The sequence below is a fragment of the Bradyrhizobium sp. cf659 genome (assembly GCF_900113725.1).
In the GTDB taxonomy this organism is placed as follows: Bacteria; Pseudomonadota; Alphaproteobacteria; order Rhizobiales; family Xanthobacteraceae; genus Bradyrhizobium.
The window spans coordinates 1461698-1519368 of the sequence record NZ_FOQJ01000001.1 but is presented as its reverse complement, the minus strand read 5'-3'; the positions used below and the strand labels follow the sequence as shown (position 1 = coordinate 1519368).

Annotated in this window: 44 protein-coding genes and 4 pseudogenes (1 of these 48 cut by a window edge); 29 read left to right on the top strand and 19 right to left on the bottom strand. The window is 59.4% G+C overall.

Annotated elements, in window-relative coordinates; genetic code table 11:
- Together BM118_RS07425 and BM118_RS07420 are read left to right on the top strand one after the other, a co-directional pair.
- Window positions 1-458, top strand: the 3' portion of a protein-coding gene (locus BM118_RS07425) for a YeeE/YedE thiosulfate transporter family protein (protein ID WP_092183565.1). Its footprint begins 94 nt before the window's first position; 458 of the gene's 552 nt are visible here — the last part of the coding sequence; the start codon falls outside the window, past its left edge; it ends in the stop codon at window positions 456-458.
- An 11-nt stretch (window positions 459-469) separates the two neighbouring features.
- Entirely contained in the window at window positions 470-1021 is a 552-nt protein-coding gene (locus tag BM118_RS07420) for a YeeE/YedE thiosulfate transporter family protein (protein WP_092183562.1), read from the top strand.
- A gap of 11 nt (window positions 1022-1032) precedes the next feature.
- On the opposite strand, the gene BM118_RS07415 is transcribed toward BM118_RS07420, so the two are convergent.
- The gene (locus BM118_RS07415) at window positions 1033-1350 is read right to left on the bottom strand and encodes an ArsR/SmtB family transcription factor (protein ID WP_092183560.1); all 318 of its coding nucleotides are present in this window, start codon (window positions 1348-1350) and stop codon (window positions 1033-1035) included.
- Window positions 1351-2247: 897 nt separating this feature from the next.
- Entirely contained in the window at window positions 2248-3300 is a 1053-nt protein-coding gene (locus BM118_RS07410) for a LacI family DNA-binding transcriptional regulator (protein WP_177234076.1), read from the bottom strand.
- Between the two features lie 162 nt (window positions 3301-3462).
- Here BM118_RS07410 and BM118_RS07405 point away from each other — a divergent pair, with 162 nt between their 5' ends.
- The 8 genes from BM118_RS07405 (at window position 3463) to BM118_RS07370 (ending at window position 12003) form a co-directional block, all read left to right on the top strand.
- Complete coding sequence (locus BM118_RS07405; protein WP_209312048.1) at window positions 3463-4704, top strand: ABC transporter substrate-binding protein; 1242 nt, start codon at window positions 3463-3465, stop codon at window positions 4702-4704.
- A 75-nt stretch (window positions 4705-4779) separates the two neighbouring features.
- A complete protein-coding gene (locus BM118_RS07400; protein WP_092183556.1) occupies window positions 4780-5658 on the top strand; it encodes a carbohydrate ABC transporter permease in 879 nt (292 codons plus the stop codon).
- On the top strand, window positions 5655-6548 hold the full coding sequence (locus tag BM118_RS07395; protein WP_025575078.1) for a carbohydrate ABC transporter permease: 894 nt from the start codon (window positions 5655-5657) through the stop codon (window positions 6546-6548). Before BM118_RS07400 ends, BM118_RS07395 begins: the two co-directional genes overlap by 4 nt.
- A 6-nt stretch (window positions 6549-6554) precedes the next feature.
- Complete coding sequence (locus BM118_RS07390; RefSeq protein WP_092183554.1) at window positions 6555-7640, top strand: ABC transporter ATP-binding protein; 1086 nt, start codon at window positions 6555-6557, stop codon at window positions 7638-7640.
- Between the two features lie 25 nt (window positions 7641-7665).
- Entirely contained in the window at window positions 7666-8427 is a 762-nt protein-coding gene (locus BM118_RS07385; RefSeq protein WP_092183553.1) for a sugar phosphate isomerase/epimerase family protein, read from the top strand.
- A 13-nt stretch (window positions 8428-8440) separates the two neighbouring features.
- Complete coding sequence (locus tag BM118_RS07380; RefSeq protein WP_092183551.1) at window positions 8441-9601, top strand: Gfo/Idh/MocA family protein; 1161 nt, start codon at window positions 8441-8443, stop codon at window positions 9599-9601.
- Between the two features lie 157 nt (window positions 9602-9758).
- On the top strand, window positions 9759-10814 hold the full coding sequence (locus tag BM118_RS07375; protein ID WP_092183548.1) for a sugar phosphate isomerase/epimerase family protein: 1056 nt from the start codon (window positions 9759-9761) through the stop codon (window positions 10812-10814).
- A gap of 13 nt (window positions 10815-10827) precedes the next feature.
- Window positions 10828-12003 carry a Gfo/Idh/MocA family protein gene (locus BM118_RS07370; protein WP_092183546.1) on the top strand — a complete coding sequence of 392 codons (1176 nt, stop codon included), beginning with the start codon at window positions 10828-10830 and terminating at the stop codon, window positions 12001-12003.
- 276 nt (window positions 12004-12279) lie between these two features.
- Here BM118_RS07370 and rpiB read toward each other — a convergent pair whose 3' ends face one another.
- Window positions 12280-12726, bottom strand: a complete 447-nt coding sequence (gene rpiB, locus BM118_RS07365; RefSeq protein ID WP_092184343.1) for a ribose 5-phosphate isomerase B — start codon at window positions 12724-12726, stop codon at window positions 12280-12282.
- Between the two features lie 847 nt (window positions 12727-13573).
- On the opposite strand from rpiB, the gene BM118_RS07355 reads away from it, so the two are divergent.
- The gene (locus BM118_RS07355; RefSeq protein ID WP_244550078.1) at window positions 13574-13852 is read left to right on the top strand and encodes a hypothetical protein; all 279 of its coding nucleotides are present in this window, start codon (window positions 13574-13576) and stop codon (window positions 13850-13852) included.
- A gap of 213 nt (window positions 13853-14065) precedes the next feature.
- Window positions 14066-14851 carry a response regulator transcription factor gene (locus tag BM118_RS07350; protein WP_025575088.1) on the top strand — a complete coding sequence of 262 codons (786 nt, stop codon included), beginning with the start codon at window positions 14066-14068 and terminating at the stop codon, window positions 14849-14851.
- 145 nt (window positions 14852-14996) lie between these two features.
- Here the strand turns inward: BM118_RS07350 and BM118_RS07345 are convergent, their stop codons facing one another.
- The 9 genes from BM118_RS07345 to BM118_RS07305 form a co-directional block, all read right to left on the bottom strand.
- Complete coding sequence (locus BM118_RS07345) at window positions 14997-16469, bottom strand: HlyD family type I secretion periplasmic adaptor subunit (RefSeq protein WP_092183543.1); 1473 nt, start codon at window positions 16467-16469, stop codon at window positions 14997-14999.
- On the bottom strand, window positions 16466-18202 hold the full coding sequence (locus BM118_RS07340; RefSeq protein WP_092184340.1) for a type I secretion system permease/ATPase: 1737 nt from the start codon (window positions 18200-18202) through the stop codon (window positions 16466-16468). Before BM118_RS07340 ends, BM118_RS07345 begins: the two co-directional genes overlap by 4 nt.
- 141 nt (window positions 18203-18343) lie before the next feature.
- Window positions 18344-18802 (bottom strand): hypothetical protein, encoded by a 459-nt coding sequence (locus BM118_RS07335; protein WP_025575093.1) that lies wholly within the window; start codon window positions 18800-18802, stop codon window positions 18344-18346.
- 266 nt (window positions 18803-19068) lie between these two features.
- Complete coding sequence (locus BM118_RS07330; RefSeq protein ID WP_244550077.1) at window positions 19069-20496, bottom strand: hypothetical protein; 1428 nt, start codon at window positions 20494-20496, stop codon at window positions 19069-19071.
- Window positions 20497-22059: 1563 nt separating this feature from the next.
- Window positions 22060-23409, bottom strand: a complete 1350-nt coding sequence (locus tag BM118_RS07325) for an undecaprenyl-phosphate glucose phosphotransferase (RefSeq protein WP_244550076.1) — start codon at window positions 23407-23409, stop codon at window positions 22060-22062.
- 249 nt (window positions 23410-23658) lie between these two features.
- The gene (locus BM118_RS07320; RefSeq protein ID WP_143099441.1) at window positions 23659-24597 is read right to left on the bottom strand and encodes a hypothetical protein; all 939 of its coding nucleotides are present in this window, start codon (window positions 24595-24597) and stop codon (window positions 23659-23661) included.
- A gap of 120 nt (window positions 24598-24717) precedes the next feature.
- The gene (locus BM118_RS07315) at window positions 24718-25863 is read right to left on the bottom strand and encodes an acyltransferase family protein (RefSeq protein ID WP_092183535.1); all 1146 of its coding nucleotides are present in this window, start codon (window positions 25861-25863) and stop codon (window positions 24718-24720) included.
- A 4-nt stretch (window positions 25864-25867) separates the two neighbouring features.
- Window positions 25868-26872, bottom strand: a complete 1005-nt coding sequence (locus BM118_RS07310; protein ID WP_143099440.1) for a hypothetical protein — start codon at window positions 26870-26872, stop codon at window positions 25868-25870.
- Between the two features lie 11 nt (window positions 26873-26883).
- The gene (locus BM118_RS07305; RefSeq protein ID WP_143099439.1) at window positions 26884-28131 is read right to left on the bottom strand and encodes an O-antigen ligase family protein; all 1248 of its coding nucleotides are present in this window, start codon (window positions 28129-28131) and stop codon (window positions 26884-26886) included.
- A gap of 90 nt (window positions 28132-28221) precedes the next feature.
- Here BM118_RS07305 and BM118_RS07300 point away from each other — a divergent pair, with 90 nt between their 5' ends.
- From BM118_RS07300 to BM118_RS07290, 3 genes are all read left to right on the top strand, one after another.
- A complete protein-coding gene (locus tag BM118_RS07300) occupies window positions 28222-29889 on the top strand; it encodes a GumC domain-containing protein (RefSeq protein WP_092183529.1) in 1668 nt (555 codons plus the stop codon).
- 71 nt (window positions 29890-29960) lie between these two features.
- Window positions 29961-30884 (top strand): glycosyltransferase family 2 protein, encoded by a 924-nt coding sequence (locus BM118_RS07295; protein WP_092183527.1) that lies wholly within the window; start codon window positions 29961-29963, stop codon window positions 30882-30884.
- A gap of 73 nt (window positions 30885-30957) precedes the next feature.
- Window positions 30958-31683: an FkbM family methyltransferase gene (locus BM118_RS07290; protein WP_092183525.1), complete on the top strand. Its 726-nt coding sequence runs from the start codon at window positions 30958-30960 to the stop codon at window positions 31681-31683.
- Window positions 31684-31719: 36 nt separating this feature from the next.
- On the opposite strand, the gene BM118_RS07285 is transcribed toward BM118_RS07290, so the two are convergent.
- The 3 genes from BM118_RS07285 to BM118_RS07275 all read right to left on the bottom strand — a co-directional run bounded on the left by BM118_RS07285 (window position 31720) and on the right by BM118_RS07275 (window position 37146).
- Entirely contained in the window at window positions 31720-33006 is a 1287-nt protein-coding gene (locus tag BM118_RS07285) for a lipopolysaccharide biosynthesis protein (RefSeq protein ID WP_143099438.1), read from the bottom strand.
- Between the two features lie 221 nt (window positions 33007-33227).
- Window positions 33228-34238 (bottom strand): glycosyltransferase family 2 protein, encoded by a 1011-nt coding sequence (locus BM118_RS07280; protein ID WP_092183521.1) that lies wholly within the window; start codon window positions 34236-34238, stop codon window positions 33228-33230.
- Between the two features lie 415 nt (window positions 34239-34653).
- Window positions 34654-37146: an Ig-like domain-containing protein gene (locus BM118_RS07275; RefSeq protein WP_143099437.1), complete on the bottom strand. Its 2493-nt coding sequence runs from the start codon at window positions 37144-37146 to the stop codon at window positions 34654-34656.
- A gap of 803 nt (window positions 37147-37949) precedes the next feature.
- Here BM118_RS07275 and BM118_RS42210 point away from each other — a divergent pair.
- Window positions 37950-39017, top strand: a pseudogene (locus BM118_RS42210) (acyltransferase family protein); the annotation flags it as partial.
- Window positions 39018-39242: 225 nt separating this feature from the next.
- A complete protein-coding gene (locus tag BM118_RS42205; protein ID WP_441299750.1) occupies window positions 39243-40154 on the top strand; it encodes an aldo/keto reductase in 912 nt (303 codons plus the stop codon).
- Between the two features lie 49 nt (window positions 40155-40203).
- On the opposite strand, the gene BM118_RS07265 is transcribed toward BM118_RS42205, so the two are convergent.
- A complete protein-coding gene (locus BM118_RS07265) occupies window positions 40204-41463 on the bottom strand; it encodes an acyltransferase family protein (protein WP_244550075.1) in 1260 nt (419 codons plus the stop codon).
- A 162-nt stretch (window positions 41464-41625) separates the two neighbouring features.
- Between BM118_RS07265 and rfbF the strand changes: the two genes are divergently transcribed.
- The 7 genes and pseudogenes from rfbF (at window position 41626) to BM118_RS42200 (ending at window position 47348) form a co-directional block, all read left to right on the top strand.
- The gene (gene rfbF, locus BM118_RS07260) at window positions 41626-42468 is read left to right on the top strand and encodes a glucose-1-phosphate cytidylyltransferase (RefSeq protein ID WP_092183512.1); all 843 of its coding nucleotides are present in this window, start codon (window positions 41626-41628) and stop codon (window positions 42466-42468) included.
- Entirely contained in the window at window positions 42416-43540 is a 1125-nt protein-coding gene (locus BM118_RS07255; RefSeq protein WP_244550074.1) for an NAD-dependent epimerase/dehydratase family protein, read from the top strand. Before rfbF ends, BM118_RS07255 begins: the two co-directional genes overlap by 53 nt.
- Window positions 43541-43831: 291 nt before the next feature.
- Window positions 43832-44602, top strand: a complete 771-nt coding sequence (locus BM118_RS07250) for a LuxR C-terminal-related transcriptional regulator (RefSeq protein WP_092183510.1) — start codon at window positions 43832-43834, stop codon at window positions 44600-44602.
- Window positions 44603-44821: 219 nt separating this feature from the next.
- Window positions 44822-45905 (top strand): annotated as a pseudogene (locus tag BM118_RS07245) (IS630 family transposase).
- Between the two features lie 156 nt (window positions 45906-46061).
- A pseudogene (locus BM118_RS42740) lies at window positions 46062-46365 on the top strand (IS256 family transposase); the annotation flags it as partial.
- Between the two features lie 320 nt (window positions 46366-46685).
- Window positions 46686-46979 (top strand): annotated as a pseudogene (locus BM118_RS42650) (hypothetical protein); the annotation flags it as partial.
- 63 nt (window positions 46980-47042) lie between these two features.
- Window positions 47043-47348 carry a Crp/Fnr family transcriptional regulator gene (locus tag BM118_RS42200; RefSeq protein ID WP_244550073.1) on the top strand — a complete coding sequence of 102 codons (306 nt, stop codon included), beginning with the start codon at window positions 47043-47045 and terminating at the stop codon, window positions 47346-47348.
- Window positions 47349-47477: 129 nt separating this feature from the next.
- On the opposite strand, the gene BM118_RS07235 is transcribed toward BM118_RS42200, so the two are convergent.
- Window positions 47478-48887 (bottom strand): glutamate-1-semialdehyde 2,1-aminomutase, encoded by a 1410-nt coding sequence (locus tag BM118_RS07235; RefSeq protein WP_092183506.1) that lies wholly within the window; start codon window positions 48885-48887, stop codon window positions 47478-47480.
- A 364-nt stretch (window positions 48888-49251) separates the two neighbouring features.
- On the opposite strand from BM118_RS07235, the gene BM118_RS07230 reads away from it, so the two are divergent.
- The 5 genes from BM118_RS07230 (at window position 49252) to BM118_RS07210 (ending at window position 53350) form a co-directional block, all read left to right on the top strand.
- Complete coding sequence (locus tag BM118_RS07230; RefSeq protein ID WP_143099436.1) at window positions 49252-49434, top strand: hypothetical protein; 183 nt, start codon at window positions 49252-49254, stop codon at window positions 49432-49434.
- Between the two features lie 30 nt (window positions 49435-49464).
- Window positions 49465-50046, top strand: coding sequence for a dTDP-4-dehydrorhamnose 3,5-epimerase family protein (locus BM118_RS07225; protein ID WP_092183502.1), 582 nt, complete (start codon window positions 49465-49467; stop codon window positions 50044-50046).
- 233 nt (window positions 50047-50279) lie between these two features.
- A complete protein-coding gene (locus BM118_RS07220; protein WP_244550111.1) occupies window positions 50280-51452 on the top strand; it encodes a methyltransferase domain-containing protein in 1173 nt (390 codons plus the stop codon).
- Between the two features lie 29 nt (window positions 51453-51481).
- Window positions 51482-52843, top strand: coding sequence for a DUF4910 domain-containing protein (locus BM118_RS07215; RefSeq protein WP_092183500.1), 1362 nt, complete (start codon window positions 51482-51484; stop codon window positions 52841-52843).
- Window positions 52844-52987: 144 nt separating this feature from the next.
- Complete coding sequence (locus BM118_RS07210) at window positions 52988-53350, top strand: VanZ family protein (RefSeq protein ID WP_177234073.1); 363 nt, start codon at window positions 52988-52990, stop codon at window positions 53348-53350.
- A gap of 46 nt (window positions 53351-53396) precedes the next feature.
- Here BM118_RS07210 and BM118_RS07205 read toward each other — a convergent pair whose 3' ends face one another.
- A complete protein-coding gene (locus BM118_RS07205; RefSeq protein ID WP_143099434.1) occupies window positions 53397-55430 on the bottom strand; it encodes an HlyD family type I secretion periplasmic adaptor subunit in 2034 nt (677 codons plus the stop codon).
- A gap of 69 nt (window positions 55431-55499) precedes the next feature.
- Window positions 55500-57641, bottom strand: a complete 2142-nt coding sequence (locus BM118_RS07200) for a type I secretion system permease/ATPase (protein WP_092184332.1) — start codon at window positions 57639-57641, stop codon at window positions 55500-55502.
- Window positions 57642-57671 lie beyond the last annotated feature (30 nt).

Below are 57671 nucleotides of genomic sequence, written 5' to 3'. Positions count from 1 at the left end.
TGAGCTGGATCGCCTTTGCAGTGTTCGGCGATCCGCTCGGCGTCACCACCGCCTATTCGCGCGTCGCCTCGCTGTTCGCCGTCCCGGTGATCGGGCCGGAGGCTGTGGCGCAGAATTCCTACTGGAAGAGCATGCCGCTGAAGTGGGACTACGGCGTCTGGTTCCTCGTCGGCATCCCGTTCGGCGCGTTCCTCTCCGCGGTGATGTCGGGCACGTGGCGGCTCGAGCTCGTGCCGGAAGTCTGGAAGGAGCGGTTCGGACCATCGATCGCCAAGCGCTTTGTCGGCGCGTTCCTCGGCGGCGTCGTGATCATGTACGGCGCACGGCTTGCCGGCGGCTGTACCAGCGGACACGGCATTTCCGGCGGTTTGCAGCTCGCGGTGTCGAGCTGGCTGTTCTTGGCGGTGATGTTCGCCACAGGACTCGGTATCTCCGCGCTCATGTTCCGCAAACGGTGAAGGGAATCGAGATGACCGCGATGATGACAATCCTTGGCCCCGTGCTAATGGGCGCTGCCTTCGGCTTCCTGCTGCAGCGTGGCAAGGTGACGAACTGTAATGTGATCGAGAACCAGTTTCGACTGCGCGATTTTACTGTGCTGAAGGTGATGGGCACGGCGATCGTCGTCGGCGGCATCGGCGTGCTGCTGCTCGTCGATACCGGCAACACGAAGTACTACGTGAAGGATGCCAACATGCTGGCGATCGCGCTCGGCGCCGCTTTGTTCGGTATCGGCATGGCGGTCTATGGCTATTGCCCGGGAACGGCGCTCGGCGCCATCGCCACCGGCAGCATCCATGCCTTGGTCGGCGCGCTCGGCATGGTTGCCGGTGCTATCCTTTACGCGCTGAGTTTCGATTGGCTGAAAGCGCACGTGCTCAACGTCTGGGCGCTCGGCAAAGTCCGCCTTCCGGACCTGACGAACGTCCCGGACATCATTTGGTTTGCCGCTCTTGCAGTCGGTGCCGGACTCTTCTTCTGGTGGATCGAATCTGTGGAAGCCGGGCAGAAGCGGATGTAGCAAATCACAGGTCACCGTTTTGGTGTCTTGCAGAAGAGCCTGTGCAGCGTTGAAAACAGCTCTTCGATCCGCCGGTCTGCGACACGGTACCACATCGTCTGACCATCGCGCCGACAGGCGACGATGCGCTCTGTCTTCAGCTTTGCAAGGTGCTGCGATAGGGCCGAAGCGGAAAGGCCGACATCCTCGGCAAGCGCGCTCGCGTTGATTTCGCCATATTCGACGAGCTTGCAGACGATGAGCAGACGATGCTCATTGGCAAGCATGCGCATCAGGGCGGCCACCCCCTTTGCCTGCCTTTCGAGTTCGTTCGTATTCATTCGGCGCATGACGGTGTTTCATTAGCATTCGCGTGCCAGCCGTCAAATAGGGGGCGGAAATCCGGGTTTGGCCGGTTAATGAATGGCCCGCGATTGAATGGGCGCAGCATAAGGATGCGAATTATACTCCCATAGCTGCATGAGTATAACGAAGCCCATCGCTCTCAAGGATCTCTGACATACGCCATACGAGTGACGTGTGCACTCCCGCTCCCACGCACGCGACGTGTGCGCTGATAATCCGAAGAAGCGATTTCCGCTTCCAATTCATGCAAATATCGTCCTAGAAGAGCCAATCTACGGAAGCCTCGTCAAACGAGAATTCTCAGTCGGTCCAATCACATAAAGGGCCGATCGGAGTTAAAATACATCAATAAGATGAATAGCTTAGACCGCAAATTTGCCACGGCACCCATGATGGATTGGAGCGAGAGTTCAAGTTTTTCAATTGGTTAGACGCCGGCGTGTGCACCGGGAGATCTAGAAGAATCTATTGTGGGCAAGTGTGAAGCCGGTCGTTTTGGACTGATCTGACACGTCCGCAGAAGCCTGATGGTCTAAAGAGTGGCGCCGCAAGGGTAGGGCATTCGCGTAAGGCTTGGAGTTGATAGCGCCCCTCAGGCGCAGAACTTCGTGTTCGGCCGATCGCGAAGAGCAATGTGAACTGCAGTGAGGACAAAAATTGAGGTCGGGGGTTCGAGTCCCTCTCCCGCTATCAATAATTGCCTGCCAAAGATCGGAGCCGTCGATTTTTGAGCCAACCCTTGCGGGCCGTCGACGCCGTCTGAGGTCGCCGCCGGAAATGATAACGAAGCACATGCCCACCGAGATGATGCCGATGAAGGCTGTGCTGGTCGGCAGTGATTTGCCGCGGCTTTTGGCTGGGTCCAGAAGAATGTAGCCGTCCTAGCCGGACCTCCGCGGCGGGCGCGTGCTGTCGCGCAGCATCAGCATGGCGGGAAGCTTAATGTCCTTCTGCGGCTCCGTCCTGCCGTTCGTCATTAGCGCGATCAGTTCTGCTGCAGCGGTGGCCCCGAGATCGCGACGGGGCTGGACGATGGTCGTCAGGGTCGGCTCGCAATAGTCGGCATAGGCGATGCCGTCGAAGCCAACGACGGAGAGATCGTCCGGGATCTGGAGGCCGGCGGCGCGCGCGGTCTTGATCAGGCCGATTGCCATTTCGTCGTTGGCCGCAAACAGCGCTGTCGGGCGCGACGCGGGCTTGAGCGCCAGAAGTGTCCGGCCGGCCTCGACACCGGTGCGGAAAGTGAAATCGCCGGGCAGGATCAAGCTCGCATCGGTCGCAATTCCTGCGTCGTGCAAGGCCTGTCGATAGCCTTCGAGACGCTGCTGCTCGAGGATGTTGAAGTTCGGCCCCGACAAATAGGCGATGCTTGTGTGGCCGAGCTCAACCAAGTGTCGCACCGCTTCGCGCGCGGTGTCGACATTATTGATCGTGACCTGCGGGAAGCTTTCTCGCGGGATGTACTCGCAGGCGGCAACCAACGGCACGCCCGCGTCGCGCAAGTCGCGGTCGGGGCTGCGCATCACGTGGCCACACAAGAGCAGCACGCCGTCGGCCTGGCCGGCGCAGACCAAGTCGACGTAGCGCGCCTCCTTCTCCGGCGAGCCGGCGAGATTGGCAATAATAAGCCCGTAGCCGGCGGCCGACAGCGTATCGTCGATGCCCTGGAGAACCTCAGCGAAGAACGGGTTGGCGATGTCCGGCACTGCCACCAGCACGACCATGGTCTTCCGGACGCGCAGGTTCCTTGCGGAAATGTTCGGCGTGTAGCCGGTGTCGCGCACGGCCGCGAGTACGCGTGTGCGGGTCTCTTCAATCACGACCTCGGGGCGCGCCAGCGTCCGGCTGACGGTCGCAACCGAGACTCCTGCCAGTCGCGCGACATCGGCGATTTTGGCCGTCTTCTGACGTATCACTCTGGTTCGCTTGGACATATTGAGGCTCGCCATCTCGGCGTCGTACCGGGACTTGCAAAATCAAAAAGTTCTGCTAGAGTTAGCATGTAATCGATTACATTTGATGTGTAAAGCCACAACGAGCCCATAAGGGCCGCACGCTGAATACACACGCCTGCAAAGGCATATCGGGAGGGAATGATGAAGCGCACACTGTTCGCATCGGTGGCGATTGTCGCCGCGGCCTGCGTCTCGGTACCGGTCTCCGCAGAAGAGATGAAGGCCGAAGTCATCCACTGGTGGACCTCCGGCGGCGAGGCGGCCGCCGTTAGGGTGTTTGCCGACCAGTTCACCAAGGCCGGCGGCACCTGGATCGACAGCGCGGTCGCCGGCGCTGCGAATGCGCGAAACGCCGCGATCAGCCGCACCGTCGCCGGCAATCCGCCGACCGCCATGCAGCTCAACACCGGCAAGCAGTTCGACGAGTTGGTGGAAGGCGGCCTGCTCGCCGATGTCGATGCGGTCGCAACCGAAGGCAACTGGAAAGGCGTGATGCCTGCCGCGATCACTGCCGCCGCGACCCGCAACGGCAAGATGTATGCGGTGCCGATCAACATCCACGGTCAGAATTGGCTCTGGTACAACAAGGCTGTGCTTGCCTCCGTCGGCGCCGATGAGCCGAAGACCTGGAATGACGCGATTACTATTCTCGACAAGCTCAAGGCCGAGGGCAAGGTGATCCCGCTGGCCTTCTCGGGCCAGAAGAACTGGGAGCAAAACCTGTTCAATTCGGTCCTGATCGGCGTCGGCGGCGCACAGATGTGGACCGGCATCCTCGGCAAGCGCGACGCGTCGCTGGCCCGGAGCGCCGAGTTCAAGGCGGTCGCCGTCACTTATAAGAAGCTCAAGGACTATGTCGATGCCGGCGCGCCCGGCCGCAACTGGAATGACGCGACCAATCTCGTCATCCAGGGCAAGGCCGGAATGCAGATCATGGGCGACTGGGCCAAGGGCGAATTCATCGCGGCGGGCAAAATCGCCGACAAGGACTATGGCTGCACGGTGCTGTCTAACGGCAGCGGCGGTTATGTGATGGGCGGCGATGTGTTCGTATTCCCGAAGGCGAAGGACCCATCCGTCACCAAGGCGCAGATGACGTTGGCGAGACTGATGCTGACGCCCGAGACCCAGATCCAGTTCGCGCTGAAGAAGGGCTCGATCCCGGTGCGTAGCGATGTCGATACGTCCGCACTCGACGCATGTGCCCAGAAGGGCATGCGCTATGTCGCAGACAAGGCCCAGCAAATGCCGTCCGGCGACATGCTGGCGCCGCCGGCGATGATCGGCGCGCTGCAGGATGCCATCTCGCAATATTGGAACACCAATATGAGCGCCGATGAATTCTCCGCCAAGGTCGCGGCTGTGCTGAAGTCCCAGGAGTGATGCATCACAAAAGGCGGCTGACGAGCTGTTGGCCGCCTTTCCCACCCGTCGAGCTCTCTTCAATCCGGCGATGCGATGCGTCTTTCGCTGAACTCCCGAATTTCCGCGATCACCGCGCTCTTGCCGGCGCTGCTGGTGATGCTCGTCGTCTATATCGGTGCCACCGGCTGGACCGTCTGGATGTCGCTGACCAACTCGCGCATGCTGCCGAACAACAATTTCGTCGGGCTTCGGCAATATGAGATGTTGTTCGGCAACGACCGCTGGATCACCTCGGTCCACAACATCGTTATCTACGGTGTGCTGTTCGTGTCGCTCGCTCTCTCCATCGGCTTCCTGCTGGCGGTTGCGATCGATCAGCGGGTGCGTGCCGAGGACACGATCCGCTCGATCTATCTCTATCCCTATTCGATGTCCTTCGTCGTCACGGGCCTGGTCTGGCAATGGCTGCTCAACCCGACGCTCGGCATCCAGCATGTGCTGCGCAGCTGGGGCTTCGAAGGCGCGACGTTCGACTGGATTGTACGGCCGGAGACCGCAATCTATTGCCTGGTCATCGCGGGTGTCTGGCAGGCTTCAGGGCTGGTGATGGCCATCATGCTCGCCGGCCTTCGCGGCGTCGACGAGGAGATCTGGAAGGCGACGCGAGTCGACGGCCTGCCGAAATGGCGGGTCTATGTCTCGATCATCATTCCGATGATGGGTGCAAGCTTTGCGACCGCCGCGGTGCTGCTCTCGACCGGCGTGGTGCGCCTCTACGACCTCTCGGTCGCGATGACCAACGGCGGGCCCGGCATCGCCTCGGAGGTACCCGCCAAATTCGTCATGGATCATTTGTTCGAACGCGCCAATATCGGGCTTGCGACGGCGGCGGCCACCACCATGCTGATCACGGTGATCGCGGTGGTCGCGCCCTATTTCTACTGGCGCACGCGCAAGGGAGAAATGCGATGACAGCGGCGGCTCAGCCCTTGCCCGCCGCTCGCCGGTCGAAGCGCATGACCCCGGCGCGCTGGGGCCTCTATGCCTTCATCTTCATTACCGCGCTCTATTTCCTGCTGCCGCTCTATGTGATGGTCGTCACCTCGCTGAAGCCGATGGCAGAGATACGGCAGGGCAATCTGCTGGCCTTGCCCGTAGCTCCCAGCATCGACGCGTGGGTCAAGGCCTGGACGTCGGCCTGTACCGGTCTGACCTGCCAGGGCATCAAGATCGGCTTTCTCAACTCGCTGCGCATCCTGGTGCCGTCGGTGGTCATCTCCATCCTGGTCGGCTCGCTCACCGGCTATGCGCTGTCGCTGTGGCGTGTGCGCGGCGGCAACATCCTGTTCGGCACGATGATGGTGGTCGCCTTCATCCCCTATCAGGTGTTCATCTATCCCTTGGTGCGCGTGTTCTCCTTCACCGGGCTCGGGCAGTCGCTCTTAACCATCGTGATCATCCACACGATTTTCGGCCTTCCCACCATGACACTGCTGTTTCGCAACTATTTCGCGTCGCTGCCGGTCGAGTTGTTCAAGGCCGCCCGCGTCGACGGCGCCGGCTTCTACCAGATCTATGCGCGGATCATGATGCCGATGGCCACGCCCATGATCGTGGTCGCGGTGATCTTGCAGACCACCGGCATCTGGAACGATTTCATCCTGGGGCTCGTTTTCGCCGGCCGTGACAATCTGCCAATGACGGTGCAGCTCAATAACATCGTCAATTCGACGCAAGGCGAGCGCGCGTACAATGTTGACATGGCGGCAACGCTGTTGACCGCGCTGTTGCCGCTCGTCGTCTATTTCGGTTCTGGCCGCTGGTTCGTGCGCGGCATCGCCGCCGGCGCAGTGAAAGGCTGACGCAGCATGCAGAAATCGAATGTCGACATCAGGAGCCTGCAGATCGGCTTTGGCGGCCTGAAGGTGCTGGAGAACCTCAATCTCAATGTCGAGGCGTCCGAGTTTCTCGTGCTGCTTGGGCCGTCCGGCTGCGGCAAGTCGACATTGCTCAACGCGATCGCGGGGCTGATCGACGTCAGGGGTGGCGAGATCCATATCGGCGGCCGCGATGTCACCTGGGCAGAACCGAAGGATCGCGGCATCGCGATGGTGTTCCAGAGCTACGCGCTGTATCCGCGTATGAGCGTGCGCCGGAATATGTCGTTCGGGCTGTCGGTCGCGGGCACGCCGCGAGACGAGATCGAGCGCCGCGTCGGAGAGGCCGCGCGGATGCTGCAACTCAACAGCCTCCTCGACCGCCGTCCCAGCGAGCTCTCCGGCGGCCAGCGCCAGCGTGTCGCGATCGGACGGGCGCTGGTGCGCCATGCCGGCGTCTATTTGTTCGACGAGCCGCTCTCCAATCTGGACGCCCAGTTGCGCGCCGAGCTCAGAGTCGAGATCAAGCGGCTGCATGCACGGCTCGGCGCCACCATGATCTACGTGACACACGACCAGATCGAGGCGCTGACGCTCGCGGACCGGATCGCGGTGATGCAAGGTGGCGTGATCCAGCAACTCGACACGCCGAAGAAGATCTATCGCGAGCCGGTCAACCGGTTCGTCGCCTCCTTCGTTGGCTCGCCCGCAATGAATTTCATTCCCGGCCGGATCGCACGTGACGGCGAGACTGGATTCATCGCCGGCGCCAACCGGCTCGGACTGAACGGCTACGCCTTTCGTGGCCTGCCGACCGACGCGCCGGCCGTTCTCGGCATCCGTCCCGAGCATATCGAGCTGACTGCGTCCGACGATCTATCCGCGGTGTCGGCCCGCGTCGAGATGGTCGAGCCGATGGGCGCCGACACGCTGATTTGGTGCCGTCTTGCCGACAATACCACCTTCTCCTTACGCCACGACGCCGACGCGCAGGTGTGTGTGGGAGACACGCTCAACGTCCGGTTCCCCGCTGAAGCCCTGTCGCTGTTCGACGAGATAAGCGGACAGCGCCTCTAGATCCTCCAACTGCCGAAAGCGCGACATGACCAAGCCGATCGACCGATTTTCTATCCAGCTGTATTCTGCCCGCTCCATCACCCCGCTCGAGGCGCAGTTCGCCCTGCTGTCCAACCTGGGCTACACGATGGTGGAGCCCTGGGGCGGACTGTTCAACGATCCCGAGACGCTGAAGAGGCTCCTCGATGTCCACAAGATGACTGCGCCCGGCGCCCATGTCGGCCTCGACCGACTGCGTGAGGATGCGGTCGGCACGGCGAGGATGTGCAAGGGACTCGGCATCGGGACCATCTTTGCGCCGGCCCCACCATTGGGCGAGCGCGAGGGCGGAGAGCAGGAATGGCGCAACATTGGGCGTGAGCTTGCCGAGATCGGCAAGGCGGTGACCGGCGAGGGGCTCAAGTTCGGCTGGCACAATCATCATTGGGAATATGGCCGCACAGGAAGCGGCAAGACCTATCTCGAATGCCTTTTCGAGGAGGCCCCCGACCTCGTCTGGGAGGCCGATCTCGCATGGATCGTGCGCGGCGGCGGCGATCCGGTCGCCGAGATCAAGAAGCATGCGCGGCGCCTGGTCGCTTGCCACATCAAGGACCTCGCACCCTCGGGACAATGCGCCGACGAGGACGGATGGGCCGATCCCGGCCACGGTATCATGGACTGGCAGGCGCTGCGCGCGGCGATGACTGAGGCCGGGGTCTCCCTGTTTGTCGCCGAACACGACAAGCCGAGCGACGTCGCCCGCTTCGCGCGCCGGGCGCGCGAGACCGTGGCGGCTTGGACGTGACGGGGAGGGGATCATGAGCAAGCTCGGAGTCGGCATTGTCGGTTGCGGCAACATCTCGACGATCTACATGCACAACCTGCCGAAATTCCGCGATCTTGAGCTGGTTGCCTGTGCCGACCTGCGGGCCGAGGCCGCGCAAGCCCAGGCGGCGCAGTTCGGCATCGAGGCGTTGTCGATCGAGGCGCTGCTGGCGCGTCCCGATATCCAGATCATCGTCAATCTCACCACGCCGAACGCGCATTACGGCGTGAGTCATGCGGCAATTAACGCCGGCAAGCATGTGTTCGGCGAAAAGCCGATCACGGTGGAGGCCAACGACGCCGCGACCTTGGTCGCGGAAGCAGCGCGTCGCGGTCTGAAGCTCGGCTGCGCGCCGGATACTTTCCTTGGCGGCGGCGGACGGATGGCACGCGAGTTCGTCGATACGGGGCGGATCGGCAAAGTGCTCTACGGTACCTGCTTTTTGATGTCGCATGGCATGGAGCACTGGCACCCCGATCCAACCTTCTTCTTCAAGCCGGGCGGCGGACCGATCCTCGACATGGGGCCCTACTACCTTGCGGCCCTCATCAACCTGTTGGGTCCCGTTGCAATGGTTCAGGGGCGTGCGAGCGCCGGCTTCGCTACGCGGCTCGTCACCTCGAAGGGGCCGATGAACGGAAAGACCGTCGCGGTTGAAACTCCGACGACTATCATGTCGCTGCTGCATTTCGAGTCGGGCGCCGACATCGTCCTTGCGATGAGCTGGGACGTCTGGAAACACGGACATCCGCCGATCGAGCTTTACGGCACCGAGGGCTCGCTGCGCGTACCGGACCCCAATTTTTTCGGCGGCGCCATACAATACACCGAGAAGGGTGGCGACTGGATCTCGGTCCCCGCCGACGACCGGCCGTTTGGGAAACCCAACTGGCGGTCGCCAAACTGGGCCGATCACATACCGAACCAGGCCAACTATCGTTGCCTGGGCGTCGCCGAACTCGCAAGTGCGGTGCTGCGCGGCACGCCACACCGCTCCTCCGGAGCGCTGGCGAGTCACGCGTTGGAGGTGAAGCACGCGATCTTAAAGGCCGGCGTCGAAGGCGGCGAGATTGCAGTACGCTCGCGCGTCGAGCGACCGGCGCCGCTGTCCGACCTCGAGGCGATGGCGTTGTGGGCCGGGGAGACGTTCTGAAGCCGGGACCGTCCCCAGATGCGATTGCCCGATCTGGACATCGGGGTGAAATGCCCGCTCTGTCTCCTGGAACCAGCAAGGGGAGGCGAGTTTTGATGAGGTATCGAACTCAGCGGGCGCGCGCTGCTGGAGCGTCCAGGGGAGAAGGAAGCATTCGATGAAGATGATCAAGGGACCAGCGATATTCCTCGCCCAATTTGTTGCGGACGCGGCGCCGTTCAACTCCTTCGACTCAATCTGCGGATGGGTCGCCTCGCTCGGCTACAAGGGAGTCCAGATTCCGAGCTGGGATGGGCGGCTCTTGGACCTGAAGAAAGCCTCGGAGTCGCAGGACTATGCCGACGAGGTGAGGGGGATCGCGGCCCGGCACGGCCTTTCCATTACCGAACTCTCGACCCATCTCCAGGGACAGCTTGTCGCCGTTCATCCGGCATATGACACGGCGTTCGACGGCTTCGCTGCACCTGAGGTTCGCGGCAATCCGAAGGCGCGCACCGAATGGGCCGTGGACCAGGTCAAGCGCGCGATCTTGGCCTCCAGGCGTCTCGGGCTCACGGTGCATGCGACCTTCTCAGGCGCACTTGCCTGGCCCTACATCTATCCCTGGCCGCAGCGTCCGGCCGGCCTCGTCGAGACCGCCTTCGACGAACTCGCGAAGCGCTGGCGACCGATCCTTGACTATGCAGATGAGCACGGCGTTGATCTCGCCTACGAGATACACCCGGGTGAAGATCTGCACGACGGTGTCTCTTACGAGATGTTCCTCGAGCGGGTGAATAACCACAAGCGCGCGAACCTGCTCTACGATCCATCGCATTTCGTGCTGCAGCAGCTCGACTACCTCGACTACATCGACATCTACCACGCGCGCATCAAAGCCTTCCATGTCAAGGACGCCGAGTTCAATCCGACCGGCCGCCAGGGTGTCTACGGCGGGTTCCAAAGCTGGATCGATCGTGCCGGCCGCTTCCGCTCGCTGGGCGATGGCCAAGTCGATTTCGGCGCCATCTTCTCGAAGCTCACGCAGCACGACTACGGCAGCTGGGCGGTGCTGGAATGGGAGTGCGCGCTGAAGCATCCTGAACAGGGCGCGCGTGAGGGTGCCGAGTTCATCAAAAGCCATATCATTCGCGTCACCGAGAGAGCCTTCGACGATTTCGCTGGTGCCGGCACCGACGATACAGCGAACCGTAAGATGCTAGGCCTATCCTGAGCGGGAGGAGCAAATGACGATCAAAGCAAGCAACGAGACGGGCCGTCATGCTCGTATCCGGCTCGGCATGGTCGGCGGCGGACAGGGGGCCTTCATCGGCGCGGTCCACCGCATTGCCGCTCGCATCGACGACCGGTTCGAGCTGGTTGCCGGCGCGCTCGCGTCCGATCCTGTTCGAGCCAAGGCCTCGGCGAGGGAGCTCGGCATTGCGGACGATCGCGCCTATGGCTCCTACGGGGAGATGGCGAAAGCCGAAGCCGCGCGAGCGGACGGCATCGAGGCGGTCTCGATCGTAACTCCAAACCACATGCACAGCCCGGTCGCGAAGACCTTCCTTGAAGCCGGAATCCACGTGATCTGCGACAAGCCGCTGACGACGACGGTCGCGGAGGCCGAAGAGCTGGTGGCGCTCGTCAAGAAGAGTGGCAAGGTGTTTGTGGTGACACATAACTATACGGGCTATCCCATGATCCGGCAGGCCCGCGCCATGGTCGCGAATGGCGACCTCGGCGAGATCCGGCTGGTCCAGGCCGAATATCTCCAGGATTGGCTGACCGAGCGATTGGAGGCAAGCAGCCACAAGCAGGCGGCGTGGCGCACGGATCCGGCCCGGTCCGGCGCCGGAGGGTGCATCGGCGACATCGGCACCCACGCCTACAATCTCGCCTGCTTCGTCACCGGGCTCAAGCTCGACGAATTGCTCGCACAACTGTCGACCTTCGTCGAGGGGCGGCGCCTCGATGACGATGTCCAGATCCTCCTCAGGTGGAAAGGCGGCGCCAAGGGCATGCTCTGGGCGAGTCAGGTCGCCGTCGGCAATGAGAACGCCCTCACGTTACGCATCTACGGCAGCAAAGGCGGCCTCGAATGGTCGCAGGAGAATCCGAACCAGCTCTGGTTCACGCCCTACGGCCGGCCGAAGCAGCTCCTGACCCGGGGCGGCGCCGGCGTTTTGGGCGAGGCGAGTCGCGTTACGCGTGTCCCCTCTGGCCATCCCGAAGGTTACCTTGAAGGTTTCGCGACCATCTATGCCGAGGCAGCGCGCGCCATCCACGCGGCAGAGGCCGGCCAGAAGCCAGATCCTGAGGTGATCTTCCCAACCGTTGAGGATGGTCTAGCAGGCGTGAAGTTCATCGATGCTGCCGTGAAGTCCGCGACACACAAAGGCGCCTGGGTTCGGATGACGTAGCTGCCGACGCGTGGGCCATGAGGCAGTCGGTCGATACCGGCGCGCTCGCTGCGATGAAATGGTCTACATTGGCGTCTCGGGCGGACGCTTCGACCTCATCGCCGCCCCGTTCCTCCGAAGTCCACCATTTGCGACCCTGCAACTCGCTAGGATCGTTCGTCCATTGCCGCCGAAATGCGTCTGGTAGGAGGGGGAGAGCACGGTCCGGTCGCGGCCAGGGATGACGGGCACTTGCTGTTGAGCGACCCGAACACCAGGATCATGGCGGACAGGCCGTCAGCCTTGCTCGTCCATCACGCGCAGCTTCTCCACGCGGCGGCGGAAATCCTCGTCGGTGGAGAATTCGGCGGTGAGGTAGGACGAGACGAGGTCCACCGCGAGCCAGGCGCCGACGATCTGCGCGCCGATGCACATGACGTTGACGTCGTCGTGCTCGACGCTTTGATGTGCGGAATGAACGTCGTGGCAGACCGCCGCGCGGATGCCCTTCATCTTGTTGGCGGCGATCGAGGCGCCGACGCCGGTGCCGCACACCATGATGCCGCGTGCCGCCTCGCCCGACGTGACCTTCTGCGCAACGGCGCGCGCGATGTCGGGGAAGTCCACCGGCTTGTCGTCATAGGAGCCGACGTCGACGACGTCGTGGCTGAGCTTACGGATGTGGTCGATGACGGTCTGCTTGAGCGGCCAGCCGGCGTGGTCGGATCCGATGACGAGACGCATGTAATATCCTTCTTGATTGTTCATTGACCGTGACAGCCGCGAAACGGCTGTCACGGCTTCTTCCTGGTTCAGCTACGCATGTCGGCCGGGAGATCGACCCCGTGGAACTGCAACCAGACCGTTATGAGCGGCCGAAGATTGGTCAGCTCCGTTGATCTCCTGCGGTTTTGTTCGGGTCCAAGTGCTTTCGTTGCGTTTCGTTTACGCCGGTTCTGGTGCGAAGCTGGTGCGTGCTCCGAAACTTACCTGAAGGCCTAAGTCGGCGATTGGCAGCTTTTGGTGGTGCAAACCTTCGGACGAACTCGCAAGTTGCAGAATGGTCCGAGAGCGGACCAAATCGGCCATGATTGCTTTCACGATTGGCCTTTTGCGATCATCGCGGCACGGGTCTGGAGTCCGATCTAATTCGTCCATCCAGGCATGGGCCGGACAACGGCGCGCGCTTAATGGGCGCTTAATGCTTTTGCGCAACAGATAGATCACCAGCGCGGAATTAGTCCTAGTTACGAGTGCGAGCCGAGCTCCCGAGGAGGGGAATCGGATGGGACTGCTTTTTGTCGGAGTGCTGGCAGGAGTCCTGATCGGCTTTGGCTGGTTCGCGCCTTCCCGGGGGTATTTCCTCGGGTGCGCGTCACGACCCTGTTTCGACAGGGGCGCTGTCGCCCAACCCGCGCAGCCAATGCCGACTGCGTTGGCGCCAGAGCCTGCGGTTGTCAGATCGAATTCCGCGACGCAGGCAAGGCCCGGCAAGACATCAACTCCGAAGAAACGCGGATCGACCGATCTTGCCAAAGCGACGTCCCCGCGGACGAGGATCAGCGTCCCGGCACCCGAACGGACCGCGGAGATGTCGGATCCTGCTCTGGACAAGGCGAAGGTTGCGATCGCGACGCAGATGGGGGATCCGGAAACGGTCGAACTCAGCGACGTGAAGCGCGCAATGCGAAAGAACATGCTTGGACGCCGCGTGGATACGATTTGCGGGCGCGTGAAAGGAAGAAGCGCGTCAGGCGGCGAGACTGGAGAGAGGCCGTTTCTGTATCTCGTGAAGGAGGATGAAGCATACGTCGTCGACGGTAGGTCAGGGTCGGCGGCCTCAACGGCGTATCGAAATATCTGCAATTAGGGATGCGTCGACTGCGCCACCGTGCGGTACACGCCCAAATGATTTGAGCGGAAAGAATTTCCACCCAGGTGTCAAGTGATCCCGCAGTGGATGCGGTACTAACGGCGGCACTGCGCCGCTCTCGTGATGATGCATTCAGGATGAATGCAGCAGCACGGGAGACGCAATACGGAATGGGAATATAGCGGAAATTCTTTTCATCTCGAGGGCATCATGCACGACATAATCAACACTTCAAAGCGGCTCAATGAATCGCTTCACTTGCCGGTTCTGGTGATCATCGAGCCGCTCGTGTTGCCTCGTACATGCATTCTGCACGTCCTCAGGAGGGAGTTGGACGAACTTGAGATCCTTGACATGGCAACGGTCCAAGGCCTGGACTGCACGTTAGTCCGCGATGTTCGTCTGGTGATGCTGAGTATCGCGGACAAGCCCATCGGCGATCCCTCGGTTGAGGACGATCTCGCCTTCGTTGCGGAGTGCTGTCCCAACGCCGCCACTGTTGTCCTCTCAAACCATGACGACGAACCGGCCGTGCAGGCCGCGATGCAGCGGGGCGTGCGTGGCTTTCTTTCCACCTCGCTACCGATCGAGATCGCCATAGCTGGCCTGCGCCTTGTTCTTGTCGGCGGCGCCTACAGGCCGTTGCCCGTGGCCGGGATCAACAGGATACCGGATTTCGAGCCACCGGATGCGCGCGGGCTTGTGCCCGCATATCTGACTAACGAGGGAGCCAGAATGGCTATCGACAGGAGGAGCGTGACCGATCTCACGCCTCGTGAGCAACAGGTTCTGGCGGAACTGGAGCTCGGCCTGCCTAACAAGCTGATCGCCGCCAAATTGGGCCTCTCGGAAAGCACAGTCAAAATGCACATTCAGCATATCATGAGGAAATGTGCTGCGCACAATCGCACGGAAGCCGTCCTCCGCTGGCGCGGCCGGTTGCCCGCGCAGAGTCGCGATCACGACCCCGGCGCGGCTCTAATGCCGGAGACCTAAAGCATGATCCGGACCCGGAGGGCCGCGTTAGCGCAAGGTGCGCAGCGGTTTTCCCTCGCGACAAACGCGGAACGCGTTTGCGTGGAGATCATGATCCAACAACAACCTAAAGCGCGATGACGATTCATCCCAATCTCATCGCGCTTTAGTCCTCTCTGAATGCACCACGGAAGCTGTCGAGCAGGGGCCTGAGCGCGTAGAGAGCCACGGTGCCGCGCCCGGTCGTGATGAACACTTGAACCGGCATGCCGGGGACGATCTGGATGTCGTTTGCCGCGATCTGCCCATCGTCGATCCGGATCTTGGTCGCGTAGTATGGCTGGTCGGTACGCTTGTCGAGGAGCCGGTCTGCGGATACGTGCACGACGGATCCCTTCAGGCGAGGCACGCGACGCTGATTGTACGGTACGAGGTGAACCTCGGCACTGAGGCCGGGATGAACCACATCGATGTCCTCGGGCCTCAGGCGCGCAGTTACGATGAGACGGTCTTGCCGGGGCACTAGGTCCATGAGCGGAGCACCTGCTCCGATGACACCGCCGGCTGTATGAACCCGCAGATCGGTTATCACGCCGTCCTCGGGCGCCTTGACCTCCGTTCGCGATAGCTGATCCCTGGCCGCAAGCAACCGCTCGCGGAGCTGGAATATCTGGTTCTGTGCTTCACGAAGCGACTGTGCGATCTCGTTCTGCCTCTCGCTCTCGAGCTTGAACAATGTGGCCTGCTGTTCGCTGATGACCTGCCCGGCGCGGGCAATCTGCGCGGCGATCTCGCCGCGGCGGCCCTCGACGTCGGCCAGCTCCCGCTGCAGGTTCAGAAGCCGCGGCCGCCGTTCGAGCCCCTTGTTGACGAGGGTCGCGACCATATCCAGTTCCTCCCGAACGATGTCGACCCGCTGCCCGGTGGCGGTTCCCTGAGCTTTGAGACCTTCGATCTCCTTCTCGACTTGATGCCTTCGTTCGCGAATGACCGCAAGCTGCGACTCGTGAACCTGCGTGCGTGCCTGAAAAATGAACTGCTGCGCCGACACCGCAGCGGCGGCCACTCCGTTCTGCCTGCTGTCCTGTTCCAGCGCGTCCGGGATTGCGATCCTCTCGAATCTCTGCTGCTCGGCTTGAAGCCGTGCGGCACGAGCAGCTGCGTCCCAAAATTGACCTTGGAGGCTTTGCATCTCCGAGCCGGCCCGGGTGTCGTCCAGCGCGATCAGCGTTTGGCCGCTGCGCACGATATCGCCATCCGAAACCAGGATCTTCCTGACGATACCGCCTTCCAGATGCTGGATCGTCTTGCGGCTCGATTCCGATTCCAGGACGCCAGACGCGATCGCGGCGCTCTCGAGAGGCGCGAGGCTCGCCCATGTACCAAGCCCCAGCATGAAGCAGAGCACCAGCAGATTGCCCGCGACGGTGATGCCGCGAAGCCTTCCGCGCGGAGAGGTCGGCGTGGGCGTCGAGCACCATGGAAATTCCAGAGGTTCGAAATCGTCGATTGCGGTCACCACGACGCCAAATCGCCGGGCGGGCGGGGGGCTTGCCGGCGCTCGCATGAGCTGGTCCCAGATCATGGGAAGCCTCGAGACGGCGGGAATCTTCCAGATGGTGAGAGAGTTCCAGATCATGGCGCAATCTGCGAAGTAACCTGGGGTCGGCTCAGGTGCTGGTCAAAGATGTCCTCGCTGTCGCCGAACGCGGCGACCGCACCGTCCTCCATGATGGCAATCTTGTCCGTGGCGGCGAGAAGACCCATCCGGTGAGTGACGACGACAAGGATGACGCCTGCGAGCTTCATGCGCGCGATGGCATCCAGGAGCATTCGCTCGCCCCCGTAGTCGAGGCTGGCGTTGGGTTCGTCGAGAACGATGAGACGTGGACTGCCGAAAAAGGCGCGGGCAAGACCGAGGCGCTGCCGATACCCGCGCGAGAAGGTCGCTTCGCTCTGAACCACCGTGTCGTAACCCAGCGGCAGGCGCATGATCGCCCCATGGATACCGGCGAGCTTGGCCGCTTCGATGACCTTCCGCCGGTCGGCATCTTCAAGGCGTGCGATGATGTCGTTGATGGTGTCGCCGAGCAGGTTGATGTCCTGGGGGAGATATCCGAGGCGGTCGCCGTTTCGGCCCTCGCGAAGCAGCGAGACGTCGGTATTGTCGAGGACGACACGGCCATGCGTTGGCATCGACAGCCCGGCGATCACCTGGCCGAGCAAGGACTTGCCCGACCCGGACGGACCGATGATGCCAAGGCATTCTCCGGGCATGAGGCTGAACGAGACGCCGTTCAGGAGAAGATGGTTGGTCCCCGCAAGCCTCACGCCAACATTGTCGACGACGAGGCCGCTTTGCGCCTGCAGCGGAGAAACCTCCGCGCTCTGCTGCCGGGCGACGGGGAATGCGGCGAGAAGTGCGCCGAGCCGTTGACATGCGCTCACGGCCGTCACGAGTGATTTCCAGCCTGCGACCGCACTTTCGACCGGCGCGAGCGCCCGGCTGAACATCAGCGTGGCAGCAAAGATGATTGCCGGACTCTTCCCGTGATCGAGGACGAGCCACGCGGCGGCCCCCATGATCAGGACCTGCGACAGCGCGCGAACCGGCTTGGCGGCCAGTGAGACGATCTCGCCTCGCCGAAGTGCCACATCGTGCTCTCTGCGCGCGTGCTGCGCGTCACGGTGGATCATACGCGCAGCGTTGTCGAGCATTCCCATGGCTCGGATCATGTGGATGTTGCTCGCTGCAGTCTGGAGGCGGCCGCAGCTTCTGGACAGCGCGGCGCCGGATCTGAGCAGAACGTCTTCCGTGACCAGCTCTCCGGCAACTGTGAGCGCGAACAGGAAGGCGACGCAGCAGGCGCCCACCACGCCAAGCAGGGGATGGATCAGAAAGAGGACAAGGAGGAACAAGGGCGCCCAGAGCGCGTCGAACAGCATCGTACATGCGCCGGACTCGACGAACTGGCGCAGCACGGTGAGATCCCGATATGCGCCCGACGCCTGCGTCCAATCGCTGCGAAGCGCCGATTCGAGGCCGGCCGAGAGCACGCAAGGACGAAGGCGATCGTCGAGCCAGGCGCCAAGGCGTCCAAGGACGGCGCGCCGCAATGCGTCGAACACGCCGCCGACGACCACCGTGATCGCGACAATGAGCGTGAGCAGGAGCAACGTGTCGCCGCTCCGGCTCGACAACACCCGGTCGTAGATCTGAAGAAGATAGATGGAGGGCGCAAACAGAAGCAGGTTGTAGCTGCAGCTATACGCGAATACGAGACCGAGCGGTCCCGCGCAGGACCGGAGGGCCGCGTGCAGTGGCGTCCCGATCTGCGGCAGGATGGGGAGCCGAATGGGCGGCATCAGCATGATCGTCACCGCCTGAAATCGAGGTCCGGCGCACTTGACCGATGGCCAACGTCATCTGCCAACGGTATCGGCGGGGTATCGGTTCGAACGTCAGGACCGGTGGCGGCGGCCACCGGTCCTGCCAGTCGGACGAGCCGGTCGTCAGAACGCATCGAGATGGAAGCTCACCTCTCCGCCCACCGCGGCGTTGCCGTCTCCGCCATTGCCGCCGATGCCGGCAACGACCTCCTGGTGCTGGTCGACCGAGACCTTGTTGATCTGGGTCGCATCCGTATTGGCGTAGACCTTGGAGGTATCGTAACCGCTGTAGGATTTCTGGCTTCCGTTCGACTCGGCGTCTCCGCCATGGGCCTTCGAGAACACCGAGGCCTTCGCGTTGGCGCCGCCGGCATCCCAATCTGCCGTCTGCTTGACGTGATCGCCGGTGCTCACGTGCACGTCGGCACCTTCCGCCTTGTTGGTTGGATCGAAGTTGAGCGTCGGCTTGCTGATGATGGCTCCCTTGAAGGTGCCGTCGCCGCCATTTCCGACGCTTTGACCACCGGTGTTGATCGATTTGAATTCGATCGAGTCCGAGATGTGGATCGCTTTGGGCAACATTTGGGGCCTCCCTGTTTCTGTTGGCTTTCGTGCATCATCCATCCCGATCAGGCGGACGCGCGCGGCAAGTCTGATCCGCCCACGCGCGATGGCGATAGGTGTCAAATCGGACACCATCCGGTTTGGCGGGCCTACGTACGAAAGTACGACATTCGTCGCGCAACACCGGAGCTCGAAACATCCTCGAGGGCCCGCAGGGCGAGCTTGCATGCGCGGAGTGTCGACGCAGCTCGTAATCGGGCTTGTGCGAGCGGCGCGATGTTTCGCTATCCCAACAGGTGAAGATCCGACAGAAGATGGGCGGAAAGATCGCCACCCAGCGCGAGATTGCCGTTGCCGCCGTCCCCGCCAACACCGGCGATCTGGATCGCGCTCTGGTCGATGTGCACGTTGTTGACCTGGTCGGCTACGGCCGTCGAATGGGGACCTGCAATTGCGATATTGATGGGTGCATAGATCGCGACGCTGACATCGATCAGGCTGCCGGCAAAATATCCGTTGCCGCCATTGCCTGCGCCGTTCGAACCGGTCGCGATCGTGTCTGAGCCGCCCCACAAGCCATGGGAAAGAAGGCTTGCATGGCCGCCCGCCGCGGCGTTGGCGTTGCCGCCGTGCCCGCCAATGCCGGCGATCTGAATGATGGATTGATCCACGTAGGCGTCATTGGTCTGGACCGAATGAACGTTGGAGCCATAGCCCGCGACTGCGATGTTGATCGGGTCGTACACCACGACGGAGGAATGGACGAGCCCGCCGTAGAACGCGCCGTCGCCGCCATTGCCGGCCTGGCTTCCGCCGGTTTGAACGTCGGGGACGCCCCCTCCGTTGCTTGATCCCCAGCTGGGATCGAGCGTCATGACGCTGCCGCCGGCGGCCACGTTGCCATTTCCGCCACTTCCGCCGACGCCCGCGATCTGAGTGGCCGACTGATCGATGTCCACCGTGTTCGATTGACTTGCATGCGCAGAGCCGCCCGAGGCCGCCACCGCTATATTGATCGGATGATAGATCACCACGGGAGCGTCCACGATCGCACCCGAGAAATAGCCGTTGCCGCCGTTTCCGGCGCCGTTGTCGCCGCTCGCGATCACGCCGGCGGTCAAGGAAGTACTGATGCTGCCTCCCGATGCAATGTTGTCATTGCCGCCATGGCCGCCGACGCCGGCCATCTGAAAGGCGGATTGATCGACATTCAAATTGTTGGACTGGTTGGCCAGGGCGACCGAGCCGTATCCCAAGCTCACCGAGATGTTGATCGGTTCATAGATCAACAGGGACGCGTGAATGATACTTCCGTAAAAGTAGCCGTCTCCGCCGTTCCCGGCCGTGTTCGCTCCGCTCTCGACCTTAGCAATGCCCATCCCGGGATGTGATGCGCCGGAAGCGGGCGTGGTGGACGAAACATCCAGGCCCACCGCGGCGTGGTTGCCGACGTGGCCGCCCGTGTCGACCCCCGATATGGGATGTTTGGATTGAATCGGGTCGGAGTCATGATGCTGGGTATTCGCGTTCGCGGGGTGCGCTCCAGGACCTGCAAACGGGCCGGGGCCATGGACCAGGGCGCTACCGCCGACCGCGTCAGTCAGGAACGGGGCGTTCGGTGCCGGACCCGCTTCGTCGTCACCATCGTACCCATCGTGCCGATGAGAGGCGTGATGCGGCCGGATCCCATCCGACATCCGCGAAAAAACCATCGTGGCCTCCCTCATCGCAATCGCTCCATGCAATCGGACGGGTTCTGCACTCCAGACAGAATGTCATCCCGGGAAGGTCGAAAGCCCAGTCGTCAGTTCGGATATAGCGCTTCGTCTGGCAGCCATTACATCGGCTACATCCATTCGGGTAGTCCTTCCGAGGCGAGACGCTGACGGTCCCACACACCAATTGATCGCTCGCATCCGAGCGGACTAGGCCATTAGGCCTATCCCGCCTGGTTGCTGGCCAGACGGCCCTCAAGGCCGGAACGCAGTCCTCGGGAGGACAGATTCTTGTTGCTGCTTAGGAACGAGTTCGTCCCTTCAATGCCGTCTGGTTCGAGTTGGCCAACTGCGCGGGCGCGTTGTCGGCGGCAGTTTCCGACACTTGATTCGACGAAGTAGGGCAGCAGCCTGACCACGACCGAAGCTCGATACGCTTCAGATCCATCAAAGAGAATTACTCGCGCTGAGGGATTTACGCGTCGATTGTGCCGGCCGCTCGACGGCTTTTCCTATGTTTGAAGCGCGAAAAATCGTCTCATAGATGCTGGAATTCTTCATCGATGAGTTGAGTTCGACGGTGTGCGACCGTGGCTTCAGCCCCTGTAGGCCGACAGCCGTTTCCAGGTCACAACCTCTGAGAAGCGCGCCCGCCGCATCAAGAGTTTTCGCTGTCTGCGATCAATTTTGGCGTGGATGCAAAGGCAGTACTCTGAATTGCTCGAAGTGGAATGATCGAAAATCGTGGGTTTGACTCCCACTCTCTCCGCCCCACTGCTTTTCGATGGGTGGAATCATGGGGCAGGGGTGACGGACGAACCTTTCTCTGATTGGGCTCCAATCGGACAGTGATTGCTGGAGCTAGCTTAAACTTGCCCATGATGGATTGGAGCGAGAGCTCTGGAGTTTCAATCGGTTAAGAGGCGGCGTATGCACGACGTGTGCACCGGGAGATCAAGAAAAATCTTCCGACATCCAACGAGAGCGAGTTTTCCGAAGTGGTCGGGGCGGTCGCGGGGCGCCGCTTCTTCGGCCACGCATTCGCGCAGCTACACCTACGGCTTGTTCGATCAGTGATGCAGCGTCCTGGGATCGGAGCAGCTGACTCTTAACGGGTCCCAGGTTCGAGCCCTGGTGCGCCCACCACCAAAAACTCATTTCTCTTCAATGCGTTATTGGCAGAGGCGTTGAGAACAGAACGGGTCTCGTGCGACACTTTTTGTGGTCGCACGCCGTGCGACGAGTGGCGAAATTCGTAAAACGTTCGTACTGAAATCCCGCAAAGGGTGGCACCGATTGGCAGCGTGTCTCGCGGCGAAAATCAACGAGAGAGCTGCGCGCGGTCGGTATGCTTTTGCTAGGTCTTCCGGCGGGCGATGGGAATGGTGATCGCGGCACTCAACTCGGACTCTCTGCGTTGTGCCACCGCAAATATCAATAAGTCGAGCACCACAGGATTTCTGCGGGGAAGCTCTTCAGTCCTTCCTTTCCCACCTGCAATTCGAGCAGATCGATGCCGGAATCGGCGCGATCCGCGTCGCGAGCTACGACAAGAATGGTTCAATAAACGTCCTGACCCGAGAGCGTTACCACGGTCCGGATCATGATGCGAATGTCTAACCAAATGCTCCAATTGGTGACGTACCAGACATCAAACTCAACGCGCTTCTTCATCAGGTCGATGGTAGGTGTCTCGCCGCGAAGGCCGTTCACCTGAGCCCAGCCGGTGAGGCCGGGTTTGACGTGACGGCGACAGGCATAATTGCCAATCATCTGGTCGTAATAGTTGTCATGCGCGAGAGCGTGCGGCCGCGGACCCACTAGCGACATTTCTCCGCGCAGCACGTTCCACAGTTGAGGCAATTCGTCGATGCTGGTCTTGCGCAAGATCCGCCCGATCCTGGTAACCCGCGCATCCTGTTTGCTTGCCTGCTTGATCTCGGAACCATTCTCCGAGACCGTCATGCTGCGAAATTTCCAGATGTCGAACAACCCGCCGTTGAAGCCGCGGCGCGTCTGACGAAATATGATGCTGCCCGGGGAGTCGAGCTTGACCAGGAGCGCCGTCATGACAAGCAAAGGGGCAAGGAACAACAATCCGAACGAGGCAAGACCAATATCGACGCCGCGTTTCAAGGCTCGCTCGCTGACCGAAAGAGGCGCTCGCTGGATTTCGATCGCGACTGATCCGCCAATGGGTACGAATGGCCGCGATACAAGGTCGGCGATTTCAAAATCCGGCAGCAGGCGAACCGGATTTGGCACCTGGCGCAGACATTGGCTTAGGTGTTGAAACAGCGGCAGGTCGTTCCAATTGAAGGCAAGAAGAAATTCGTCGGCGCCTGCTGTGCGCGAAATTCGAATGATGGTCGTCAGCTCGCGCTCAATTGCTGCGTCGTCAGACTTTAGCGTAGCGCCCAGAACGAAGTGACGTACCACCTGAAAGCCGTTCTTGCGCAAGTCCTTGAAGCGGCTTGAAGTAAAGTCGAGCGGCTCGCCGCTGATCAGCACGACCCTTCGTTTGACGGAATGTCTTCGCGCGAAAGAAGAGTTCAAGGCGAGGCGCCAGATCGCGCGATGCGCGCCCAGACCGACAAGGCCGGCCGCTGCAAACAGAACGATAGTGATGCGGGAGAGCTCGGCGGTCGATCTAAGCAGGAAAGCAGAAAATGCGAGAATCGCGAGTGAGAGAAGCCACACGGATGAGGCCTTACGCAACTGCCAGCTCGTATTGGCCAGATTGTGGTTATCGTAGCATCCTCTGAAAAAGGCGATCGCGACGAACGCGGTCGCCACAAGCAACGCGACGCCGACCGAAAGTTCTCGCTCGGCCAGTGTTGCCACGAATTTGCGGTGAATTTGGTTGGCGGCAACATAGCTGAGCAGGATGAGCAGGAAGTCGCCTGCCATAATGGCAAATTGAAGCGGTCTTTGCAGTGAGACGCCGCGTCTTACCAACATCGAGGATGAGGACTTCGAACCGTATGTGGTTAATGACATGAAGGGCCTCATTCCAAAGACTGCACGCGGCAATGCACTAACGAAAGCAAGGGTATATTCAAAAGCCTACATCGAGAGACTACAGACCCGATGATATCGATGTAGCTCCTCGCGACATTTCGGCGACGGAAATCGCGAGTATCAACTGCGTTAGGGTGCCTATCGCGGCGTCAAGGTCCGCAGACACGGCGAGGGTCCAGCTGCAGTGCGCTGCGTGCCGGCGGCTGTAGCAGGAAGCGGAGACTCGGCCAGGGGTGGAGGCGGGTCTGCGACAAACTGCGCGGTGCTGCCCGAAAAGAAGTAGAGCGTGGACCAATCTGGGGAGAGCTCGACCCAGTTGCTGTTGCCGGCCCCTCGATTATTGGCGCCGTTGTGCGGCGAGTCCGGAGAACGCCACCAGTCGGCCCCAACGTTGGCAACCACTTTCATTTCGGGGTCCGTCGTCTTCATGTCTATCTGGACGTAGACAGAATCGACGGCTCCGGCGGCGAAACCGCCGCGTCTCACGAGCCACATCAGGTCGTTGCGGCCGGAAGGGGGACCGTCAACAAGGGTGCCTCCATCCGTCTGAACTTCGATCTTCATCTGGACAGCAACGTTCTTGGGAACCATCGCGTCAAAATGGGCTCCAACGATCTCGTTCTCTGTCTGGTCCTGCACCAGGATCCATTCCTTCGTGCTGCGAAGGCGTACATATGTCTTTCCGTTGGCGACGAGGATCTTGCCGTCCTTGTTCGGTGTGTTCGCCCCGAATTTCGGAAATACCGATGCAATTCCCGTGACGGCAGTGAAGTCGGCGGGAGGTTCGCCGTTCTCGGGCTTGGAGGCGCCGTTGCACCAGGAGGATGTCTTGGGGGCGCCGGCAGGATATGCCTGGCTATACCCAACGCTGTTTTGCGCGATGACGCTCGAAGCGAGACTCACAGAGGTGACGGCGTCCGGTCTCCCGCTCGCCGCATCGGCACTCTCCGTGGAGACGGCCAGAATTCCAATGAGGCCGAGCGACAGGAGCCAACCCGAGGCAGATCGCTCGAGGACGTTACGCGCAATAGCAGCGGGCGGCGAGCAGGACGGGACAAAATGGCAAGTGTCAGACATGGACCGACCCATAACCAGTTAAACGTCTTCTCATATCGTAGGCACCGGGCGCGCGGCCGACTTGACGATCGTCAAGAATGGATCTGCGATTTGGGGCCGATCAGCCGCGTGTTGCTACGGTTAGCCTGTTTGACGTCGTAACCCTTCGTTCTCGGATACAACGACGTCTGCGACGCTACGCTTATTCGCTCGCCCGAGACCGTCGATATAGCGCCGAGCCGGCGTTTCAATCACAAAGTAGGAGAAATAGGAGATAGCGAATATGATCAACCAGGAAACTATGCAGAACGGGACCATCAGGCCGGGCGACGCGTGAAAGAGCTTGTCGGCGATTGCATTCATGACAATCAGAATCACCAGGGAATGCCACATATAGATTGAATAGGTGAGTTGGCCTAAGGGAGCTAGGCGCTTCACAAAGGGTGGTGCAGTTCTCTGATCGGCCGCCATCGCGGTGATCGCGACGACATAGACGAGCCCCAGCGAGATGAGATGATGGGTATAGGTGATCATCGAGATCAGCAATAGCGCCATTGACAATAGCAAAGCTCGCCCCGGCGCAGGAATGATCTGAATTCTGTGCCGAAAGCAAAACAGGCAAATACCAATCATGAAGGAAGGAAGCGCCCTGAAGGGCGGCCACACGTCGACCCACGAGCGGTCGACGGAATTGTGAGTGAGATCGACGGCGATCATGGTGACAAGAACAAGGAAGGACGCCGCCAGAAGCCCAAGCCTTGATCTGACCGCTGCCCAGGCGAAGAGCGGAAACATCAGATACATCACCATTTCCGCGCCAATCGACCAGGATACACTGCTGAACGAAATTCCGTTGCCGCAGGTTAGCATCGCATTGAGGAGAAGGGCGGTTTCCGCGATGCATGTTGCTTCAAAGGATGGTTGATGATTTCCGGCCTTGCCGAGCACGACGAATACGGACCAGACAATGATAGAAGCCGCCAGCGTCAGCCAGTGCAGCGGCATGAGCCGACCGACACGTCGTTGGAGAAATGTCCCGTAGTCGGAAACAGTGCCGACTTTTCCCTGGTAGACATGGGCGATCACAAATCCCGAGATTACGAAGAAGAGGTCGACGAACAGGGCGAGGCCGCTCGGTAGGGCCGACCGAGTGACTGCGGGAAAGAAGAACTCAAACGAGTGTCGAACAACGATCCCGATGGAGGCGATGAATCGGAGCAGATCCAGATGCAGCATCTCCTCGGACGCGACACGAAGAGCAGGCACTTTCCACGATTTAGCCGTCATGCTGTCACGCCCGGTTTATTCGTTTGCGACTTGGCGGGTTACTCCAGCGGACTTTGGCCAGTGCTCCGAGGGTCAGGGCGAAAGCCAAAAGACAGTCGTTCGACAACGCATGGACTGTCGTGGTTGGATCGGCGAGCATGGTGCGTGAACTGGAGTTGATAGACTGCTGCCAGGTCTCTTCCGCTGGAGAGGATCGGTCGGTTCCGTTCGCGGTGGTGTGTTTCTGCTCTCTGGAGGTGGAGGCAGGTTCACCCGGTTCGTTTTGGATGGAATTCTCGCCGCTCGGCGTGGGTGTTGGAGGGCGGGTGGGCGGCACCTCTCTCACCAAGTCGCGCAGCGGCGGAGCTGGGCTCGCGCGAAAGCCATCACCGCTCATGGAATAGAATCCGATCGTCTTCCACTGGGTCGAAAGTTCGATCCAGTTGCTGCCACCGACGCCCGGATTATTGCTGTGGTCGTCAAGATAGGGTGCTCGTGAGTCGCGCCACCAGTCGGCGCCGACCATGGCCACGAGATGCAGGTTCGGATCGGTAACCCTCATCTCCATCTGGACATAGACGGCATCCACAGCGCCAGCCGGGTAGGTTCCGCGCGCCTTGTACCAAAAATGATTGTTGTAGCCGGCCGGAGGCGCGCCAAAGGCGATCGTCGTGCCGGTCACAGGGGTGGCTTTCATCGGAATGGCAACATTGCCAACGAAGTCCGGGACGAAATGTCCCCCAGTCAACTGCGTTCTTGATTGGTCCTGGACCAACGTCCACTCGCCGGCGTGCTTGAAGCGAACATAGGTCTTGGCGTTGGCGACCTCGACGGCCGCGTCCGGATTTGAATAGGGCGGTGCCCCCACCTTCGGATAGACTTGTCCCCAGCCTTCGACCGCGGTGAAATCCGCGGGCGGCGACCAGAGCCCACCGTCATTCCAACCCTGGTACCAATTGTAGCTTGGGGGCACGCCTGCAGGAAAGCCTTCGCTATTCCCAGGAGTGTTCTGTTTGATGAGATCGGACATTGAGAAGTCCATCAACTGCACTTCCTTGCTCTTGCGCTGGACGGGCTGTGCGCGAGCCATTTCGGCGACGTAAACCGGCCCGCGTAGCAAAAGAACAACGTCATCGATGTGAAATTATCGATGAGGTTCTCGGATAGAAAGTAGATGAGGAGCACCGTGTACATAGTCTTCGCCGCCCGATCCTTCAGCGAAAAAACGATGGTGAAGACGAAGATGGCGAAGACCAGAAAATTCAGCAGCCCATACTCCGCCAATACGCGCAGGTAGTCATTGTGCGGCGGCAGCGGCAGGACAGTAAGGACGCCGGTCTGACTTGCGCCATATCCGAACAATATTCCGCCGATTTCGAGCGACGAATATATCTGCCATATGTTCGTCCAGTGTGTGACGCGGAAGAACGCAGACATGTCCGTCGTTCCGGTCAAATCGATCAACTGTTTTGTCGCCATTCGAGCGACGGTGCTCGGATCGAGGCTCCAGATCAGCGCGATTGCGTTCAACCCGGTTATCAGTCGATCCAGCGCGCCGACGGCGTAGGCTGCAACGCTAGCGCATGCCAACAAGATGAGCGCGACGAAGACCTGTGGTCGCAATGGGAAAAAAGACCAAAGCCCAATGGAGATGATGGTCGCCAGGGCTGGGCCAACACGATTCATGATGGCAGCGTTTATGAACTGTGCGACCAGGACCTTGTTTCCGAACCAGGGAGACAAGGCAAAGAACAGGGCCGAGAAGTACAGCGCTGCCGTGTTTGTGTTCGGAAAGTAGGAGAACACGTCAGGATATTCGATACCGGTGTAGACTTGAGTGTGGCCGATCACCTTGAACAGGAGCGGCAATGCCGCGAGCACATAGATGCAACGCTTTTCGGGCGGCTGCACCCGCTCGGCCATACCGCGGCCCGCTACGTAGAACGAGTAGATTGAGACAAGCTTCAACCCATCGGACAGTTCGAAAGCGCCAAAGTTCACCAGGTAGCTCGCGCCTGTGAAGATGCAAGCGAGCGTCAACAGGGCATTGTAAAAATAGCTTCTCTCGTTCGCGATCAGCACGTGGCGCGCAGACCACAGGATCAGAAGCAGGCTTGTCGAATTGCTCAGGACGTTGAATACCGTCGAGCCGGTGAGATGATAGAGAAAGGTCAGGCAGTTCAGGAAGACGAGCCCAAAGCAGGTCACCACGAAGAAGCGACCCTGCATGGTCGTCGAACCGGAAGCGAGGTGCGGTGTACCCTCTCTTTCCAGAGCTAGATCGTTCACAGCAGGCGTACTCCGCGCTTCTAACCTTTCGGTTCCGCGTCGCCCCTCCGAACGGGAGCGCCCTATCCGGGACCGACCTGTCGGATCAACATGTCGGGAATTGCCAAGTCTGAGTTGACGATCGTCAATACCCGTCTGAACGCTTCGGTTGACCTTAAGCTGTCAGAAGAATTGGAGTCGACAGTGGAACGTGGCACCAGCAGTGTATTAGCCAGCGCGTTCGGTCTGTTATGGCGTCGGCAATGGGTCATATATCTATGCCTATTGCTGACGTCCGGCGCGGCCTTTCTTTACTACGCTGCGGTTGGAGACCGCTACGAAGCATACGTCTTGCTTCGCGCCGGGCAGGGGATCAAGGAACGATCTTCCAGTAACACGGCGGCGACGCCGTTCGGGGAGGGCGTTGACCTCCAAAGCCGAATGGAATCACTGTCGCGCATCGCCAAGATCGATCTGGTCATCCTGGAGGCGGCGAAGAATGTCGGTTACGAGAGACTATCGTCCGACTCAAACCCGACGCTCCTGGCCAGAGTTATGGCCTGGGGAAGGGAGATTGATCTTCGAGACGTGTTCGCCAAAGAGACTGCAGAACCGAAGGCGCAGGCGAAGCCGGTTGACGAGACGGAAGAGGACATCGAGCGCAACCAAGCGGGCATTCTCAGCTTGCGAGACCGCGTGAACGCGAAACAGGAGGGGCGCTCCGATCTATTGAGGATAACATTCCGTCACAGGGATCCGGTGGTCGCCGCGAGCTATCTGAACGAGCTCGCGAACGCGTTGGTCACCGTGCAAAGCCTCGACGTGCAAATGCCAGGTGCACAGGAGTTCTTCCAGCAGCAAACGAAGCGGCTGGAGGAGGATGCCGAGATAGCAGCTGCAGAACTGAAGCGCTTCTCCGTCGAGGCCTCGATCTATGCCGTCGACGACCAGCGGCAGCTGCTTCTCAAGCGTGCCAGTGATCTGTCTGCACTGATCGCCACGACGCGAGGAGCGATCGAGGACAAGAAGGGGCAGAAGCTGTCGGTCGCCGATCAATTGGCCGTATTGCGGCCCGTTGCGCAGAACAAGGCCGTCAGTCGGATGGTAACCACGCTCGGAGGGCAGGATGGCCGTAAGGGTCTTGACCCGGTCGCAAAGCCGCCGGAGCAGTTTGAGGAGCAGCCGCCGTTGCTTCTGATCAAGGTTTACCAGGACAACATGGCAACGCTGATGAAGCTGAATGCCGAACTCAATGGGCAGATGGAGCTCCTGAATCAGCTCGGTACCGAGCTCGAGAAGGTAAACAAGGAGCTGGCGTCGCTTTCCGCAAAGGAAGCAGAATACGGGAGATTGAAACGAGTTCTCACAACCGCGTCGTCGGCCGCCGCACAGTATGCAACTCGTATTCTCGAAGAGCAGATAAGCTCCGAAGTGGCCAAGAAGAGCCAGCTCTCCAGTCTTAGAGTGGTGCAGAAGGCGATAACGCCAAAAGAGCCGATGTTTCCGCAAGCCTCGCAGCTTGTCGCATTGGCAGTCGCTGGCGGAATTCTGCTTGGCTTAGGTGGCATCTTCGGTCCCGAGCTCGCTAAGAGCACCATGTATCCGGCGTCAAACCCGGTCACCGCCGTTGAGGATCACGATCCGATCAAGAACTTGCTGATGGCCGTTCAAAGAGGGGATGGGGTGAGGGGGCTTCATCCCGTCGGATGGGCCGACTACGAGGAAAACGGCGGCGGGATTGGCGCACGATCACCCAGAATGCCTCCACTGAAGGGGTGAATAGAATAGTGCCATGAGAGTGCCATGTGACGCGTGGGTAGCCGTCGCCGGTACCAAGGGTAATCCTCGACATGAAGATATTCAGCATTTGTTGCGTTCGAGACGAGAACGACATTGTCGGCGAGACGTTGAAAGCGGCTCTTGAATGGAGCGATCGGATCTTCGTTTTTGACAATGGAAGCGTCGATGGAACCTGGGAGACGCTTCAAGACCTCGCGAATTGCTATCCCAAGATCGAGCTTGTTGGCCACGACGGTCGGACGTTCACCGATGAGCTCCGTGGGGAAATATTTGAAACGCGACGGCACGTAGCGTCGCCGGGGGACTGGTGGTGCAGGCTCGATTCTGACGAGTTCTTTATCGATGATCCGGCGCAGTTCCTTCAGAACGTGCCCCAAAGCTATGGCTTCGTTCTTTCGGCGACAATGAATTTCTATTTCACGGACGCCGATTTGAAGAACTACGAAGAGAACCCGGCTGAATGGCTCGCCCGCCCCGTGCAGGAGCGGCTCAGGTACTATCAGAACAACTGGAGCGAACCGCGATTCGTTCGCCATCGAGGCGATCTCCGTTGGGGCGGACTGATCTGGCCACATAATCGCGGACGGACATCTTCATCGCGGATACGTTTGAAGCATTTCCCATATCGCTCGCCGGCGCAGATATCCAAGCGACTGGCGATACGTCAACAGCAGCCGGGGCTGTTCAAGCACGAGGCGAACCGAGCGCTTGCGAAGGGCTTGCAGCCTGACTGGATGGAAAAAGGTCCAATCCCCCTGCATGAGCTGGCCTCCTGGCGCGATCGCGTGAGAGAGGCCGCTGAATGTGACGTTGATCGGGGCGATGGAATGTTCTTCACGCGCGATGACCTGATGCCGCCACTTCCGTCGCCGGCCTTGGACCTGGTGAAGGTCGGCCTGCGGCGGACCCAGGTAGGGAGAGCAATTGTGTCACCGCTCCTGAGATGGCGTCGAAGCCAATTCGGCAGGCGGTGAGCCGTCTGTCCCATCTCCGCGCGATATCAACGGCCGAACCGAGCTGGACGAAAACTGACAGGAGCAGAGAAACATGGTGGTGAAAGACCGACTGAAATCGTTCGTGAGGTCAGCAGGATACGAAATTCGCCGTCATCATCCGAATTTGGCGGAGTTCCTCCGATCCCGTTCCGTAAACCTTGTTCTGGACGTCGGAGCGAACGAGGGCCAGTTCGTACACGATCTCAAATCGCAAGGTTATGCAGGGAGGATCGTCTCCTTCGAGCCTGTGGTTGATGTGTTCAAGAGACTCGAGAAAGGGTGCGAGGCCGATCGGAAATGGGAGTGCCGAAACTTGGCGCTGGGCGATGTCAACGGCATCATCCAGATCAATGTGAGCAGGAACACGGCCATGAGCTCGATCGTCAACCAGACAGAGATCGGTCGGAGCAGCATCTACGAATCCCAAGTGGTTCGCGTCGACAAGGTCCAGATCGCCACGCTCGATTCGATATTTGAGGAGTTCGTCGGCGATCGTGTTTTCCTGAAGGTTGATACGCAGGGATTTGAGCAGAGCGTCCTGCGCGGGGGTGCAAACTCCCTCCATCGCCTGCTTGGCGTTCAACTCGAATTGCCCCTGATCCATCTTTATGAGGATACCTGGAAGTTCGATGAAGCACTCCGCTTCATGCGAGAGGCTGGCTTTACGCTGAGCCAGCTGCGTCCGGTGACCTACTACTCCCGGGATCCAGCGTCGCTGCTCGAGGTAGATTGCCTATTCAGGCGGACTGACTACGCCGATGGTCTCAGCTACGACTAATTGCCGAACATTCCTGAGTTCGCTCTGAATCTGCAATTAGGCGCCCACTCGGCGGGAATAGGCGTTCGAGATCGGGAAGCCGAACAGCAACCAGTAGCGCCATAGTGCCATGATGAGCGACGTCAACAGGATTGCCGCTCCGGCGCCATGAAGTCCGGCGAGCGGCAACAGCGCCAATTGCGCTATCACCAGAACCCCTACCGAGGCCAGGTTCGTGACCGTCGTCAGGCGGTCAAGATGCGCTGTAAACAAGGCCAAGACGCCGAAATCGGCCATATAACGAACAGCCAGTCCAGCTACGATCAACCAGAATGCCGACCACTGGGCGACGAGCGCGGGCTGAGCGACCCATGGCAGAAGGACCTGGAAGGTAAATCCGACCGCCGTGCTGAGCGCAGCGGTCGCGAGCGCGGTTGTCCGCAGGAAGCGCCAGGCCAGCTGACGGTGCGCCGAGGGGCCGCCAGTCCGATATGCGCTGATCAGCGATGGGCGCTGCTTTTGTTGAAGGACCAGAGCCAGGAAGGTGGTTGCGGAACTGCCGACCGTCCAGAAAAGGAAGTAGATGCCGGCGACTTTCAAACCCAGGAACAGTGTGATCAGGTAGCGGTCGATATACTGGCTCGTAATAAAGCCGAGGTCGCTCAACAGCATGAGGAAGGACTTTCGGATCGCGTCGGTGATCACTGACCGTCTGAACGGCCGGGAGAAGGATACCAGCCATGGCCATGACCGGCTCAGGAAAGCGAACAGCCCCACCGAGGCAACGCCTCCCACCAACCAGAAGCCGAACAGATACGGAAGCGATCTGAAGCTGGTGTCCCAAATGGCGAGCGGAACATAGAAGAGGATCCAGGCCGCGCCGCGGATGAAACCGATGGCGTTCGCCCAGACGTGCCGCTGCAGGCTGGAAAGGAGGTAGAAAATGTCGTTGCCAACATGCTCGAACATGATCACGGCGACGATGAGGATCCAGAGAGGCGGAATGCCGAAGAGGACGGTGACCAGCGTCGTGATCGTCAGAAGAACCGCGTACGCTAAGACCACGAAGCACCAATAGTGGCGCATGCTGTCGATCATTTCGCTGGTGGAGGCCGTTACGGCGTCGCGCATCAGCAGGTGGTTCATACCGAGATTGACCACGATCGGAACGGCTGCGATCGCGCCGGCGGCGAGGCCATAGAGACCCAGCGACGACAGATCAAGATAGCGGGCAATGAACAGGGTGAGGCCGAATTTGCAGCCCATGACGCTCGCCCGCATGGCCATGACCATTAAATCGACGAGGAGGCGGCTGGGTGAGTCGGGCAAGGCTGGTGTGCTCATGATGCAGGCAAGGAATCAGGCATAACAGATCACCATCGCATTCATCTCGCGTCCGGTCCGCTCGATCGGAAAACCAATGACTTTCGGGGCAGCCTATGGTGCAAGAGCCGGCCGAATTTGAGAGGCATCAATAACGGTTTAGGCAGACAAGCTGTGGCCGACCGTGCGATTGCTGTCAGACGCGTGGGCCGGGAGACGGGCCACAATCCGTGCCGTTGCCGTCAAGCGAGTTGTTCCGGGGTGCTGCGCCTCAGGCGACGCAGGCGGGCGGCGAGAAACGGCGGACAAAGGGCGACAGCAACAAAGCGAAGGACGGCTTGCAGGCTCACGCCGTGGAGATCCCGACGAAATTGCCAAGCCACGCTCGACATCTCCACTATGCTCGCACCGCCCTTACGAAAATCTGTCAGCGTGATCAGTCCCCGACGCGCAAAGCAGCGCTGGGCCTGGAGCTGAATGGTTTTGCGCAGCTGTGTGTCCTGGACACTGGATTCCGCAGTCTGCGCGATCAAATCGGCTACCTTGCGTCCGTCGTGCAGAAGCTGTTCCACCCCCAATCGAGCCGTCTCGGAATCGTCGTGATAGGTGTAGGTCGCGCAGGCCTCGTTGATGAGACCTGCTTTGCCGAGAAGTAGCAGCGGCGCCCATGCAGCGACGTCGGCTGTGTGCGGTAGATCCAGCGGGATGCCGCCGCGCTCGCGCAGGAGGGCAGTGCGCATCACTACGCCGCATACATTAACGGTGATCTGGTCGGTCAGGAACGCATTCAGAATCGTGGTGCCGTCCCGAATGCCGGTATCGAGAGTCCGACTGACGCGCGGCGGGCGCGTCTGGCCGAGCGAGGCCGCATGTAGATTGCTTAGGGTAATGACGATTGGAAGTTGCGGGTATTGGTCAATGAGGGCCACGCATCGCTCGAGCAGCGACGGCATTATTCTGTCGTCATCGGAGACGAGGATGATGTATTCGCCTCGGGCATTCGCGAGACATGCATTCCAATTCGGGAGCAGGCCGATGTTCGTTTCCTGGGTGATGACGCGCAATCGTGGGTCGCTAAATTCGTCCAAGGTCTGTGCGGTATCGTCGGGCGAAGCATTGTTCGAAACGAGGACTTCGAAATGGGGGTAGGTCTGCGCCAGGGCTGACGCAATGCATCCCTTCAATAGGGCGGCCCGGTTATACGTGGGAATTGCAATCGTCACGTAGGGATGGCTTGTCGTGGCCGAAGGCATACGACTCGCCATCGCATTCGCATGGTTCGAGGGCAGACACTCCGTGATATTTGCCGAATGTGTCATGGAATTTCGATTGTCAGACGTGTCGTCGCGGCAATCGCCATGAGAGGCTCGATCCGGTGTTGCTTGGTTCCCGACCGGAAGTGAACTTGCTGGAATGCACGGCCGGCTCCTCCCACGTGTGAAATCGCACAAAGGCGTCATGGACGGCGAACGGCATCATTCTGGGCGCGCCCGGCATCATCTAAACTGCGACAGACGGGGTCCGAGTTGACGGCTATCAATTCCGTCGGCCGTTGTTCGCCAGGCCGCGGCTGCTTGCGTGAGGGCGTTCCGCGCGGGCGGACGCAAAACAAAATGCGGGGGCCGTGAAACGGCGCCCCGAGGTTTTGTCTATCCCATTGCGAGAAAACTAGTGTTGGGCAGGCAACGAGAGCGTCTGCACGAGTGAAGCGTTCGGATCGACCGCGAGAGGCCCGTTCGTCACGGCGCCGGCTGTGGTCGCATCGGTCGCGGTATACTGGCTCAGTAGCGCGAACGCCTGATTTGCACTGCTCAGCAGAGACGCCGAGGCAGAGCTCGCGGGCTTTGCAACCAAAGACACATTGTCATAGCTCGCGCCGAGCCCGTCACTGCCTTGGCCCGCAACCTCGCGGAATGTCACGCGATCCTGTCCGCCTGTACCCGTCACCGTGAAATCATAGTTTTGCCAGGTGCTGTCGGGCGGAACGACCCCAAGGATCGAGCCATTCCAGAGGACTTCGATCGAGCAGGTCGAGCTTGTGAAGCCCGGCCGCGAGCGCGCATCGAAGGAAAGAACGTATTGCTGGCCGGCCACGGTTTCCACATCCTGGTAAAGCCCGTCGCGAGCTCCGGCATAGTCCAATTCGCCGTAATTGACGCCGTCACTTGCTTTCACGCCGTTCAGATTATTCCAGAGCTCGATGGTTCCGCCACTGATGGCGTGCCAGCCCGGAATAGCATCGAAGGCCCCCCAGCGGCCGGCTTGGAGGGGCGCCAGCGAAGATGATTCGAACGATCCGTTCACCAGGAGATTCTTATCCGCGGCCCCCGGTAGTGAATCGGCCGGCGTCGCCGTGGCGACGGTGAGTTGGATATTGTCATAGAGGGCACCCAGACCGTCGCTACCCTGGCTGGCTACCTCGCGGAAGGTAAGGCGATCGTTGCTGCCGGTGCCCACGACCTTGAAATCATAGGCGTCCCAACTACTGCTAGGTGGAACGGTCGCAATGACTGAGCCATTCCACAACACTTCGATCGAGCAGGTCGCGCCGGTGAAGCCGGGTCGTGACCGCGCATCGAAGGACAGTTGATAGACTTGTCCCGCGACGGTCTTGACGTCCTGGTAGAATCCATCTCGCGCGCCGGCATAGTCGAGCTCGCCAAAATTGCCGCCGTCGCTGGCCTTGACCCCACCAAGATTGTTCCAGAGCTCGATCGTGCCGCCGGAGATCGCGGTCCAGCCGGACACCGACTTGTAAGCTCCCCAACGGCCGCCAGCGAAGGGCGCCAAGGCCGTTGCCTCGAATGACCCGTTGACCAGCAAGTTGTTTCCATTTGCCGGTGGTGAGGTGACGGGCGCGCTCACCGTCACATTCAGTGCGGCAGATTTCGAGCTGACGTTGCCCGCAGCGTCAGTGGCCATCGCAGCAAAGGCATGGTTCCCGGCAGCCAACTGGGCCGTTGTCAGGCTCCAGGCGCCGCCCGCGTCAGCTTTGGTCGTGCCAATCACGGTCGTTCCCTCAACGACCTTAACCGTGCTGCCCGCTTCCGCCGTGCCGCTCAACGTCAGTTGCCTGGTGTTCGTCGTCCTGGCCGCGACGGTACCACTATCCGGTGTGAATGCCGTGATCCTGGGGGCCACCGGCGCCAGCGTGTCCACAAGGATACTGCGAGCAGCGGATTTTGAACTGACGTTGCCTGCAGCGTCTGTGGCGGTTGCGGTGAAAGCATGATTGCCGTCCGGTAATTGGGCTGTGGTTAGGCTCCAGGTGCCGCTCGCACTGGCCTTGGCCGTGCCAATCACGGTGGTGCCCTCAAATACCTTGATGGTGCTGCCCGCTTCTGCCGTTCCGCTCAACGTCAATTGCTTGGCGTTGGTGACGTTGTCTCCGGCGGTACCTGTATCCGGCGTGAGTGCGGCTATCGTGGGCGATGCCGGTGCCACCGTGTCGGAAGGCTCGACTGGAGGTGAAGATCCAAGCAACGGCGGAGGCAAGTCTGCCTGGAACGCCGCAGTGCTCAGGGAATAGTAACCGATCGTCTTCCACTGGGTTGATAGCTCAACCCAGTTGCTGCCTCCGACACCTGGATTGTTGCTGTGGTCGGCAAGAAACGGAGCCGTCGCGTTGCGCCACCAGTCCACGCCGACCATGCCCACCAGATTCGCGTTGGCATCGGTCGTCCTCATATCCATCTGGACGTAAACGCCGTCGACCGTACCGGCCATGTAGGTCCCGCGCGATCCATACCAGAAATGATCGTTGTATCCGGTCGAAGGCGCATCAAAGCTCGCCGCTCCGTTTGACAGCCGAGTCACCGTCATCGGATAAGCTGAGTTGCCGGCGAAATCAGAGACGAAATGCCCGCCTCCGATGCCAAGCTTTGACTGGTCCTGGACCAGCACCCACTGACCGGTCTCCTTGATATGAACGTAGGTTTTTGCGTTCGCGACTTCGACGTCCGCACCTGGAGACGCGGGAGTGCCTTCTTCCGTATAGACCTGCCCCCAACCTTCGACCGCGGTGAAGCCGGCAGGCGGTGTCATTTGACCACCGGGATTCCAACCCTTGTACCAACTGTAGCTGTGCGGAACGCCGGCAGGATACCCCTCGCTCTGCCCAAGCGTGTTCTGTTTGATCAGCTCCGATAACGAAATCCCCATTTCACTTTCCTAGTCGTTCGAATGCGTGGATGTGAGACAGCATTCAAGGCTGCCCGCGAACGTGCGGGGACAGAAGGTACGATCGACGTCACGCCGTTCGCGCCAACTAAACGCTGTTTCTGCTGATACTCGAAAGTTGCAAGAACCGGCCGGACGCCCTGCGGCCATCGTCTCGCATTACCGAAATCGGACTTGCCGAATCACCTTGAGCCTTTCCAAAAAGCATGAACCAAGCCGCAGTAAAGTTCAATCGACGCGCCGCAACGAAATTTTCGCAGATTCCCTGATTGCACTCATTTTGAGCACCGGCCGTCAGCGCAACGACCTGCAAATGCAACCCGGCGCATTCGCGAGTTCACGCTTGCAACAGAATCTGTCGTCAATGTGATTGATTTGTTGCGGAATGGGGTGGCAGTGAGGCGTTCTCTCATCATTACCGTCTAATGGTGACGTTTGCCGCTTGAGGCAGCAGGAGCTGTTTGATCACCACGTTTGCTATCACGAGGAAATACCGGCTGTTTTTGTGTTTCGCTCGCTGTGGTGTGGTCGCATGTTGAGCGCATTGCGTCGAATTGTCCCGCCTCGGTGAGACGCATGCCGCTTCTGACATTTGAAGCTTTGAGCATCGACCCTTCGACGAGTGCGGTGGTCGAAATCCGTGCGACGAGAGGTGTCCGCATCTCTTATTGTTGCACCGCTCATTATTGAGCATCGTCAACTCGATTGGAACGGTTGGGTCTAAGCGAGAGGGATGGCGTCTCTTCTGTGGTTCGCCGAAAAGGGTTCGAGACGGAAGGCATCACGTGATCGGCTTTCGTGCACAGACCGGAATTTCGAATGTTCTATCCGACTGGCTCGATCTTGCGCGCGGCCTCGCTGCCGTCGAGGTCCTAGCATTCCATTCCTATCAGTTGATGTTCATGGAGAAGCTGCCGGGCGAGGGTTACGACCCGGCAATGAGAGCGGTCTATTCCATTCTGTGGGCCGCAAGCGCGAATGGCCCCGCGGCTGTTCTCGTTTTCTTTGTTTTGAGCGGTTACCTTGTGGGAGGGCCCGCTCTGGTTAGAGCCTTGCGAGGACGGCCGAACGCTGTCGACTATTTCTCGGCGCGCTTATCGCGCCTCTATGTCGTGCTCCTGCCCGCGCTGACCTTATCCTTCTGCCTCTATATCTCGGCGCGGCAGTCAGCGGGGTGGCAGGTATATGTGTCCTCGCATCAGGACCTCTACAACAATGCGGTCATCTTTCACGCGCCTGTTGGCGCAGCCGCTGCGATCTGCAACGGCCTGTTTCTCCAGACGATAGCCTGTTCGGAATTCGCAGGAAATGCCGCCCTCTGGAGCTTGTCGAACGAGTTCTGGTACTATGTGCTGTTTTTTGCGCTGATTTCGGTGCGTAAGAAACCGGCCTACATCGCGATGATCGTCACGGTCTTCGGGCTGTTTGCGCTCGCCGAACACCATGACACCGGCGGTACGCATATCGGTCTGAAATTCATCTTCTTTTTCTTCATCTGGTGCCTCGGCGTGATCGCCTATGCGGTGGTTGCGCCGGCCTGGGCGTGGTGCTGCGGCTTTCTCTTGAGTATGACGGGACTGTATTTTCTCACATTGAAGGGCCTCTTCCCTCAATGGGCCTCGTTCAGCATGTCGGTCGGATTAGGCACGGCCGCATTCATTGTTGGCGCAGACCATCTGAAGGTGTCGCTGCCTTCATTTCTTCGAGCCGGCAGGGAGCTCGCAAAGTTCAGCTTCTCGCTCTATGCGATACACTATCCGATCCTGCTGCTCCTGAACGTCACCGTTGCCAGTGATCGCCAGGAATTCACGCTGGCCTCGATCGGGCTTAACGCAAGTTTCATCCTGGCCTGCCTGTTCACAGCGGCAATCTTCTATTGCGTTTTTGAAAGGCGCACCCCAACGATCCGTGACTGGTTGAAGGCTAAGATGCTTCGCGGCTGGATCGACGGCCCTCTGCTGCGTCCGACGGTGGTTGTTGACGCCGCCGCTCTGCCATACGTACTCGCATCTGATCGTGCCACGGCGCCCCCTGCTGCTGCTGGAGCCGGACCGTCCTTGCCGTCGGCTGCCTCTGGAATGCCGCTGAAGCAGGCAGAACGGTCGCGAGGGCACCTTGCAGCGGTTGCAACTCGAGTCCCGATGGCGTTGCTCAACGACGGTCATGTATTGCCCCAACTCGGCTTTGGAGCCTGGCAGATCGACAACGCGATTGCGCCGGAAGTCATCACATCCGCGATCAACGCAGGCTATCGCTTGATCGACACTGCTGCAGATTATGGAAACGAGAGCGGAGTTGGCGCGGCCCTGAAGCGGGTAAGAAACCAGTTCTACATCACGACGAAGCTTCGCAATGAGGATCAGGGATACGATCGGACAATGCGTGCGTTCGACGCAAGCTCTGCCAGGTTGCAACTCGACGTAGTCGATCTCTATCTGATCCATTGGCCATGCCCTCAACGGCGGGCATATATCGAGACTTGGCGCGCGCTCATCGAGCTCCAGAAGCAGGGACGTGTCCGGTCGATTGGTGTATCGAACTTCATGGCCGATCATCTGGAACGCATCGTGCATGAGACCGGCGTCGTACCGGCGGTCAATCAGGTCGAGCTGCATCCAGCGTTCCAACAGCGCGAGCTACGAAATTTCCACGACCGCTATGGCATCGTCACTCAGGCATGGAGTCCGCTTGGGCGGGGCGCGGCTCTCACCAATCCGAGAATATTGTCCATCGCAGAGCGGTGCGGCTGTTCGCCTGCGCAGATCGTGCTTCGCTGGCACTTCGAAAATGGCACGATCGCGATACCGAAATCGGCAAACGCGGCCCGCATGGCCGAGAACATCGACCTGTTCGACTTTGATTTGACCAGCGACGACCACGCGGTCATTTCGAGGCTCGATCGGCCTGATGGAAGGATCGGCCCCGATCCTGCGACCTATGGGCAAATGGGCTTATTTCGTCGACTGACCCGTCGCCTCTCGAGGACTTGAGGCAGCTCGGGTTTTGTTTTCCGTGGCTCCCCCGGTTGGCTCATATCGCTCAGTTTGTCGGAGCCGGCGGCTTGGCAGGCGCAGTACCAGCTTCAGCAGGGCGGCGAAACAGCAAACCCCACGCGGTTACGAGCATATACCGCACTCGATCCACGAGCATTGAGACGAACGCCAGGATCGGCTTCTTCCCCGCCATCACCCTGGATTCGAGCAGATGCCAGGATGCAATCGCGAAGATCGAAGTCACGGCAAGGCTGATCCCAAAATTGACGTACCAAATGCGGTAGTTCGGCAAGAGTTGGGAAACTGTTTGCTGAACGGGAAACCCGTAAAGATAGATGCCATACGAGTAATCGGCCACCCGGGTGACAGGTCCGATGTTGAAATTGAGTAGTCCGAAATACACCGTGAGGTAGCTGACGAAGAGTGCCGCCAGATCCTCTCCGGCGCGGTTCGAGGCGAGCACGGAAGCAACGAAGCCAACGAGGCTGACCAGAAGCAGCCAGCGCGAAAACACGATCCGGGCTCGATTCAGGAACAGCGCCACTCCGCACAGGAAGGCGAGAACTAGCATCCGGCCCGGCGGAGCGGCAGGCGAGGCGGGCTTCCCGCCAACAATGTCACGCAGCGCCAATGCGGTCACGACGAACAGGACTGCGAACAAGAAGAGCCGGCGACGCCTCGTCAAGCCGATTAACGCGGCCGCACTGATGGCAACATAACATTCGAGTTCGTGTGGAACGGTCCAAAGCTGGCTGTTCACCATGTTCGGTACGGGCAAGTCGGAAAAGACGCCGGGCAAATAAAAGTGAACGTCACCGATTGCATTGAGGAAATAGCGAAAGAAGGCGAGGTCGGTGAAATATTGCGACAAGGCGAGGTTTGTGAAGAGCGGGCCGATCAGCATAGCCGAGATCACGACTTCTGCAGTCAGGGCGGGGAATATCCTGATAACCCGCAGCGTGACGAACGCCGGAAGGCTGTTCCGCTCGAGGCTTCCTGCAACGAGGAATCCGCTGAGGGCAAAGAAGGCGGGGACGATAAGCCAGACAACGGGCTTCAATGATCCACCATAGAACCATTGCTCGGCGGGCAAACCGTAGCAAACCGCGACTGAGTGCCAAAGGATAACGGCGACTGCCAATGAGATGCGCAGGAGATCGAAACCCGCGGGCCGTCCCTTCGCCGCTTCCCACTTGTCACCGATCGATGTCATCGCGTGTTCTTCCGGGGTGGTAGGCGTTCGCCTCGATCTTTGAATATCGGCAGCGCAGATCGGCAAGTTGATGAACGTCAAATCGTTACGCACGCGAACGCTTGTGATGACGCGGTGAGCGGCATCAACCGATGTCGTTCTGCCGAGTTGACGGTCATCAACTTGGTCGTGCCCCAGCGAACTACGGTCCGAACTGCGCCATCCGAAAATGCATCTGCGCATGTTTCGGTCGGGAACCTAGGACAGGAGATCCCTATGAAGGTTGTTATTCTCGCCGGTGGCTACGGTACGAGATTGAGCGAGCAGACTTCGGTGGTACCGAAGCCGCTGGTTGAGATCGGCGGTCGTCCGATCCTGTGGCATATCATGAAGCTGTATTCCCATTATGGCCTCAACGAGTTCGTCATTTGCTGTGGCTACAAGGGCACGGTGATCAAGGACTATTTCATGAGCTACTTGTCTCACCAGGGAGACTTCACGCTCGACCTTCAGCGCAACCGCATCGAAATGCATCGAAACGGATCGGAGCCCTGGCAGGTGACGCTGGTCGATACCGGAGAGAAGACGATGACCGGGGGACGCCTCAAACGAGTGCGCGAGCATCTCGGGAATTCGACCTTCTGCATGACATACGGCGATGGCGTCAGCGACGTCGACATACGTGCGCTAATCAAATTCCACCATCAGCAGGGCGCCCTGGCGACGGTCACCGCCGTCCAATTACCCGGCCGCTTTGGCGCGATCAATCTCTCGTCTGATCGCCCCCGCGCGGCCGGCTTTCGCGAGAAGGGCGCGAGCGACGGTCAGGTCATCAACGGAGGTTTCTTCGTTGTCGAACCTCAGGCCCTCGATCTCATCGAAGACGACAGTACGAGCTGGGAAAACGAGCCGCTCGCCCGTCTGACCGAGCAGGACCAACTGGCTGTCTACAGGCACCCTGGCTACTGGCAGAACATGGACACCTTGCGCGACAAGGCCATTCTCCAGGATCTCTGGGATACCGGAGATCCACCCTGGTGCGTCTGGAATATGGGCGGCGCCGCAAATGGAAGCAGCAAAGTATCACACCCCGCAATCGCCGATCGGGCAACAATCTGAGGAGATGAAGCAGATGCGCGTTCTCTTCACTGGAGCTGACGGATATATCGGTGCGGTGCTCGGCCCGAGACTGCTTGAGCACGGTTACGATGCGATCGGGATCGACACGGGCCTCTATCGCCGCGGCTGGCTATTCGATGACGGCAGGACACGGCCAATGGTCATGTCGCGCGATACGCGGCAACTGTCGCCGTCTGATTTGGAGGGCTTTGACGCTGTGGTTCACCTGGCGGAGCTCTCTAACGATCCGCTGGGAGAGAATGATCCTGCGATCACGATGGAGATCAACCATCGCGGGTCCGTAGAATTTGCCCGCAAGTGCAGGGAGGCGGGAATCGGGCGATTCATCTACGCGTCCTCTTGCAGCATCTATGGGGCCGCCGGCAGCGAGGTGAAATCCGAGACGTCTTCTTGCGAGCCTCAGACGGCTTATGCGCGATGCAAAGTGCTCGTCGAGCGCGATCTCGTCGAACTGACTGACTCCCGGTTCACGCCCGTGTTTCTGCGTAACGCCACCGCGTTTGGAGCGTCTCCCCGGCAGCGCTTCGATCTCGTCCTGAACAACCTTGCGGGGTGGGCGTTCACAACAGGAAAAATTCGCGTCATGAGCGACGGCACCCCCTGTCGTCCGTTGGTCCACATCGAGGACATCTGCCAGGCCATCCTTTGCGCTCTAGACGCTCCCCGCGAGGCGGTTTGCGCCGAGGCGTTCAATGTCGGCGATGAAAGTCAGAATTATACGGTGCGCGAGATCGCGGAGATCGTTAACGACACTTTCACCGATTGCGATCTTTCGTTTGGCCCGAGTGGTCCAGACAATCGCAGCTATCGCGTCTCCTTTGCGAAGATTAGGGCCCACATGCCGGATTTCCGCTGCCAATGGAATGCGCAGCGCGGTGCGAGTCAATTGAGGGGGGTATTCCAGCGCATCCAACTAGACGAAGCGACCTTCAATGCCGCACCATTTACGCGCCTGTCGGAGCTTCGCCACCTGCAGCACACTGAGCAGTTGGATCTTCACTTGCGGTGGACGCCAATTCCCGAAATCCTTCCGGCGATTGCGCGCACTTAGTGTCCGCGAAAAGGTTCGCGTATTTGTCTGCCGACGCCGATGGAGCCATATCGAGACCCATCGGGGCGGCAGCGTCGGGAAACGAATTGTTATAATCAGTTGACTTTTCCTCAACTAATCATAGTATTTGTGCGATGCGGCAATCCCGATTGGGGGGCGGCATATACCTGGAGGGAAGCGACACCGAGCAAAAGTACCGATCGGTGAAGGCGTTTTGTCGTTTTATCAGTTCAAACTGCCAACGATGTGAGAGTCCCGGGTAAGAGTACGGGATTGCTCGGAGATTGAGCAGTGCCAGTCATTCTAATAGTTGATCAGCACAGTGTTTATCGTAGTGGTCTCCGAGATGTAGTTGAGGCCCGGTTTAAGAAGTCCCGCGTCATAGACACGTCACAGCTCGAGAATTTTGAGCTGGAGACAAGCATCGATTTGATCCTGATTGATCTAGGTTGTCTCAATCAACGTTCGCTCGCGGTTCTCTCGGAAGTCGTCGACTTGAGACCCGCTACTCGTATTGCAGTGATGTCGGCTTCAAGCAGCCGCGCGGACGTGCTGAAATGTCTTTCGGCTGGCTTTCATGGATTCTTGCCCAAGCTTCAGTCGGATGAGGAATTGCTGTCCGCGGTCGGCGATTTGCTGTCTGGACGCATCTATGCTCCGCGGTGGCTGGCCGATGATGATGTGGGCCGACCAGAGCCCCCTCAGACGGTCAACTTCAATTTGGAATCCCTGCGGTTGACACGCCGGCAGAACGAAATTCTTCCGCTGCTGGCCCAAGGAATGTCGAACAAAGAGATTGCGCGCGAGCTAAGCATCGCGGAAGGAACCAGCAAGATCCATACAGCGGCGCTCCTGCGCGCGCTTTGTGCCCGTAATCGGACGGAGGCGGCCTTTATAGCCGCGAAGTTGGTCGGGCCAAGGGACAGGTTGGCTAGCAGAATGAGAAGCAAGAGGTTCTCGATCGACCGGGGTAATGGCTCAGGCCCAGGTTCGGAGTTGATCGTTGGCGATCGATGGGCGCAGCCCACGGACAGGCCTCTCTTTCGAAGACCAGCCGGGTGATCGCTGCAATTTCCAGCTCGCGCGCGCCTGGCAACAACGTCTTGCTCGGCGCCGGCTACTAGAGATGCAATCCCCAGGCCGTGTCCTCGGTGATGGTGGGGCTCGGTAGGGCAAAGCCGTCCCTACGCGCGCCTGAGATCTCGTCCTAGTCATCTGGAACGCAAGTTCGTCACATTAGTTGATAGCTCGAATCTCTACGGAGGAGAGAGCTCGTGGCTAATCCAGGCGAGCGAGGCCGTTAGTCCGCAGGAGCGGGCGTACTTGGAGAGGCAAGTTCGTCGTCATCGCGTTGCCCGATCGCTATCTGAGCGATGCCGCGCGATCCTGCGATGCGCAGATGGATTGCCAAGCAAGTCTGTGGCTGCCGAACTCGGCCTCCACGAACACACCGTTGGCAAGTGGCGTCGCCGATTTTTGAAGGACCGCTGTGATGGCCTGCTTGACGAGGCTCGCCCTGGCCGCCCTCGAACCATCAACGACGATCAGGTTGCCGCGGTGATCGAGCGGACGTTGCGGACGACGCCAGCCGATGCGACGCACTGGTCGATCCGCTCGATGGCTGCGGAAACCGGCTTTTCCCACACCACGATCCGCCGAATGTGGGCGGCGTTCGGCTTGCAGCCGCACCGTAGCCAGACATTCAAGCTATCGAGCGATCCGCTGTTCGTCGACAAGGTACGCGACATCGTCGGGCCTTTCCCTATCCCCACCGAACCGAGCTCTTGTCCTCAGCATCGATGAGAAAAGCCAGATTCAGGCACTCGATCGCGAGCAGCCGGTCTTGCCGATGATGCCCGGCGTACCGGAACGTCACACGCACAGCTATGTGCGCCATGGTACGACCACGCTGTTTGCCGCGCTCGATGTCGCCTCGGGGTTCGTCATCGACAAATGCTACAAGCGCCACCGGGCAGTCGAGTTCTTGAAGTTTCTAAAAGAGATCGATGCTCAAGTTCCTGAAGGCCTCGATGTCCATATCGTCATGGACAACTACGCCACCCACAAGACGCCCAGGATCAAAGCGTGGCTCGGCCGCCGGCCGCATTATCATGTCCACTTCACGCCGACTTCCGCGTCATGGATCAATCAGGTCGAACGCTGGTTCGCTGAGCTCACCAGAAAGCAGATCCAGCGAGGTGTTCACACCTCCGTCAGGCAGCTCGAGGCCGACATCCGTACCTTCATCGACCTGCACAACAAAAATCCCAAGCCCTTCAAATGGACCAAGTCCGCAGACCAGATTTTGGCTTCCGTCAAACGCTTCTGCCACAAAGCCCAGCAGACTTTATGTGGCGAACTTTAGATTCACGTGACTAGCGGGTCGGCAGATTTGTGGTGGACACTGGAGAGTCGTCGGTAGGATCGGGTTGCGACACGCCAACGCAACCGAGGAACCACCGATGATCGACGATATCATGAATCTCCGCACGCTCGTGGACCAACAAGGTGAAAGCCTTGCCGTCCGATCGAGGGCGACTGGCCATATCTGTGGATCGACGCCGCCTAAGTGAAGGGCGAGCCAGCAGGGATGCATCGTCCCGGTCGCGGCGATCGTCGCGGTCGGCGTCAACGGCACGGCCGGCGCGAGGTTCTCGGCAACGGATATTCAGCTTCCTCGAGGTCGACGCGGCCTTCGCGGCGTCGTCTCCGCCCCCAACGAGGACAAGGTTCTCAACGCCAGCTGGCAGCGTTGCCGCGTCAACCTCATGCGCAACGCTCTGGCGCACGCGACTGGTCGCCATGGGAATTCTGGGAACCTCGTGGGGGCTCGCAGCTTCGGATGAAATCGTGCAGCAAGGGCAATTGCACTCCTCAACCGCAACTCTTCCCAAAAATCGATCCGACAGAAGACGCTGTGTAATTGGGCACAGGTGGTACACGCGTGAGCACTTTCACTGCAAGCTTGCACGAGATTTTTGCTCTTTTGAGCGCGGCATAGGCAGCGAATAGTTTTTTCGCCGGACGGACTAGTCCAGCCGGCTTATACGGAACCTGTAGAATCCTAACGCTTTAGCCTGAATATCCTTCGGATTAGGTCCGCCTACACTTCAACGTATTGGGTTACGTATTGAGGTGAATTCAAATGCTTACAGAATCCGTTTTACTTCAGGGTAAACCTTCTTCGCAAATTCATAGATCGACCAACGTTCCCGATTTTCGACGCCCGTCTACGTCCTTCGTGCCTCGCTGCAGGGCTCTCTTTTGGGAAGGAGAGGAAGAAGCTCAGAAGATCGAGATCGTTGAGGGGGTCGTACGGGCAGTCCGCCTTCTTGAGAACGGAAATCGCCAGATACTTGCTTTCTACTGGCCCGGCGATGTCGTTATGCCGACCCATTCAACCCATCAGCAGTTTACCGCAGAGGCCGTGACAGATTGTCGCGTTATCCGATCGAGGACTTCTGGGGTGTGCCGGAGCGATGAGCCCTGTGGGGCCCACCAGGTGCTGGCAGATACCCTCACCTTGGTGATGACCATGAGCCAAAAGAACTGCGTGGCGCGCATCGCCTGGCTCTTGTTGCGCATTCGGCCACACTTGCCGGCGGACCCCAAACGCCCTGGCGCGCTCCGACTTCAGTTACCCCGGGCTGATATCGCCGATCACGTTGGAACGTCGCTCGAAACGGTTTGTCGTACCCTGGCCGAGTTCAAGGCGAAGAAGGTCATCGACCTTCCCAATCGCAAGACGATCAAGTTCACCGATCTTGAGGGGCTCGCGAGGATTTCCAACGGGCGGGCCGTTGATTAAACCGTTTCGTGTTGTGAGCGTCTCGCCGCGACTGTTCTTTGTGGTTCGCGGCGGGTATCCTCGGACGTCGAACGTGATCAGATTGAGGCTTTCACAAATACAACCCGCCGCGCGCCAGGCCTTGATCGATTAACTGGCTTTCGCATCGCTTGAACCGCGAACTTTCGTTCTCGGCGTTCCGGCCGAAGTCGAAGTGGCCCGTCGACGGAACACCGGTGCGACCGGTCTGCCAATCAGATGGGCTTCCGGCCCGTCCTCCAACGCCTTCTGATATACGGCGAGTGCGCCGTCGATGGCCTCGATGGTTCGGTCGATATCATCGTTGGTGTGCGAATAGCTTGTGACCAGTGAGGGCGCTAGCAAGCCGCGGCGGATTGTCTCCTGGAGAAACAATGTGCGGAAGGTCTGTGATGGCACTCCGTCACGATCACAACAAGCATAGACCATATTGGACGTCCGGCCGGCGAGCTTGAAATAGCGGGTTAGTCCGCGGCGCTGCGTGGAGTCTTCGATGCCGGTCTTCAGGCGACTTCCTTGGCGGTGGAGCGTCTCGATGACTGGTTCGTCACGATAGGTGTTCATGACGGCCAGGGCCGCAGCCAAAGCGTGAGTCTCGGCACCATGTGTCGTCGAAAGCAGGAAGACGCGATCGCGATCATGATTGAGGCCGCCCAGCTCCATGATTTCGCGTCTGCCGAGCAGCGCAGAAATTGCGATCCCGTTGCCCATCGCCTTGCCGAAGGTCGATAGGTCGGCCTCAATTCCATGGTGACGTTGGGCAGAGCACTCCGGCCATCGAAAGCCAGTGATCATCTCGTCGATGATCAAGAGAGCACCGTTCCGATGACACAGTTTGCGCAGTGTGGCGAGATATCCCGGCGTCGGCGGTACCTCCTTTTCGGCTTCGAGGATCAGGGCTGCCAACCGACCCGGGTATCGAGCGAACAGCGCCTCCGCCGAGGACAGGTCATTGTACCGGAATCCCTGTGTCAACTGCGCCACAGCCCGAGGAATGCCGGCGTTCATGGGTGTCGTGCAGATCGCCCAGTCGTCGTAAGAGAAGAAGGGCTGATCGGAGCAGAGCGCTATCATGTCCCGGCCCGTATAAGCTCGGGCAAGCCGGATGGCAGCCGTCGTGGCAGTTGATCCGTCCTTGGTGAATTTCGCCATTTCGGCAGCGGGGACGAGCTCGATCAGGCGCTCCGCACATTCGACCTCAAGTGCCGAAGGCCGCGTAAAGTTTGTGCCTTGTGACAGCTGCCCGACTGCGGCCTGCACGACAGCTGGAAAGCCATGGCCTAGCGACACCGCGCGCAGTCCCATTCCGTATTCGATGAACTCGTTGCCGTCGACGTCCCATACATGGCAGCCCAAGCCTCTCGAGATGAAGCCTGGCGCGAGGAGCGGGTACTGATCGTCGCCCTTCGCGTAAGTATGTGCTCCGCCCGGGATCGCAGCGCGCGCTCGAAATCGCAGCGCTCCAGACGTTGCGAAGTTGTTCAGATTTGTTTCCGAGAAAAAACTTGACCTAATATTCATCGCCAAAGCCCTCTCAACGCGTGATGTTCGAAGAACCGCAATTACGCGCCGCCCGGATGCATTTGATGACACAAGAATGTCACGTATTTGAGGGTTCTCAACTCGGCATCAGCCGCGACCAGGATTCCAGACGATCTTTCCCAATTGCCGCAGTTCGGTTCAGGCTGATTGCAAAGGTAGTCGACCTTTCGACAATCTCCGTTTTGGGGCGGACGCAGCTGGCCTGGCGGGGTACAGCACCCCGCTACCCATAGCATCGTTTGAACGCCGCCATTGCATAGCCCACCGTTATTGAGCTTTGTCAGATTGGCGAATTCAGCTCTGGCTAGGCTGTCGTGAGGTCATGTCACGGATTGAGCAGGCAATGTCTGAATTCGATCAACTCAGAACCGCAACCTACGCAACCCAGTTCAGGGCCGCGAAAGCGGCGAGCCGAATTCCCGAATGGCCTGTCCTCGGTATCGCATTTGCGCTGGTCAGCGTCGTTGCGTGGGATCTAGCTCTGCTGTGGCTTGCCGCCAAACTCTGTCGGATCGTGTTCCTCTAGTAGCCTGAACCCAGCTATTTCATCTGCCTCATGATATTTTCCGAAACAATCCTCGCCGGCGCCTACACGGTGGAGGTAGATAGGCATCAGGACAACCGGGGATACTTCGCTCGGGTATTTTGCGCCGATACATTTCTTGCGCACGGTCTCAAGCCTGTCGTCGCGCAGGCAAGTATCAGCTACAACGCAAAACGCGGTACGCTGCGCGGCCTGCATTTCCAATATCCCCCAGCGACGGAAAACAAGTACGTCCGATGCACCAAGGGGGCGGTGGCCGACGTGATCGTCGACCTGCGGCCGGAATCGGCAACCTATTTGCGACATGTCATCGTTAACCTCTCCGCGGACAATGGCCGCGGGCTCTACATACCGGAGCGCTTCGCGCATGGTTTCATCACGCTCACTGACGATACGGAGCTGATTTATCTAATCAGCAACTATTACACGCCAGGCGCGGAAGGCGGGTTGCCGCATGACGATCCTTCGCTTGGAATTTCCTGGCCGGCAGAGGTGCGCGTGCTCTCGGATCGTGACAGGGCATGGAAGCCCCACAGCAGTATCGGGGACGAATTGAAGGCTCGCATGAATATCGCTGTCCCCAAGAGGTCGTAGGCGAGGGCTCCACGTTCGCAAAAAGCAAACGTGACTTGACGACCGTCAATAGCTCTGCCCCGACCAACGCTAGCGTGTCGGTGACATCACAGATTGCCACCGGCAGGAGCCATAGAATGCTGAAAGAAGCGGCATCCACCCTTAACGTCAAAGCACCGACTGCGCATGCAGTGGAGTTGAGCTGTTGTCGTTTCTGCAGCGCGCCTCTTGAACGTGTGTTTATCGATCTCGGAATGTCTCCGTTGGCCAATTCCTATCTTCGGAACGAGAAGGCCAAACAAGACGAGCGTTTCTTTCCGTTACGGGCTTACGTTTGCGGAGAGTGTTTCCTTGTCCAGCTCGAGGAATGGGAGGCGCCGGAGAATATCTTTGGAGACTATGCCTACTTTTCATCCTACAGCGATTCATGGCTGCAGCATGTTAAGTCCTACGTCACCCGAGTCATCGAAAGGTTCGGAATCGGGGCAAACAGCAAGGTCGTCGAGATCGCGAGCAACGACGGCTATTTGCTGCAATACTTTGTCGAAGCCGATGTGCCGGTTCTAGGCATCGAGCCGGCTCAGAACGTCGCTGCCGTTGCGCGCGCGAAGGGCATTCCGACTCGTGTGGAGTTCTTCGGCGAACGTGCAGCCCGTACCTTGCGACGCGAGGGGCTACGCGCTGATCTATTGATCGGAAACAATGTCCTGGCTCACGTGCCAAATTTGAATGACTTCGTCAAAGGCATGAGCCTTCTTCTCGCCGACGCGGGGGTCATCACGATGGAGTTCCCCCATCTGATGCGTCTGTTTGACGAGTGCCAGATCGACACGATCTATCACGAGCATTTTTCATACTTCTCGTTCATCGCTGTCGAGAAGATCTTTGCGGCCCACGGCCTGACATTGTTTGATGTCGAAGAGTTGCCGACCCATGGTGGCTCGTTGCGAATCTATGCTCAGCACGCCAACAAGGGATGGCATCCGATCTCTCATCGGGTACTGGATCTCAGACGCCGCGAAATCGATGCCGGATATGCCAATCTTGATCACTACGACGCGTTCGAAGAGCGCGCTATGGAAACCAGGCAAAAGCTTCTTTCCTTTCTTGAGGATGCAAAGCGACAGGGCAAGCGTGTTGTCGGGTACGGCGCCCCAGCCAAGGGCAACACACTCTTGAACTACTGCGGCATTACCTCGGACCTCATTGAGTATACGGTCGACCGAAACCCACACAAGCAGGGGTCGTTGTTGCCGGGATCTCACATTCCAATTCTCGAGCCCGAACGCATCAACGTGACAAAGCCGGACTACATCCTCATTCTACCCTGGAACCTGAAGCGGGAGATCGTTAGCCAGTTGTCATTCGCCCGCAGCTGGGGAGCTCAGTTCGTGGTGCCGATACCCGAGCCCAGGATCGTGGATTGAGCCAACCGGATACCGGAGGGACGTGGAGCATGGATGACATTGCAAGGCATGCAGACTTCGCGGACCTCAGGGAGAGTGACGCGGCCGTTGACCTGTCAGCGGACAAGACCGGACGTGCACTCCACGAGTTTATTGCAGATATGTATCCCATCTCCCGCAGCATAACGGGGGATGGGACCCGAAGAACGATCGATCTCATCCGAAACTATGTCCCGCTTACCACGTGCGAAGTACCGTCCGGCCTCCAGGTATTTGATTGGACCGTTCCACTGGAGTGGAACGTGCGTGATGCATATGTCAAGAACAGCGCCGGCGAGCGCGTGATCGATTTCAGGAAGTCGAACCTGCACCTCCTTGGCTACAGCATACCGGTGAGGGCGCACATGACGCTCGACGAGCTCAAGCCTCACCTCTACTCGGATCCGGATAAGCCGGACTGGATTCCCTATCGGACAAGCTATTACCAGAAGACCTGGGGCTTCTGTCTGCCGCACAATGAACTATTGGCAATGCAGGAGGACGATTACGAGGTTTGTATCGATACCAGCCTCGCACCGGGTCATCTGACTTACGGCGATCTGAGACTGCTTGGTCGCACCTCGGACGAGGTGCTGATCTCCTGCCATATCTGTCATCCGTCGCTCTGCAATGACAACCTGTCCGGGATCGCGGTCGCAACCGCGCTGGCGCAGCACCTGCGGAAGATGGAGCTCAGGTATACTTATCGCTTCGTATTCATCCCCGGCACTATTGGAGCGATCACCTGGTTGGCGCTCAACGAGGCTCATGTCGGTCGGGTGAAGCATGGATTTGTGTTGACCTGCGCCGGCGATTCGGGGGCGATGACCTACAAGAGGAGCCGCCGCGGCAACACAGAGATCGATCGAGCCTGGTCCTATGTGCTTGAGCAGAGCGGCGAACCGTACGAAATCCAGGAGTTCTCACCTTACGGCTATGACGAGCGGCAATATTGCTCGCCTGGCTTCAATCTACCGATCGGGACCGTGATGCGAACGCCCTTCGGTAGATTTGCGGAGTATCACAGCTCGGCCGATAATCTGGACTTTGTTCGCCCTGCTGCGCTGTACGATACTCTAACGAAGGCGATTGCAGCTATCGACGTCATCGAGAACAACGCCTGCTTTCGGAACGAGAAGCCGTTTTGCGAGCCAAAATTGGGCAATTATGGCCTTTACCGAGGATTGGGCGGGCTCGCGGCCGGAGACTTCCAGATGGGGCTGCTATGGGTCCTGAACATGTCGGACGGGGATCGTTCGCTCCTCGACATCGCCGAACGATCCAAGTTGCCTTGGGCGGTGATAAAGGAAGCGGCCGCCGCGCTGAGCCGAGCGGGTCTCATCAAGCAAACCGAGCCGGGCCCGACAAACTAGTTTCGTCAGGGCGGGTGGTGTTTGGCCGCCGATAGAGGTTGAGACAGCTGAAGGGCGACGAGTTGATGGTGTCCGCTGGAAAACGGCTCGCCAGCACGTCGAATTTGAGCATTCCCGGACCAGCGAGAGGTCATGATACAAAGGGTGGCGCTCATTGTCGGGTGGGTGGTACTCGCGTTCATCACGTTCGCAACGCTAACACCAATTCAAGGTCGTCCGAGGTTGGCTGGCCTTCAACTGGAGCACTTCGCTGCCTTCGCTGTAATGGGCTTTGCGTTTGGGTTCGGCATAACACGTCGTACATGGGCTGTTCTTGCCATGGTGATCCTCAGCGCGCTTGCTCTCGAAGGCATGCAGTTGCTAACGCCGGATCGGCATGGTCGGATTCTCGACGCCGTAGTGAAGGTCATTGGAGGAGTATGCGGGGTCGGCGCCGGCCGTTTAGCTCCGAGCTGGCGGCATCTCATCGATATCCTGACCTCGCCATCCGCGAAACGTCATCAGTAACAGCGCGTGGTATTTGCAGCGATACCCTTGCACAGTTACTCGCGCGCTACCGCTCCCGCAAGCTTTCCTGCTTATACCGCATGATCGGTGATAAGAGATAGCTAATGACACTGCGTGATCCAGACTTGATCTCGATGGTGGCGGCCATACCGGGAGAAAGGCTGACACGCTTGTTCTCGATGTTCATGTAGCTGCGGTCGAGCGACACCCGCGCCGCGTAGACAAGCTCCTGTCCATTGGGTTCGCTGCTGGTTGTCCCGGCGCCGAGAGGCTTGGTGTTGCCGTTCTCCGGTGGCTTGTTCCGGGGAATGGCATCCTGGGAGATGTTAATCACCTTGCCATGTAGCAGTCCGTACCGGGTAAAATTGAAGGTATCGATCTTGATGGCGGCGTCCTGGCCTGCCTCGACGAAGCCGATATCCTGATTCGAGATCATGGCCTCAACTTCGAGATTACTATCGATTGGAACGATCATCATGATTGGTTGCGCCGGCGTGACGACACCCCCGATGGTATGAACCGCGAGTTGCTGTACGACGCCATCGATTGGCGCAGTCAGGTTTTGCAGGCCGGTGTGCCGCTCGGCTTTGATGACGTCCTGGCTTAGACCGGCAGCCTTCTGTTCCGCCTTGGCGAGTTCCTCGAGCAACGTTCGTTCGTATTCGGCAATGGCCTTGTTGCGGTTCTCCACCAGAACCGCGATGGCGGCATCTGCTTCGCCAAAACGGCTTTGCTGAACGAGTATCTCCTGTCGTTGACCGAGTAGCTCTTGGTAGTCGGCCAAGTATTGCAGCTTGGAACCGAGTTCTTTCTGGTACAGCTGCTCGCGTATCTCGACGCGCTGCTGGAGCGGGCCGATTGTAGCCTTCAGCTTGTCGATCGACGCTTTCGAAGTGGCTCGTTCAGCTTCCTTTTGTGAGATTTGGCGGTCAATTGCAGCGAGTTTGGCAGCCTGCTCGGCGATTTGGCTGACGAGAAAGCGACGATGCATCTCGATCAGAGTAGGTGTGGCGGCTGGGGGCGGGTTAAACGCCGAAGCGGGATCAGTCTTATTTGACAGTAACGCCTTCAAGCGGGCGGCGTCGAGCTGCGCACTCATCAGATCGCTCTTGAGGTGGTTCAGCTCCGCAGCCGAAATGGTCGCATCCAGATCAATCAGGCGTTCACCGGCTCTGACGGTTTGGCCGTCGTGAATGTAGATCGCGCGAACAACGGCGGTCTCGAAGGGCTGGATGGTCTTGGTTCGGTCGCTCGGGATGATCTTGCCAGGAGCGATAGCAACAATGTCGATGGTTCCAAGGCAGGCCCAGAGCAGGGCGACAACGAAACCCGCCGTGATGCTGATGACGATGGTCCGTCCAACCGGCGAAGGAGGGGTCTCGATGATTTCGAGCGCTGCGGGGAGGAAAGCGAGTGCTTCGCTCGGATGAATCCCGCCGGAAGGCGTTAGCCCGACAACGGCGCGTCCGAGCTTGCGGGCGTGATCCGCGAAAACAATGACAGCGTTCCCGCTGTTCGCATTCCGGGGCGGCTCCGTCGGCGCGGCCGGCCGCTGCTTGGACATTGCAGGTGCGCGATGGGCGCGAGACGAAAACATACCAGCCAGTCGTGCCCCGACAATCAGGGAGCCCTCCATTGAACGCCGAATGAATTCCAGGCAGTATCGTGAAAAGCGCAGAAGCCAAGCGGTGATGGCGCGTCGTTGGGCGATCACGACGAGCCGTCCGTCCCAATTGGATTCAAGCTCGTATCTGGAAATGATAGATGGCCTTTCGGCGCCAGAGGTCATCACCACGGCCTCGTGGCCATGTATTTTTCCGAGTAGGAGAAAGCTTCGGCTGCGAATCGGGAGGATGCCAGGCAGGGCTGATGCCGATAGTCCGTCCCAATCGGTCAGAACACAGCTTGCAGAGAGATTGAGCTCCCTCGCATAAGCGAGCATTTCCGGGACACCGATAGGCGTGTAACCGGACCGCTGGCGAATGTGATCGAGGCTGCTGTCAACACCACGCAATCGGAGCAGTAGGTCGAGCACAAACAGCCCCGGATCGTCGAACGTCTCTGCCGTTGTCTGTTTCATGCGGCCTCGTCGATGCCGGCGTGAGCTCGACCGTGTCGCCTGTTGGTGTCGACGCAAGCGAAAGACAGACTATGTAAGGTCATGGAAGCCCGACTGTAGGCGGAAGAGCTTTGAATAGCGTCCTCCGCGCTTGACCAGCTCTTGATGAGAACCATCCTCGACCAGGCGGCCATCTTCAATCGTGATGATCCGGTCGGCCATTCGTAAGGCCGATAGCCGATGCGCAATGATCAGGACAGTACGGCCCTGCACGATTTTGGCCATGTTCTGTTGAACGATGTGCTCACTCTCGTAGTCGAGTGCGCTGGTCGCCTCGTCAAAGATCAGGATCCGGGGATCGGTTACCAGCGCGCGTGCAATCGCAATGCGCTGACGCTGTCCGCCGGACAGGCTGCTCCCGCGTTCGCCGACTATCGTGTCGTATCCGTTCGGTAGTTGTAGAATGAAAGTGTGTGCACCGGCCATCGTGGCCGCTTCAACCACACGCTCCATCGATGTCGCGGGATCCGCGAAGGCGATATTGTCCCTGATCGAACAGTTGAAGAGGACACTGTCCTGGAGAACTACGCCGATCTGTCGGCGCAGCCAGGCGGGGTCTACCTGAGTCACGTCGATCCCGTCGACCAGAACCCGGCCTCGCTCCGGGATATACAGCCGCTGCACCAGTTTGGCCAAAGTGCTCTTCCCCGATCCCGAGGAGCCCACTATTCCAATGACCTGTCTTGCCGGAACGTGCAGCTGCACATCTCGAAGGATCTCAGGCCCATCGATGCGGTAGCGAAAGGTCACCTGTTCGAACGCAATATCGCCTCGGATGCTATTCAGCGCCATTTTTCCAGGGCTGTAAACAGGCTCCGGCTCTGTATTCAGGATGTCGCCGAGGCGCGCGATCGAGAGTCTGGCTTGGTGAAAATCTTGCCAAGTCTGGGCTAATCGGAGGACCGGACCGCTGATGCGACCGGAGATCAGATTGAAGGCAACCAGCTCGCCAACAGTAAGATCGCCGGCCATGACGAACCGAGCGCCGAAATAGAGGATGGCGACGCCGACCAGTTTGTTGACAAGCTGGACCGATTGGCTGGACACGTTCGCCAGGCTGATGACACGAAAGCTCGCTGCGACGTATCCGGCGAGTTGTTGCTCCCAGCGGCGTTGCATCTGAGGCTCCACAGCCATCGCCTTGAGCGTTTCCATCGCGGTGACGCTCTCCACAAGAAAGGCCTGGTTCTCCGCACCCAGCTGAAATTTTTCGTCGAGCCGCCGCTGAAACAGAGGCGTCGCTCCGGCAGAAATCGCGACATAGACCGGAAGCGAAGCGAGAACGATCCAGGTTAGCGTTGGCGAGTAGAAGACCAGCACTGCAATGAAGACAACCGAAAAGGACAGGTCGATGACCAAGGTCAGAGCAGAGCTCGTCAGGAAATTGCGGATATTTTCGAGTTCCCTGACCCTCGCGACAGAGTCACCCACCCGCCGCGCCTGGAAGTAGCCGATCGGCAACGCCAACAGGTGACGGAACAGCCGGGCGCCGAGTTCGACATCGATTCGGTTGGTGGTGTGAGAGAAAAGGTATGTACGTAGAACTCCAAGGATCGTTTCAAACATCGCGGTCGCTACGAGGCCGATGGCAAGTACGTCCAGCGTGCTCATGCTGCGATGCACTAGAACCTTGTCGATAACCACCTGGAAGAAGAGCGGCGATACCAGGGCAAACAGCTGAAGGCAGAACGATGCTGCAAGGACCTCGAGGAGCAATCGCCGGTACTTTCGAATCGCGCCGAGAAACCACGTGATGTCGAAACGCCGCGCCAGATCGGAAAGAGAGGCTCGACGCGTCATCAGAATGACCGCGCCGTCCCAGACGGCTTCGAGTTCCATTCGCGACATCATGACCGGTTGCGGGCGACCCGGCTCGAGCGCGATGACCCGCTCCTCGGTGGCTTTTCCGAAGATAAGAAATCTGTTCTCACGAAGGATGGCGAGCGCTGGCATCGGCAGACCGGAAAGCCTAGACCAATTGGTCCTGACGACACGCGCCTTCAACCCGAGCTCCTTGGCACAGCGGAGAATCTCGGCGACCCTGATAATGGTCCCAAACTGATGACGGATGCGCTCAGGATCTATGGCGAGGCCGTTAAATCGGAGCATCATGACCAATGCGATCAACCCTTGATCGGGGATTGCGCCTGTTGGCTCAAGGTGCTCGGGCATCCTCTCTCCGCATTGCATCGAGCAGTTGCG

Coding starts and splice junctions, on each gene's coding strand:
- BM118_RS07420 (WP_092183562.1), top strand. CDS start 470: ATGACCGCGATGATGACAATCCTTGGCCCCGTGCTAATGGGCGCTGCC.
- BM118_RS07415 (WP_092183560.1), bottom strand. CDS start 1,350: ATGCGCCGAATGAATACGAACGAACTCGAAAGGCAGGCAAAGGGGGTG.
- BM118_RS07410 (WP_177234076.1), bottom strand. CDS start 3,300: ATGTCCAAGCGAACCAGAGTGATACGTCAGAAGACGGCCAAAATCGCC.
- BM118_RS07405 (WP_209312048.1), top strand. CDS start 3,463: ATGAAGCGCACACTGTTCGCATCGGTGGCGATTGTCGCCGCGGCCTGC.
- BM118_RS07400 (WP_092183556.1), top strand. CDS start 4,780: ATGCGTCTTTCGCTGAACTCCCGAATTTCCGCGATCACCGCGCTCTTG.
- BM118_RS07395 (WP_025575078.1), top strand. CDS start 5,655: ATGACAGCGGCGGCTCAGCCCTTGCCCGCCGCTCGCCGGTCGAAGCGC.
- BM118_RS07390 (WP_092183554.1), top strand. CDS start 6,555: ATGCAGAAATCGAATGTCGACATCAGGAGCCTGCAGATCGGCTTTGGC.
- BM118_RS07385 (WP_092183553.1), top strand. CDS start 7,666: ATGACCAAGCCGATCGACCGATTTTCTATCCAGCTGTATTCTGCCCGC.
- BM118_RS07380 (WP_092183551.1), top strand. CDS start 8,441: ATGAGCAAGCTCGGAGTCGGCATTGTCGGTTGCGGCAACATCTCGACG.
- BM118_RS07375 (WP_092183548.1), top strand. CDS start 9,759: ATGAAGATGATCAAGGGACCAGCGATATTCCTCGCCCAATTTGTTGCG.
- BM118_RS07370 (WP_092183546.1), top strand. CDS start 10,828: ATGACGATCAAAGCAAGCAACGAGACGGGCCGTCATGCTCGTATCCGG.
- rpiB (WP_092184343.1), bottom strand. CDS start 12,726: ATGCGTCTCGTCATCGGATCCGACCACGCCGGCTGGCCGCTCAAGCAG.
- BM118_RS07355 (WP_244550078.1), top strand. CDS start 13,574: ATGTCGGATCCTGCTCTGGACAAGGCGAAGGTTGCGATCGCGACGCAG.
- BM118_RS07350 (WP_025575088.1), top strand. CDS start 14,066: ATGCACGACATAATCAACACTTCAAAGCGGCTCAATGAATCGCTTCAC.
- BM118_RS07345 (WP_092183543.1), bottom strand. CDS start 16,469: ATGATCTGGAACTCTCTCACCATCTGGAAGATTCCCGCCGTCTCGAGG.
- BM118_RS07340 (WP_092184340.1), bottom strand. CDS start 18,202: ATGCTGATGCCGCCCATTCGGCTCCCCATCCTGCCGCAGATCGGGACG.
- BM118_RS07335 (WP_025575093.1), bottom strand. CDS start 18,802: ATGTTGCCCAAAGCGATCCACATCTCGGACTCGATCGAATTCAAATCG.
- BM118_RS07330 (WP_244550077.1), bottom strand. CDS start 20,496: ATGGTTTTTTCGCGGATGTCGGATGGGATCCGGCCGCATCACGCCTCT.
- BM118_RS07325 (WP_244550076.1), bottom strand. CDS start 23,409: ATGGCAGGCGACTTCCTGCTCATCCTGCTCAGCTATGTTGCCGCCAAC.
- BM118_RS07320 (WP_143099441.1), bottom strand. CDS start 24,597: ATGTCTGACACTTGCCATTTTGTCCCGTCCTGCTCGCCGCCCGCTGCT.
- BM118_RS07315 (WP_092183535.1), bottom strand. CDS start 25,863: ATGACGGCTAAATCGTGGAAAGTGCCTGCTCTTCGTGTCGCGTCCGAG.
- BM118_RS07310 (WP_143099440.1), bottom strand. CDS start 26,872: ATGTCCGATCTCATCAAACAGAACACTCCTGGGAATAGCGAAGGCTTT.
- BM118_RS07300 (WP_092183529.1), top strand. CDS start 28,222: ATGTCGGGAATTGCCAAGTCTGAGTTGACGATCGTCAATACCCGTCTG.
- BM118_RS07295 (WP_092183527.1), top strand. CDS start 29,961: ATGAAGATATTCAGCATTTGTTGCGTTCGAGACGAGAACGACATTGTC.
- BM118_RS07290 (WP_092183525.1), top strand. CDS start 30,958: ATGGTGGTGAAAGACCGACTGAAATCGTTCGTGAGGTCAGCAGGATAC.
- BM118_RS07285 (WP_143099438.1), bottom strand. CDS start 33,006: ATGAGCACACCAGCCTTGCCCGACTCACCCAGCCGCCTCCTCGTCGAT.
- BM118_RS07280 (WP_092183521.1), bottom strand. CDS start 34,238: ATGCCTTCGGCCACGACAAGCCATCCCTACGTGACGATTGCAATTCCC.
- BM118_RS07275 (WP_143099437.1), bottom strand. CDS start 37,146: ATGGGGATTTCGTTATCGGAGCTGATCAAACAGAACACGCTTGGGCAG.
- BM118_RS42205 (WP_441299750.1), top strand. CDS start 39,243: ATGCCGCTGAAGCAGGCAGAACGGTCGCGAGGGCACCTTGCAGCGGTT.
- rfbF (WP_092183512.1), top strand. CDS start 41,626: ATGAAGGTTGTTATTCTCGCCGGTGGCTACGGTACGAGATTGAGCGAG.
- BM118_RS07255 (WP_244550074.1), top strand. CDS start 42,416: ATGGAAGCAGCAAAGTATCACACCCCGCAATCGCCGATCGGGCAACAA.
- BM118_RS07235 (WP_092183506.1), bottom strand. CDS start 48,887: ATGAATATTAGGTCAAGTTTTTTCTCGGAAACAAATCTGAACAACTTC.
- BM118_RS07230 (WP_143099436.1), top strand. CDS start 49,252: ATGTCTGAATTCGATCAACTCAGAACCGCAACCTACGCAACCCAGTTC.
- BM118_RS07225 (WP_092183502.1), top strand. CDS start 49,465: ATGATATTTTCCGAAACAATCCTCGCCGGCGCCTACACGGTGGAGGTA.
- BM118_RS07220 (WP_244550111.1), top strand. CDS start 50,280: ATGTCTCCGTTGGCCAATTCCTATCTTCGGAACGAGAAGGCCAAACAA.
- BM118_RS07215 (WP_092183500.1), top strand. CDS start 51,482: ATGGATGACATTGCAAGGCATGCAGACTTCGCGGACCTCAGGGAGAGT.
- BM118_RS07205 (WP_143099434.1), bottom strand. CDS start 55,430: ATGAAACAGACAACGGCAGAGACGTTCGACGATCCGGGGCTGTTTGTG.
- BM118_RS07200 (WP_092184332.1), bottom strand. CDS start 57,641: ATGCCCGAGCACCTTGAGCCAACAGGCGCAATCCCCGATCAAGGGTTG.